General features: G+C 71.1%; 58 protein-coding genes and 1 tRNA gene (1 of these 59 cut by a window edge). 22 read left to right on the forward strand and 37 right to left on the reverse strand.

Translation table 11 applies throughout. The features are described 5' to 3' along the window. The 4 genes in view from tsaD to J3S20_RS21620 are tightly spaced (at most 49 nt apart) and all read left to right on the forward strand, a layout consistent with a single transcriptional unit that may run on beyond the window. A protein-coding gene (tsaD, locus tag J3S20_RS21605; protein WP_216838633.1) for a tRNA (adenosine(37)-N6)-threonylcarbamoyltransferase complex transferase subunit TsaD crosses the window boundary here: on the forward strand, positions 1-237 show its 3' end. Its footprint begins 864 nt before the window's first position; the window shows 237 of its 1101 coding nt (coding positions 865-1101); its start codon lies beyond the left edge, outside the window; its stop codon occupies positions 235-237. 23 nt (positions 238-260) lie between these two features. Further along, complete coding sequence (locus J3S20_RS21610) at positions 261-476, forward strand: YMGG-like glycine zipper-containing protein (RefSeq protein WP_343215274.1); 216 nt, start codon at positions 261-263, stop codon at positions 474-476. 49 nt (positions 477-525) lie between these two features. Continuing rightward, positions 526-1353, forward strand: coding sequence for a 23S rRNA (adenine(2030)-N(6))-methyltransferase RlmJ (locus J3S20_RS21615; protein ID WP_216838847.1), 828 nt, complete (start codon positions 526-528; stop codon positions 1351-1353). A 12-nt stretch (positions 1354-1365) separates the two neighbouring features. Continuing rightward, the gene (locus tag J3S20_RS21620) at positions 1366-2358 is read left to right on the forward strand and encodes an NAD(P)H-dependent glycerol-3-phosphate dehydrogenase (RefSeq protein ID WP_216838634.1); all 993 of its coding nucleotides are present in this window, start codon (positions 1366-1368) and stop codon (positions 2356-2358) included. A gap of 48 nt (positions 2359-2406) precedes the next feature. Here the strand turns inward: J3S20_RS21620 and J3S20_RS21625 are convergent, their stop codons facing one another. Continuing rightward, complete coding sequence (locus tag J3S20_RS21625; RefSeq protein WP_216838635.1) at positions 2407-3726, reverse strand: UDP-glucose dehydrogenase family protein; 1320 nt, start codon at positions 3724-3726, stop codon at positions 2407-2409. A gap of 283 nt (positions 3727-4009) precedes the next feature. On the opposite strand from J3S20_RS21625, the gene metW reads away from it, so the two are divergent. Next, positions 4010-4609, forward strand: a complete 600-nt coding sequence (gene metW / locus J3S20_RS21630; protein WP_216838849.1) for a methionine biosynthesis protein MetW — start codon at positions 4010-4012, stop codon at positions 4607-4609. Between the two features lie 64 nt (positions 4610-4673). Here metW and J3S20_RS21635 read toward each other — a convergent pair whose 3' ends face one another. Then, positions 4674-4859: a hypothetical protein gene (locus J3S20_RS21635; protein ID WP_216838636.1), complete on the reverse strand. Its 186-nt coding sequence runs from the start codon at positions 4857-4859 to the stop codon at positions 4674-4676. A 342-nt stretch (positions 4860-5201) separates the two neighbouring features. Between J3S20_RS21635 and phbB the strand changes: the two genes are divergently transcribed. Genes phbB through yddG form a run of 4 tightly spaced genes read left to right on the forward strand, consistent with a single transcriptional unit; the run spans position 5202 to position 7820 of the window. Beyond that, positions 5202-5924: an acetoacetyl-CoA reductase gene (phbB, locus tag J3S20_RS21640; RefSeq protein WP_216838637.1), complete on the forward strand. Its 723-nt coding sequence runs from the start codon at positions 5202-5204 to the stop codon at positions 5922-5924. Positions 5925-5936: 12 nt separating this feature from the next. Beyond that, positions 5937-6581: a YciI family protein gene (locus J3S20_RS30415; protein WP_246603144.1), complete on the forward strand. Its 645-nt coding sequence runs from the start codon at positions 5937-5939 to the stop codon at positions 6579-6581. Beyond that, positions 6574-6945 carry a carboxymuconolactone decarboxylase family protein gene (locus J3S20_RS21655; RefSeq protein WP_216838638.1) on the forward strand — a complete coding sequence of 124 codons (372 nt, stop codon included), beginning with the start codon at positions 6574-6576 and terminating at the stop codon, positions 6943-6945. Before J3S20_RS30415 ends, J3S20_RS21655 begins: the two co-directional genes overlap by 8 nt. 26 nt (positions 6946-6971) lie before the next feature. Continuing rightward, complete coding sequence (gene yddG / locus J3S20_RS21660; RefSeq protein ID WP_216838639.1) at positions 6972-7820, forward strand: aromatic amino acid exporter YddG; 849 nt, start codon at positions 6972-6974, stop codon at positions 7818-7820. On the opposite strand, the gene J3S20_RS21665 is transcribed toward yddG, so the two are convergent. The 4 genes from J3S20_RS21665 to gloB all read right to left on the reverse strand — a co-directional run bounded on the left by J3S20_RS21665 (position 7817) and on the right by gloB (position 10286). Beyond that, on the reverse strand, positions 7817-8422 hold the full coding sequence (locus tag J3S20_RS21665; RefSeq protein ID WP_216838640.1) for a class I SAM-dependent methyltransferase: 606 nt from the start codon (positions 8420-8422) through the stop codon (positions 7817-7819). The two genes, yddG and J3S20_RS21665, sit on opposite strands and share 4 nt — an antisense overlap. Then, positions 8419-8856 (reverse strand): cupin domain-containing protein, encoded by a 438-nt coding sequence (locus tag J3S20_RS21670; RefSeq protein WP_216838641.1) that lies wholly within the window; start codon positions 8854-8856, stop codon positions 8419-8421. The genes J3S20_RS21665 and J3S20_RS21670 overlap by 4 nt, the downstream gene beginning before the upstream one ends. Beyond that, entirely contained in the window at positions 8856-9455 is a 600-nt protein-coding gene (locus tag J3S20_RS21675) for a glutathione S-transferase N-terminal domain-containing protein (RefSeq protein WP_216838642.1), read from the reverse strand. The genes J3S20_RS21670 and J3S20_RS21675 overlap by 1 nt, the downstream gene beginning before the upstream one ends. Positions 9456-9548: 93 nt before the next feature. Next, the gene (gene gloB, locus J3S20_RS21680) at positions 9549-10286 is read right to left on the reverse strand and encodes a hydroxyacylglutathione hydrolase (RefSeq protein WP_216838643.1); all 738 of its coding nucleotides are present in this window, start codon (positions 10284-10286) and stop codon (positions 9549-9551) included. Between the two features lie 74 nt (positions 10287-10360). Here gloB and J3S20_RS21685 point away from each other — a divergent pair, with 74 nt between their 5' ends. Together J3S20_RS21685 and J3S20_RS21690 are read left to right on the forward strand one after the other, a co-directional pair. Further along, positions 10361-11080 (forward strand): class I SAM-dependent methyltransferase, encoded by a 720-nt coding sequence (locus tag J3S20_RS21685; protein ID WP_216838644.1) that lies wholly within the window; start codon positions 10361-10363, stop codon positions 11078-11080. Positions 11081-11196: 116 nt separating this feature from the next. Beyond that, entirely contained in the window at positions 11197-11811 is a 615-nt protein-coding gene (locus J3S20_RS21690; protein ID WP_246603146.1) for a Rossmann-fold NAD(P)-binding domain-containing protein, read from the forward strand. A gap of 6 nt (positions 11812-11817) precedes the next feature. Here the strand turns inward: J3S20_RS21690 and J3S20_RS21695 are convergent, their stop codons facing one another. The 4 genes from J3S20_RS21695 to J3S20_RS30420 form a co-directional block, all read right to left on the reverse strand. Then, positions 11818-14304, reverse strand: coding sequence for a calcium-binding protein (locus J3S20_RS21695; protein WP_216838646.1), 2487 nt, complete (start codon positions 14302-14304; stop codon positions 11818-11820). A gap of 128 nt (positions 14305-14432) precedes the next feature. After that, positions 14433-15620, reverse strand: coding sequence for an acetyl-CoA C-acetyltransferase (locus J3S20_RS21700; protein WP_216838647.1), 1188 nt, complete (start codon positions 15618-15620; stop codon positions 14433-14435). Positions 15621-15712: 92 nt separating this feature from the next. Then, positions 15713-16783, reverse strand: coding sequence for an alpha/beta fold hydrolase (locus tag J3S20_RS21705; protein ID WP_246603148.1), 1071 nt, complete (start codon positions 16781-16783; stop codon positions 15713-15715). Beyond that, complete coding sequence (locus J3S20_RS30420) at positions 16737-17234, reverse strand: hypothetical protein (RefSeq protein ID WP_246603149.1); 498 nt, start codon at positions 17232-17234, stop codon at positions 16737-16739. Before J3S20_RS30420 ends, J3S20_RS21705 begins: the two co-directional genes overlap by 47 nt. Before the next feature lie 168 nt (positions 17235-17402). On the opposite strand from J3S20_RS30420, the gene phaR reads away from it, so the two are divergent. Both phaR and J3S20_RS21715 read left to right on the forward strand, forming a co-directional pair. Then, complete coding sequence (gene phaR, locus J3S20_RS21710; protein ID WP_216838648.1) at positions 17403-18059, forward strand: polyhydroxyalkanoate synthesis repressor PhaR; 657 nt, start codon at positions 17403-17405, stop codon at positions 18057-18059. Between the two features lie 164 nt (positions 18060-18223). Beyond that, positions 18224-18667 carry a helix-turn-helix domain-containing protein gene (locus J3S20_RS21715; RefSeq protein WP_456305706.1) on the forward strand — a complete coding sequence of 148 codons (444 nt, stop codon included), beginning with the start codon at positions 18224-18226 and terminating at the stop codon, positions 18665-18667. Positions 18668-18688: 21 nt separating this feature from the next. Here the strand turns inward: J3S20_RS21715 and J3S20_RS21720 are convergent, their stop codons facing one another. The 6 genes from J3S20_RS21720 to phnC form a co-directional block, all read right to left on the reverse strand. Next, positions 18689-19627, reverse strand: coding sequence for an alpha/beta hydrolase (locus J3S20_RS21720; protein ID WP_216838649.1), 939 nt, complete (start codon positions 19625-19627; stop codon positions 18689-18691). Beyond that, a complete protein-coding gene (locus J3S20_RS21725) occupies positions 19624-21732 on the reverse strand; it encodes a TonB-dependent siderophore receptor (protein WP_216838650.1) in 2109 nt (702 codons plus the stop codon). Before J3S20_RS21725 ends, J3S20_RS21720 begins: the two co-directional genes overlap by 4 nt. A gap of 163 nt (positions 21733-21895) precedes the next feature. Further along, positions 21896-22753, reverse strand: a complete 858-nt coding sequence (gene phnE / locus J3S20_RS21730; protein WP_216838651.1) for a phosphonate ABC transporter, permease protein PhnE — start codon at positions 22751-22753, stop codon at positions 21896-21898. 11 nt (positions 22754-22764) lie between these two features. Further along, positions 22765-23673: a phosphonate ABC transporter, permease protein PhnE gene (gene phnE / locus J3S20_RS21735; RefSeq protein WP_216838652.1), complete on the reverse strand. Its 909-nt coding sequence runs from the start codon at positions 23671-23673 to the stop codon at positions 22765-22767. Between the two features lie 10 nt (positions 23674-23683). Beyond that, positions 23684-24661, reverse strand: a complete 978-nt coding sequence (gene phnD, locus J3S20_RS21740; RefSeq protein WP_216838653.1) for a phosphate/phosphite/phosphonate ABC transporter substrate-binding protein — start codon at positions 24659-24661, stop codon at positions 23684-23686. Between the two features lie 52 nt (positions 24662-24713). Further along, on the reverse strand, positions 24714-25547 hold the full coding sequence (gene phnC, locus J3S20_RS21745; RefSeq protein WP_216838654.1) for a phosphonate ABC transporter ATP-binding protein: 834 nt from the start codon (positions 25545-25547) through the stop codon (positions 24714-24716). A 152-nt stretch (positions 25548-25699) separates the two neighbouring features. On the opposite strand from phnC, the gene J3S20_RS21750 reads away from it, so the two are divergent. Next, positions 25700-26032 carry an NIPSNAP family protein gene (locus J3S20_RS21750; protein ID WP_216838655.1) on the forward strand — a complete coding sequence of 111 codons (333 nt, stop codon included), beginning with the start codon at positions 25700-25702 and terminating at the stop codon, positions 26030-26032. Between the two features lie 36 nt (positions 26033-26068). Here the strand turns inward: J3S20_RS21750 and J3S20_RS21755 are convergent, their stop codons facing one another. Next, positions 26069-26812, reverse strand: coding sequence for a superoxide dismutase (locus tag J3S20_RS21755; protein WP_216838656.1), 744 nt, complete (start codon positions 26810-26812; stop codon positions 26069-26071). Between the two features lie 279 nt (positions 26813-27091). Between J3S20_RS21755 and J3S20_RS21760 the strand changes: the two genes are divergently transcribed. Further along, the gene (locus J3S20_RS21760; RefSeq protein WP_216838657.1) at positions 27092-28846 is read left to right on the forward strand and encodes a DUF6311 domain-containing protein; all 1755 of its coding nucleotides are present in this window, start codon (positions 27092-27094) and stop codon (positions 28844-28846) included. 43 nt (positions 28847-28889) lie between these two features. On the opposite strand, the gene J3S20_RS21765 is transcribed toward J3S20_RS21760, so the two are convergent. Next, complete coding sequence (locus J3S20_RS21765) at positions 28890-29942, reverse strand: extracellular solute-binding protein (protein ID WP_216838658.1); 1053 nt, start codon at positions 29940-29942, stop codon at positions 28890-28892. Positions 29943-30122: 180 nt separating this feature from the next. On the opposite strand from J3S20_RS21765, the gene J3S20_RS21770 reads away from it, so the two are divergent. After that, positions 30123-30458, forward strand: coding sequence for a hypothetical protein (locus J3S20_RS21770; RefSeq protein WP_216838659.1), 336 nt, complete (start codon positions 30123-30125; stop codon positions 30456-30458). A 15-nt stretch (positions 30459-30473) separates the two neighbouring features. Beyond that, positions 30474-30908: a hypothetical protein gene (locus tag J3S20_RS21775; RefSeq protein WP_216838660.1), complete on the forward strand. Its 435-nt coding sequence runs from the start codon at positions 30474-30476 to the stop codon at positions 30906-30908. Between the two features lie 88 nt (positions 30909-30996). Here J3S20_RS21775 and J3S20_RS21780 read toward each other — a convergent pair whose 3' ends face one another. From J3S20_RS21780 to J3S20_RS21825, 10 genes are all read right to left on the reverse strand, one after another. Then, positions 30997-32961 carry a methyl-accepting chemotaxis protein gene (locus J3S20_RS21780; RefSeq protein ID WP_216838661.1) on the reverse strand — a complete coding sequence of 655 codons (1965 nt, stop codon included), beginning with the start codon at positions 32959-32961 and terminating at the stop codon, positions 30997-30999. A gap of 68 nt (positions 32962-33029) precedes the next feature. Continuing rightward, complete coding sequence (locus J3S20_RS21785) at positions 33030-33560, reverse strand: GNAT family N-acetyltransferase (protein WP_216838662.1); 531 nt, start codon at positions 33558-33560, stop codon at positions 33030-33032. A gap of 4 nt (positions 33561-33564) precedes the next feature. Next, complete coding sequence (ettA, locus tag J3S20_RS21790; RefSeq protein ID WP_216838663.1) at positions 33565-35244, reverse strand: energy-dependent translational throttle protein EttA; 1680 nt, start codon at positions 35242-35244, stop codon at positions 33565-33567. Positions 35245-35705: 461 nt separating this feature from the next. After that, positions 35706-35778: transfer RNA gene (locus J3S20_RS21795), tRNA-Ile, on the reverse strand. Between the two features lie 33 nt (positions 35779-35811). Continuing rightward, complete coding sequence (locus J3S20_RS21800; RefSeq protein ID WP_216838664.1) at positions 35812-36480, reverse strand: RraA family protein; 669 nt, start codon at positions 36478-36480, stop codon at positions 35812-35814. A 3-nt stretch (positions 36481-36483) separates the two neighbouring features. After that, on the reverse strand, positions 36484-37272 hold the full coding sequence (locus J3S20_RS21805; protein ID WP_216838665.1) for an ABC transporter permease: 789 nt from the start codon (positions 37270-37272) through the stop codon (positions 36484-36486). After that, positions 37269-38102: an ABC transporter permease gene (locus J3S20_RS21810; protein ID WP_216838666.1), complete on the reverse strand. Its 834-nt coding sequence runs from the start codon at positions 38100-38102 to the stop codon at positions 37269-37271. The genes J3S20_RS21805 and J3S20_RS21810 overlap by 4 nt, the downstream gene beginning before the upstream one ends. Further along, positions 38099-39151 carry an ABC transporter ATP-binding protein gene (locus tag J3S20_RS21815; protein ID WP_216838667.1) on the reverse strand — a complete coding sequence of 351 codons (1053 nt, stop codon included), beginning with the start codon at positions 39149-39151 and terminating at the stop codon, positions 38099-38101. Before J3S20_RS21815 ends, J3S20_RS21810 begins: the two co-directional genes overlap by 4 nt. Before the next feature lie 10 nt (positions 39152-39161). Next, positions 39162-40205, reverse strand: a complete 1044-nt coding sequence (locus J3S20_RS21820) for an ABC transporter substrate-binding protein (protein WP_216838668.1) — start codon at positions 40203-40205, stop codon at positions 39162-39164. A gap of 99 nt (positions 40206-40304) precedes the next feature. Beyond that, a complete protein-coding gene (locus J3S20_RS21825) occupies positions 40305-41519 on the reverse strand; it encodes an E22 family MetX-like putative esterase (RefSeq protein ID WP_216838669.1) in 1215 nt (404 codons plus the stop codon). Positions 41520-41674: 155 nt separating this feature from the next. Here J3S20_RS21825 and ppa point away from each other — a divergent pair, with 155 nt between their 5' ends. The 3 genes from ppa (at position 41675) to J3S20_RS21840 (ending at position 44963) form a co-directional block, all read left to right on the forward strand. Continuing rightward, the gene (ppa, locus tag J3S20_RS21830) at positions 41675-42220 is read left to right on the forward strand and encodes an inorganic diphosphatase (protein ID WP_216838670.1); all 546 of its coding nucleotides are present in this window, start codon (positions 41675-41677) and stop codon (positions 42218-42220) included. 203 nt (positions 42221-42423) lie between these two features. Beyond that, a complete protein-coding gene (locus tag J3S20_RS21835; RefSeq protein WP_216838671.1) occupies positions 42424-44556 on the forward strand; it encodes a sodium-translocating pyrophosphatase in 2133 nt (710 codons plus the stop codon). 62 nt (positions 44557-44618) lie between these two features. After that, positions 44619-44963 (forward strand): endonuclease domain-containing protein, encoded by a 345-nt coding sequence (locus J3S20_RS21840; protein WP_216838672.1) that lies wholly within the window; start codon positions 44619-44621, stop codon positions 44961-44963. A 122-nt stretch (positions 44964-45085) separates the two neighbouring features. Here the strand turns inward: J3S20_RS21840 and J3S20_RS21845 are convergent, their stop codons facing one another. Further along, positions 45086-45868 (reverse strand): enoyl-CoA hydratase/isomerase family protein, encoded by a 783-nt coding sequence (locus J3S20_RS21845; RefSeq protein WP_216838673.1) that lies wholly within the window; start codon positions 45866-45868, stop codon positions 45086-45088. A gap of 114 nt (positions 45869-45982) precedes the next feature. Here J3S20_RS21845 and J3S20_RS21850 point away from each other — a divergent pair, with 114 nt between their 5' ends. Beyond that, positions 45983-46498 (forward strand): pyridoxamine 5'-phosphate oxidase family protein, encoded by a 516-nt coding sequence (locus J3S20_RS21850; protein ID WP_216838674.1) that lies wholly within the window; start codon positions 45983-45985, stop codon positions 46496-46498. 44 nt (positions 46499-46542) lie between these two features. Here the strand turns inward: J3S20_RS21850 and J3S20_RS21855 are convergent, their stop codons facing one another. Next, positions 46543-47454, reverse strand: a complete 912-nt coding sequence (locus J3S20_RS21855; protein ID WP_216838675.1) for an NAD(P)-dependent oxidoreductase — start codon at positions 47452-47454, stop codon at positions 46543-46545. Between the two features lie 9 nt (positions 47455-47463). Next, positions 47464-48423, reverse strand: coding sequence for a Bug family tripartite tricarboxylate transporter substrate binding protein (locus J3S20_RS21860; RefSeq protein WP_216838676.1), 960 nt, complete (start codon positions 48421-48423; stop codon positions 47464-47466). On the opposite strand from J3S20_RS21860, the gene J3S20_RS21865 reads away from it, so the two are divergent. Continuing rightward, positions 48422-48622, forward strand: a complete 201-nt coding sequence (locus J3S20_RS21865) for a hypothetical protein (RefSeq protein WP_216838677.1) — start codon at positions 48422-48424, stop codon at positions 48620-48622. The two genes, J3S20_RS21860 and J3S20_RS21865, sit on opposite strands and share 2 nt — an antisense overlap. 28 nt (positions 48623-48650) lie before the next feature. Here the strand turns inward: J3S20_RS21865 and J3S20_RS21870 are convergent, their stop codons facing one another. The 6 genes from J3S20_RS21870 to J3S20_RS21895 all read right to left on the reverse strand — a co-directional run bounded on the left by J3S20_RS21870 (position 48651) and on the right by J3S20_RS21895 (position 53668). After that, positions 48651-49409, reverse strand: a complete 759-nt coding sequence (locus tag J3S20_RS21870) for a potassium channel family protein (RefSeq protein ID WP_216838678.1) — start codon at positions 49407-49409, stop codon at positions 48651-48653. 3 nt (positions 49410-49412) lie between these two features. After that, the gene (locus tag J3S20_RS21875; protein ID WP_216838679.1) at positions 49413-50291 is read right to left on the reverse strand and encodes a 3-hydroxybutyryl-CoA dehydrogenase; all 879 of its coding nucleotides are present in this window, start codon (positions 50289-50291) and stop codon (positions 49413-49415) included. Positions 50292-50380: 89 nt separating this feature from the next. After that, a complete protein-coding gene (locus tag J3S20_RS21880; protein ID WP_216838680.1) occupies positions 50381-51307 on the reverse strand; it encodes an electron transfer flavoprotein subunit alpha/FixB family protein in 927 nt (308 codons plus the stop codon). 2 nt (positions 51308-51309) lie between these two features. Continuing rightward, positions 51310-52059, reverse strand: a complete 750-nt coding sequence (locus J3S20_RS21885; RefSeq protein ID WP_216838681.1) for an electron transfer flavoprotein subunit beta/FixA family protein — start codon at positions 52057-52059, stop codon at positions 51310-51312. Positions 52060-52198: 139 nt separating this feature from the next. Next, positions 52199-52393 carry a twin transmembrane helix small protein gene (locus tag J3S20_RS21890; protein WP_216838682.1) on the reverse strand — a complete coding sequence of 65 codons (195 nt, stop codon included), beginning with the start codon at positions 52391-52393 and terminating at the stop codon, positions 52199-52201. 75 nt (positions 52394-52468) lie between these two features. Further along, positions 52469-53668: an MFS transporter gene (locus J3S20_RS21895; protein WP_216838683.1), complete on the reverse strand. Its 1200-nt coding sequence runs from the start codon at positions 53666-53668 to the stop codon at positions 52469-52471. Positions 53669-53695 lie beyond the last annotated feature (27 nt).

The raw sequence follows: 53695 nt of genomic DNA on the forward strand, positions 1-53695 counted from the left end.
GCGAACCAGGGGATCCGCGCCGCCCTGGCCGAGGTCGCCGCGAAGGCCGGGCTTCCGCTGGTGGCGCCGCCGATCCGGCTGTGCACGGACAATGCGGTGATGATCGCCTGGGCCGGGATCGAGCGGCTGCGCGCGGGGCTGACGGAGCCGCTGGACCACGCGCCGCGGCCGCGCTGGCCGCTGGCGGAGTTGGCCGCGCCGGAACCGGGGATATGTCGGCACGTTCATCCGGCCTGATCTGACTCCAGGAGGACGCCACGATGACCATGAGCCCCCGCCTCGCCGCCGCCCTGTTGCTGACCGCCGCCGTCGCCGCCTGCGGCCAGACGCCCGGCCAGCGCGCCGTCTCCGGCGGCCTGCTCGGCGCCGGCACCGGCGCCGCCGTCGGCTCGCTGTCCGGCAATGCCGGCACCGGCGCGTTGATCGGTGGCGGTGTTGGCGCCGTCGGCGGCGCGGTGACCGCGCCCCGCTACTGACACAAGGCGCGGGTTGCGTCGCCCCACGGGCGGCGCTACCCGCTGCGGCGTGAACTACCGCCACGCCTTCCACGCCGGGAATGCCTGCGACGTCGCCAAGCACGCGCTGCTGGTGGACCTGCTGCAGGCGCTCCGCGGCAAGGACAAGCCCTTCCGGGTGCTCGATACCCATGCGGGCCTCGGCAGCTATGTGCTGGCCTCCGCCGAGGCGGAGCGCACCGGCGAATGGCGCCAGGGCATCGGCCGCGTCGCCGATATCACCGAGGGTCCGCTGGCCGACTACGCCGCGATGGTCCGCGCCGCCGGCTTCCCCGACATCTATCCCGGCTCCCCCGACCTGGCCCGCGCGCTGCTGCGGCCGCAGGACCGGCTGGTGCTGTCTGAACTGCACCCCGAGGACCACGCGACGCTGCGCGCCCGCTACAGCCGGGACCGCCAGGTGGCCGTGCATCTGCGCGATGCCTGGGAAGCGGTGGAGGCCCTGACCCCCTTCCCCGAGCGCCGCGGCCTGGTGCTGATCGACCCGCCCTTTGAGAAGCCCGGCGAATTCGAACGCTGCGCCGCCGCCCTGGCCCGGCTGCGCCACCGCTTCCGCGCCGCCATCATCGCCTGCTGGTACCCCATAAAGCACCGCGCGCCGGTGCGCGCCTTCCACACCGCCCTGCAGGACGCCGTCGTGCCGGATTGCGTCACGGCGGAGCTGCTGCTGCGGGAGCCCACCGACCCCACCCGCCTGAATGGCTGCGGCCTGCTGGTGGCCAATGCCCCGCATGGCTTTACCGAGCGTGCCGAGGCCATCCTGGCCGCGCTGCTGCCGCGCCTGGCGGGCGGGGAGGCCGGGGCCGGCGCCGCCATCACCCGCATCACCCCGGAATAGGGCTTGGGAAACATGCCGCAGCCGCGTCGTCGCATTGCCGTGCTGGGCGCCGGCGCCTGGGGCACCGCCCTGGCCTTGCAGGCGGCGCGGGCCGGCAATGCCGTCACGCTCTGGGCGCGGGACCCGGCGCGGGCGGCGGCCATGGCGGAGGCGCGGGAGAATGCGCGCTATCTGCCGGGCCAGCCCCTCTCCGCCGCCATCCAGGTCACCGCCGATGCGGCCGCGGCGATGGAGGGCGCGCTGTTTGCCCTGGTGGTGGTGCCGGTTCAGCATCTGCGCGCGGCGGTGGCCGCCCTGCCGCCGGGCGGCTGCCCGCTGGTGGTCTGCGCCAAGGGGGTGGAGCGCGGCACGCTTTGCCTGCCGCTCGAGATTCTGGAGCAGCTGCGTCCCGAGGCGCCCGCCGCCGTGCTCTCCGGCCCCAATTTCGCGCATGAGGTCGCGCGCGGCCTGCCGGCCGCCGCGGTGGTCGCGAGCGGCGACGCGGCGCTGCGCAGCCTGGCGGGCGAGCTGCTGGGCACCGCCGGCTTCCGCCTCTATGGCGGCGACGACCCGATGGGCGTGCAGGTGGGCGGCGCGGCCAAGAACGTGATCGCCATCGCCGCCGGCGCGGTGATCGGCGCGGGCCTCGGCGAGAATGCGCGGGCCGCGCTCGTCACGCGGGGGCTGGCCGAACTGTCGCGGCTGACGGTGGCGCTGGGCGGGCGGGCGGAGACGGCGGCGGGGCTTTCGGGCCTGGGCGACCTGCTGCTGACCACCACGGGGGCGGGCAGCCGCAATACCTCGCTCGGCATGGAGCTCGCCCGCGGCACGCCGCTGGAGGCCGCGCTGGCCAGCCGCGCCGGGGTGGCGGAGGGGGTGGAGACGGCGCCCGCCCTGGTGGCGCGCGCCGCGGCGGCGGGGGTGGAACTGCCGATCTGCGCCGCGGTGGCGGAGTTGCTGGCGGGCGAGCTCAGCATCGGCCAGGCCATGGGCCGGCTGCTGTCACGGCCGCGGCGGGACGAATAGCGACGCCACCCAACCCTCCCCCCTTCGCAGGGGGAGGGCGATCGGGGCTCAGGGGCGGCCGATGGACCGGTAGGTGAAGCCGGCCTCCCGCATCGTCAGCGGGTCATAGACATTGCGCAGGTCTTCCAGCACCCGGCCGCGCATCGCCTTCTTCAAGGCTTCCGGCGACAGGGCGCGGAACTCGTTCCACTCGGTCAGCACCACCAGCGCGTCGGCCTCCTTCGCCGCGTCCAGCGCGCCGCTGGCGTAGTGCACGCCATCCGGCAGCAGGCCCTTGGCATGGTCCATCGCCACAGGGTCATAGGCCCGCACCGTGGCGCCGGCCTCGACCAGCTTCGGCACCACCACCAGGGACGGCGCATCGCGCATGTCGTCGGTCTCCGGCTTGAAGGCCAGGCCGAGCACGGCGATGGTCTTGCCGGAGACATTGCCGCCCAGCGCCGCGATGATGCGGTCCGCCATCTGGCCCTTGCGGGCGTCGTTGACGGCGATGGTGGTCTCGATCAGCGTCAGCGGGCTTTCGAAATCCCGTGCCGTGCGCGCCACCGCCAGCGTGTCCTTGGGGAAGCAGGACCCGCCATAGCCCGGGCCGGGGTGCAGGAACTTGCGGCCGATGCGGCCATCGAGGCCGACGCCGCGCGCCACGTCATGAACATCCGCGCCCACCTTCTCACAAAGGTCGGCAATCTCGTTGATGAAGGAGATCTTCATCGCCAGGAAGGCGTTCGCCGCATACTTCGTCAGCTCCGCCGTCTCCAGCGAGGTATTGACGATCGGCGTCTCCATCAGGAAGAGCGGCCGGTAGATGCGGCGCAGCAGTTCCCGCGCCCTCTCGCCCACCGGGCCGTCCTCGGTGCCGACCACCACGCGGTCCGGCCGCATGAAGTCGCCGATGGCATTGCCCTCGCGCAGGAATTCCGGGTTGGAGGCGACCGAGATCTCCAGATCCGGACGGATCCGGGTGACGATCTCCTTGATCTTGCGGCCGGTGCCGACCGGGACGGTGGACTTGGTCACCAGCACGATCGGCGTCTTGGCGGCGCGGGCCACCTGTTCGGCGGCGGCGAAGACATAGGACAGGTCGGCATGGCCATCGCCGCGGCGGGAGGGGGTGCCGACGGCCAGGAAGACCGCATCCGCGCCCTCCATCGCCGCTTCCAGGCTGGTGCCGAATTCCAGGCGACCATCGCGGACATTGTCCGCCACCAGCGCATCCAGCCCCGGCTCGTAGATCGGGATCCGCCCTTCGTGCAGCGCCGTGATCTTGGACGGATCGGCGTCGATAACGTGAACCTGCATGCCGAATTCGGCGAAGCAAGCGCCTGACACCAAGCCGACATAACCGGCCCCGATCATCGCAATCCGCACGCGCCACTCCGTTGCGTTGAAGAGCCTGTGACTTACCCTGCTAACAGGTGCGAATCAAACCCTGCTGCAGCGCAGCATGAGAAGGGGCCTCAGGCTTGACGCCACGATTGCGTGCGGTGGTCGCCTGCGCTCGAAAGCGTCCGGCGTCTGACCACGCCTGGCGCCCCCGGGTCGTCCCCACGCTGGACGGGCCCGCGCCCGGAAGCTAGACGAACCGCCGCCAGCCAAGGGATGGGGGGTGCGCGTGCCGGATGCGGTGGAAGTGCGCTTCGTCGCCAAGAACATGCGGCTCGACCTCCGCCTGATCGCGGAAATGGTCGAAGCCGGCGCGCGCGTGCTGGATATCGGCTGCGGTGACGGCGTGCTGATCGAGTATCTGACGCGCGAGAAGCGTGCCGATGCCCGCGGCATCGAGATCGACATGGCCGAGGCGACGGAGGCGGTGGCCGCCGGCCTGCCGGTGATCCACGGCGATGCCGATGCCGACCTCGCCTTCTACCCGGACGGCGCCTTCGACTATGTGGTGCTGTCCCGCACCCTGCAGGCGGTGGAGCGGCCACGGGAAGTGCTGCGCCAGATGCTGCGGATCGGCGGGCGGGCCATCGTCTCCTTCCCGAATTTCGGCCATTGGCAGCTGCGCATGCGGCTGCTGCTGTCCGGCCGCATGCCGGACAATGAGACCTGGGACCGCCCCTGGTACGAGACGCCGAATATCCACCCCTGCACCATCCGCGACTTCTTCGAACTGTGCCGGATGGAGGGCTATGTGGTGGAGCGCTGGCTGGCGGTGGATGAGAAGGGGCTCCGCTCGCCCTGGAAGCGTTCGCCCTGGCTGGCGAATCTCTTCGGCGAACAGGCGCTGTTCCTGCTGCGCCGCCGCTGACCCCCCGCCGGGCATCAGGCGCCTTGGCGAGGTCAGGTCACCGCGAAGTCAGGTCCCCGCGGCTTCAGTTCAACCGGGCGCCAGGGGGGACGCATTGGCCGGGCATCATCGCCGCCGCCAGGGCCGCATGGCGGGCGGCCGCATCAGCGCCAAGCCGGCGGCACTCCGCCTCGACATATTCCAGGATCAGGATCAGGGCCGTGCGATCGGTGGCTTCCGCATCGTTCGGCGCTGGCTTCGCGTTCAACATGGCTGCAGTTCTCCGGCGGGTATTTCATGCGCGCCCGATGGCCAGCTTATGCACCAGCATCACGAGAACGTGAAGTCTGAAAAACTCGCCTGGACTTCAACTTTTCGGTTTCGCCTCGCCTCCGGGTTGCGCGCCGGGTCGTCCCAGCTACCGCGCGCAACCTTGCCTACGGGCCTTCCACCGCGCCACGCATCGGGAATTGCGCGGGCCGCGCGGGCAGGCAAGGATGCTGCTGCGCCGGCTGCGCGGCACCGGCCGGCCTGGGCAGGGCCGGCCTGCACCGCAACCGGCACCACAAGCGCCGGGCGCAGAATCCGGACGCATCGACAGGGGAGAGCCGGCATGGCGCGGGTGGCATTGGTGACGGGCGGGCAGCGGGGCATCGGCGCCGCGATCAGCGAGGCTTTGCAGGCCGCAGGGCGCAAGGTCGTCGCCTCCTATGCCGGCAATGATGCCGCGGCCCAGGCCTTCACCGAGCGCACCGGCATCCCCTGCTACAAGTTCGACGTCGGCGATTTCGACGCCTGCGTGGCGGCCGTGGCGAGGATCGAGGCCGAGGTCGGCCCGGTCGAGATCCTGGTGAACAATGCCGGCATCACCCGTGACGCCATGATGCGCAAGCTGACCCGGCAGATGTGGGACGAGGTGATCGATACGAACCTCGGCAGCTGCTACAACATGTGCAAGGCGGTCTGGGACGGCATGGGCGCGCGCAAGTTCGGCCGCATCGTCAATATCGGCTCGATCAACGGTCAGGCGGGCCAGCTCGGCCAGGTGAACTACGCCGCCGCCAAGTCCGGCATCCACGGCTTCACCAAGGCGCTCGCCCTGGAAGGCGCGCGCAACCAGATCACGGTGAATGCGGTGGCCCCCGGCTATGTGGATACCGAGATGGTGCGCGCCGTGCCGCCGGACGTGCTGGAGAAGATCATCGCCCGCATTCCCCGCGGCCGGTTGGGCACGGCGCATGACATCGCGCGCGGCGTCGCCTTCCTCACCGCCGATGATGCGGACTTCGTCACCGGCTCGACGCTGTCCATCAATGGCGGCCAGCACATGTATTGAGGGTCTGCGACATTGACCTGGGCGATCCTGGCCTACGATGGCGACGATGCGGAGGCGCCCGCCCGGCGCGCCGCGGCGCGGGAGGCACATGTCGCCTTCATCACGGCGGAAGCCGCGGCCGGCCGCCTGCTGCTCGGCCTGCCGCTGCATGACGAGGCCGGGCGCAGCCGCGGCTCGCTGATGCTGGTTGCCGGGGATGAAGCGGCGCGCGACGCCTATCTGGCGGCCGAGCCCTTCGCCACGTCCGGCGTCTGGCGGCAGGTGCAGGCGCATCCCTTCGGCATCGCGCCGCTGCCCTACCAGCCCTGGCCCTCGCCCGATGCGCCGGCGCCGACGGGGCGCACCCATTCCGTGCTGATCGGCTGGGACGGCACGGATGCCGGCGCGCTCGACCGCCGCATGGCCGCACGTCCGGCGCATTTCGCGCGCGTGAAGCCGATGGCCGCGGATGGCACGCTGCTGTTCGGCGGCGCCATCTTCGACGCGCCAGGCGGCCGGATGATCGGCTCCATCGCCGCCACGCGGCACACCAGCCACCAGGCGGCGCGGGATTGGGTCGCCGCGGACCCCTACAGCACCGGCGATGTCTGGCGCGAGGTCACGGTGCATGCCACCGCCTTCCGCCCCCTGCCCTACGCCCCCCTGCCCCATGGCTGAGGAATTCCCGCCCGAGGCGCTGGCCGTCTTCGAGGAGATCAAGGCGGCGCGCGGCATTCCGGATGTGAACAACTTCTGGAAGGCGCTCGCGGTCGATCCCGCGCTGCTGCGGCGGACCTGGGAGAGCCTCTCGGCCGTCATGGCGCCCGGCGCGCTGGACCCGCTCGTGAAGGAGATGCTCTACCTCGTCGCCTCCATGACCAGCGGCTGCGCCTATTGCACCGCCAGCCACACCGCCGCGGCCCGCGCCAAGGGCATGACGCCGGCCCAGTATGGGGAGCTGCTGGCGGTGGTCGGCATGGCCGCCGAGACCAACCGCCTGGCCGAGGCGCTGCGGGTGCCGATCGACCCCCAGTTCCAGTAGCGACCCGGCCGCCGTAGAAGCGGTCCATGTCCTCCGCCACCCTTGCCGGCTGCGGCGCGCTCGCGCTCTGGGCCTTCCTTGCCCTGCTGTCGCGACTTTCCGCCGGGCTGCCGCCGCTGCAGCTCACCGCCATGGGCTTTGCCGTGGGCGGGCTGGTGGGGCTGGCGGTGGTGGCGGCCAAAGGGCGGCTCGGGCTGCTGCGGCAGCCGGGGATTGCCTGGCTTCATGGCGTGGGCGGGCTCTTCGGCTACCACGCGCTGTATTTCCTCGCGCTGGCGCTGGCGCCGGCGGTGGAAGCGAACCTCATCAACTATCTCTGGCCGCTGCTGATCGTGCTGCTCTCCGCGCCGCTGCGCGGGCTGCGGCTGGGGCCGGCGCGGCTGGCGGGGGTCGGCCTTGGCTTCGCCGGCTGCGCCCTGCTGGTCGGCAGCGGCGCGGCCTTCCCGCCGGAGGCCATCCCGGGCTTTCTCGCCGCGCTGGGCTGCGCCGTGTTCTGGGCGGTCTATTCCGTCACCTCCGGCACGCCACGCCTCGCCGCGGTGCCGACCGAGGCGGTAGCCGGCTTCTGCCTGGGCACCGCGGCGCTGGCGGCGGTGGCGCACCTGGCCTTCGAGACGACGGTGGCGCCGGATGCCGGGCAATTTCTGGCGGTGGCGCTGCTCGGCCTGGGCCCGGTGGGGGCCGCCTTCTTCCTGTGGGATATCGGCATGAAGCGCGGCGATCCGCGGCTGCTGGGGACGCTGGCCTATGCGGTGCCGGTGGCCTCCACCCTGCTGCTGATCCTGGCTGGGCAGGGGGAGTTCAGCGCCCGGGTGGTGGTGGCGACGCTGATGGTGGCGGGAGGTGGCTTCGTGGCCGCTCGCGCAAGAGGCTAGGTCTTGCGCATCAGGGCGCGGACGACCTCCGCCTGGCCCTGGTGCCGCGGCCCCTCATCCAGCGCGACGGTGCCTTCCAGCAGTTCCAGCACCTCCAACCCGGCAAAATGCTGCTCGACGAGGGCCCGGGTCCACAGCAGTTCCGGCATTTTCGGCCCACCGCTGCGCCGCCCCTGCTGGGCCGGCGAAAAACATTCGAGGATCAGAAGCCCGCCCGGCGCCAGGCAGCGCAGCACGCCCGCCGTCGCCGCGGCGCGGTCCTCGGGCGGCAGATGCACGAAAATCCAGGCGACGAGGTCGAAGGCGGCCTCGGGATAGTCCCATTCCGCCGCATCCGCCGTCACCGTGCGCAGCGCCACGCCGCGCGCAGCCGCCAGCGCGGCCGCCTTCGCCCCGGCGACCGGCGACCAGTCCAGGGAGACGGACGAAAGCCCCTGCTCGGCGAGCCAGACGCCGTTGCGCCCCTCGCCATCGCCCAGCGCCAGCGCCCGCATACCCGGCCGCAGCCAGGCGCGCTGGCATTGCAGGTAGCGGTTCGGCGCCTCCCCGAACTGGAAGCCGCCGCCCTGGTAGCGTTCGTCCCAGGCGAGGGAGGTGCTCACTTGCCTGGCTCCCAGCCCGGCGGCGCCAGCTCGAAGCCCGCGAAGTCGAAAGCGGGCGAGACGGTGCAGGAGACCAGCGACCAGCGATCCGCCACCGGCCAGGCCGCCTGCCACCAGCCCTTCGGCACCACCCCCATCAGCGCGGCCCGCGGGCCGAGCAGCACCTGCTGGTCCACCCGCGACCCGTCCTGCGACAGCGCCAGCACCAGCGGCCCGCCGCCCTGCCAGAACCAGCATTCGGCGGCGTCCACCCGGTGCCAATGGCTGCGCTGCCCGGCCTCCAGCAGGAAATGGATGGCGGTGCCGGCGCCGCGGCCGCCCTCGGCGGGCTGGTCGCGCCAGACCTCGCGGTAATGGCCGCCCTCCGGATGCGGGGCGAGGCCGAGGCCCGCCACCACATCGGCCGCCGTCAAAGCGGGGTCGGTCAGGTCCATCAGCCGGGCGGCGCCGTGCGCTGCAGGGCCGGCAGGCGGGAGACGCGCTCGAACCAGTCGGCCAGGCGCGGATGGCCCGCACGCCAGGGCTCGTCGGCGAAGCGGAAGTCGAGGTAGCCCAGGGCGCAGGCCACCGCGACCTCCCCGATATCGGTCAGGTCCTCGGGCGGGTCCTGCTCCAGCGCCGCCAGGCCGCGCTGCACCGCCGCCTTCTGCCGCGCGAGATAGGCCAGGCGGGTCTCGTCCATCGGCTTGCCGAAGCGCATGCGCCGCGCCACCGCCGCATCCATGATGCCATCCGCCAGGGCATGCCGCAGCTGGGCCGCCAGGCGCGCCATGCTGCCGGTGGGCGGGAACAGCGGCGGGGCCTCCCCCACCGTATCCAGGTATTCGCAGATCACCCGGCTGTCGAAGACAGCGCGGCCGTCATCGGTGACCAGGGTGGGCACCTTGGAGAGCGGGTTGTCCTGCAGCAGCGCCTGGGGCGAGGCATGCGGATCGGTCACGACGATCTCGATGCGCCCCTCGATGCCGCGCAGGATGGCGCTGGCCATGACCTTGCGGGCGAAGGGGCTGGCATGGGCGTGGTGCAGTTTCATGGGCGTTCCTGTCGCGCTGGCCGGCCCGATCCCGGCGCTGCGGCGCAGCATGCCAAGGATCGGGGGCCAGCGGAATGATGGCTTCGCGAAGGCTCAACCGCGAAAATGGTTCTTCGCCTCCCGCCGCGCGGTGAATTCCGCCAGGTCGCGGGCGCGGAAATAGGGGTTGGCCACCAGTTCCTGCGCCAGGGTGGTGGGCACGGTGGGCCGGCCCGCGGCGCGCAGCGCGCCGGCGGCCTCGGCCTCGGCCCGCAGCGCCTTGTTGCCGGGCTCGATGGTCAGGGCGAAGCGCGCATTCGCCTCGGTGTATTCATGGCCGCAGCAGAAGCGCGTCTCCGGCGGCAGCTTGGCCAGGCGCTGGAAGGAATTGTACAGCGCCGCCATGCCGCCCTCTTCCAGCGGCCTGCCGCAGCCCAGCGCGAAGACCACGTCGCCGCAGAGCAGAAAATGGTCGGCGGCGAAGTGGAAGGCGATATGGCCCGTGGTGTGGCCCGGCAGGTGCATGACCTTGGCCTCGGCCGCGCCGAACTTCACCGTGTCGCCCTCATCCACCGCCTGATCGAGCTGGGGCAGCCGGTGCGCGTCGGGCTTGCCGCCGATGATGCGGGCTTCGGGGAAGCGGGCCTTCAGCTCCGCCACCCCGTTGATGTGGTCGCCATGGTGATGCGTCAGCAGGATGGCATCCAGCCGGCCGCCGGCTTCCTCCACCGCCGCGATGGCGGGGCCGGCCTCGCCCGGGTCGCAGATGCCGACGGCGCCCGTCGGCCCGTCCCGCAGCAGCCACAGGTAGTTGTCCTCGAGGCAGGGGACCGCCTGAACCTTCACCGACATCGCGCGCACCTTCCCGAACTGACTTCCCAGCTGGGCCCGGTCCAAACCGGGGCCTTCTCCCCTATATCCCCGGCATGACGACCGAGGTCCATGGTTTGCTGGGGTTCTACCGATCCCCCGCCGGCGCGGTGGCGGCCCGCCTGGTGCGGGACCGGCTGGCGGCGCTCTGGCCGGCGCTGCCCGACCAGGCGGTGCTCGGCATCGGCCATGCCGCGCCCTATCTCGGCCTGTGGCAGCGGGAGGCCGCGCGCTGCATCGCCCTGACCCCGGCCCAAGGGATCAACCAGGGCACGCCCGAAGCCTGGCCCGAGGGGGCGCGCAGCAGCAGCCTGGTGGCGGAGGAGGAGGCGCTGCCCTTCGCGGATTCCAGCTTCGACCGCGTCCTGCTGGTGCATGGGCTGGAAGCGGCGGAGAATGCACGGCGCATGCTGCGCGAGGTCTGGCGCGTGCTGCGCGACGATGGGCGGCTGATCGTGGTGGTGCCGAACCGGGTGGGACTCTGGGCGCAGCTGGAACGCACGCCCTTCGGCCATGGCCAGCCCTATTCCAGCGGCCAGCTGTCCCGCCTGCTGGCGCGGCACCTGTTCCGCGCATCGCGGCGGGATGCGGCGCTGTTCCTGCCGCCGGTCGGGCTGCGCCTGCTCTCGCCCGTCGCCGGCCCCTGCGAGCGCTTCGGCCGCAGCCTCTGCCCGCGGCTCGCCGGCGTTGCGATCCTGGAGGCGGAGAAGGACCTGCTTTCCGCCGTGCCGGCGGGCGGCGGCCGGCTGCGGCGGCGGGTGGTGCTGCCAGCCTGAACCGCGCCGGCAGGACCTGCCGCCCCGGCTCCAGCAACGGCTTGTTCACCCTGCGCTGTCATCTTCCCCCTCTGCCAAGAGGTCCGCCGCGCGCGGACGCCACCGGGATGATGGACATGTCAGTGACGACGGACCCGATGACCGATTCCCTGCGCGAGGCCGTGCGGGCCGAACTGCACCCGGTGATGGCCGAGCTGCGCGGCTTCGTCGACCGCCGCATCGCCGAGCTCAGCGCGGAACTGCATGCCAGCGTCGAGATCGCCGATATGGGTGAGGAGCATATGAAGGCCGAGCTGGCGCGCATCCACGACCAGATCGGCCAGCTGGTCGCCATGCCGGCGGCCGCCACACGCAACAGCGGGCTGGAGCTGGAGGCGGTGGTGCAGGCGACGGAAGCGGCCGCCAATACCATCATGGAAGCCGCGGAGGCGATCCAGAGCTGGGTCGATGGCGGCGGCAAGGACCAGGACGAGGTGGCGGCCATCGCCGCGAAGGTGAATTCGATCTTCGAGGCCTGCAGCTTCCAGGACGTCACCGGCCAGCGCATCCGCCGCGCCATCCAGCACCTCCAGCAGGTGGAGAACATGCTGGAGACGATGATCCCGGAAGGCGGGCTGCCGGAAGTGCCGCGCAAGCAGGTGGAGGTGAAGACCGCCATCCGCACCGTGGAAACGCCGGCCGGCGGCGATATCGACCAGGCCGCGATCGACGCGCTGCTCGACGATTTCTGAGCCGGGCTACAGCAGGAAGTCGTCCGCGGTCAGCACGGTCGGCGCGTCGAAGCTCAGGCTGAGGCCGCTGCCGCCCGAGGTGGTGACCACGACATAGGGGTATTCATAGCCGGGCGGGCTGCTGCTGATGTCGAGATCCTCGAAACCGGCATGGCCGAAGGCCGTCAGGTCGATCAGGTCCTCGCCCTGCCGGAAGTCCTGGATGCTGTCCTGGCCGTGGCCGGGGGCGAAGACGAAGACATCCGCGCCACCCGCCCCGGCATAGATCTGCTCGCCCGCCCCATCGATGAAGCGGTCGTCCCGGTTGGTGCTGACGAAGCTCTCGAAGCGCAGCAGGCTGGCCCCGGCCTGGCCGTCCAGCGCCAGGGTGCCGGCCTGCAGGTCGATGACGGCGGCGAAATCCTGCACATCGATCAGGTCCAGCGTGTCGCGCCCGCCCTCACCATCGAAGCGGTTGCCGGCGAAATCCAGCGAGATCGCGCCACCCTCCAGGAACAGCGCGATCTGCAGCAGGTCGTCGCCGCCGCCCAGCGCGACCTGATTGTCCTGCAGCACGATGCGGGCACTGCCCTGCCCGCCTTCCTCGCCATTCGCGCCGGCGATGCCGAGCCGATGGGTGACCTGGATGCCGCCCTCCTCGAAGGTGCCGACATCGGCCTCCAACCCGCCGAAGCCGCCGAGGCCGCCGAAGCCGCCCCAGCCGGCATGGGCCAGCGCCTCCAGCCGCACGGTATTCGCGGCCTCGCCGCCGGTGCCGATCCGGTTGCCGACCAGCTCCGCCAGCGCATTGCCGCCCTGCCCGCCGGCGCCACCCGCGCCGCCGATATCGCGGCCTTCGTCGCGCCAGCCGGTGCTTTCCCCGCCCAGGTGCTCCTCGGCGCCGGTGCTGCCGAAGCCGGCATCGCCGGCCCGGCCGCCGTCGCCGCCGCGGCCGCCATAGGCCGCGGCCTCCAGCAGCCAGTCGGTGCCGGTGGCCAGCTGGGCCTCCAGCCCGCTGATCCGGGCCAGGGCATCGCCGCCCCGGCCGCCCGCGCCGCCGACCCCGCCCTCGCTGCCATCCACCCCGTCCGTAAGGTCGGCGTCGAAATCGCCATCGCCGCCATTGCCGCCCCGCCCGCCTTCGCCGCCGAGCCCCGCCCGGGCCGTGGCAGACAGGACATGATTGGCACCCGGTCCGTCATTGCCGAGGAAGCCCAGGATTTCGGCCAGCGCATCGCCGCCGGCACCGCCATCCCCCCCGGCGCCGCCGCTGCCGCCCTGGTTGGCGGTATCATAGAGGCCGCTGACGACAAGCCCGTCCTCGTCCAGCGCCGTGACGTTGCGTTCCGCGGCGGAGGCACCGCCGAAGCCGCCATCGCCGCCATCGCCGCCGGTGCCGCCCGTGGCCAGCATGCGCAGCGCGGACTCGTCGCGCCCGGCCAGCGCGCCCTTCAGCCGCGTGCCCGCCCCGTCGGCGATCGCCGCGGCCGCGCCGCCGTCGCCGCCCGCCTGGCCATCCGCGCCATTCTCGCCGCGCGGGGTGATCCGCGTATGCAGGGGGGAGGTGAAGAGGTAGAGCTCGGCGCCCGCCTCGCCATCCGCCCCGGCCGCGCCGGCACCGCCATCGCCGCCCTGGGCCAGTCCCTGGCGCTGCACGTCATCCGCCTGCAGGCTGCCGGTCAGCACATCGGCGCTGCCGTAGAGCGTGGCCTCCGCCGCCCCGCCATCCTGGCCGGCCGCGCCATTCAGGCCGAACTCCTCCCGCGTCTGATCGACCACCAAGGGTTCCGAGCGGCCGAAGAGCAGGTTGCCGGCATTCAGGTCGCTGAGCACGGTATTGCGCAGCGTCAGCCGCACCCCGCCCTCGAGGTCGATCCGCACCACGCTGCCGATCTGCGTCGCGGCATCCAACACCGCGTCCAGTGTCAGGCCGTCGATGGCGGAGAAGTCGATCAGGTCCTCCACGGCGGTGAAATCGACCAGCACCACCTGACCGGCCTCCGGCCCGATACGGAACAGGTCGTTGCCGGCGCCGCCGGTCAGCCGGTCATTGCCGCCGCCGCCCTGCAGCGTGTCCGCACCCGCGCCGCCGACGAGGGTGTCCTGACCGAGCCCGCCCTGCAGCAGGTCGTCGCCGCCGCGCCCGACCAAGCGCAGGTTGGTGGCGATGCCGGCGGCATCGACCGAGAGGTTGGCGCTGGCGATCCTGGCCAGGGTGATGGTGGCGCTGGGGCCAAGCGCGGCCTCGGCGGCGTCGCCGAGGGTGAGGCTGGCGCTGCCGCTGGTGCGCAGCACCACCTGTTCGAAACCGCGCAGGCCGGCGAAGGCCTCATCCGCCACGGCGAGCGGGCCGGCGGCGAGGATGCGGAGCATGTCCACCCCGCCCGCCGCATCCTGCAGCAGGCCCGGGGCCAGCAGGTTGCCGGTGCCGAGGGTGAGGAAGATGTCGGCGCCGGCGGTGCCATCCTGCAGCAGCGGCCCGCCTGTCAGCGGGTTGATCCGGAACAGCGCCATGATGTTGTCCCCCGCCGCGGCCGTTTCGGTTCCGCAGCCAGGGGAAGCTTAGGTCCGCCCGTTAAGCCCCCGCAACGGGGCGCCGGGCCGCGCGAAACACTGTGTCACGCGCGGCATCGGCGGTTGGCTCAGTCGCGTTCGACACACATGGCGACGCCCATGCCGCCGCCGATGCACAGCGTCACCAGGCCGCGCTTGGCGTCCCGCCGCGCCATCTCGAACAGCAGCGTGTTCAGCACCCGCGCGCCCGAGGCGCCGATCGGATGGCCCAGCGCGATGGCGCCGCCATTCACGTTCACCTTGGCCGGATCCCAGCCGAGGCCCTTGTTCACCGCGCAGGCCTGCGCCGCAAAAGCCTCGTTCGCCTCGATCAGGTCGAGCGAGCCGACATCCCAGCCCGCCTTGGCCAGCGCCTTCTGGCTGGCCGGGATCGGGCCGGTGCCCATGATGGCGGGATCGACGCCCGCCGTGGCCCAGGAGACGATGCGCGCCATGGGCGTGATGCCGCGCTTCGCGGCCTCGGCGGCGGACATAACCACCACCGCGGCGGCGCCGTCATTGATGCCGGAGGCATTGCCGGCGGTGACCGTGCCGTCCTTGCTGAAGGCCGGGCGCAGTTTTGCCAATGTCTCCACCGTCGTGTCTGGGCGGGGATACTCGTCCTCCGTCACCACCACGTCGCCCTTGCGGCCCTTCACGGTGACTGGGGTGATTTCGTCCTTGAACCGGCCGGCCTTCATCGCCTCGCCGGCCTTGCGCTGGCTGGATGCTGCGAATTCGTCCTGCTCCTGGCGGGTCAGCTGGAACTTCTGGGCGACGTTCTCGGCGGTATTGCCCATGTGGTAGCCGTTGAAGGCGTCCCACAGCCCGTCCTTGATCATGGTGTCGACCATGGCGAGGTCGCCCATTTTCTGGCCGGCGCGCAAATTCGCGCAATGCGGCGCCTGGGTCATGCTCTCCTGCCCGCCGGCCACGATGATGTTCGCATCGCCACAGGCCACCTGCTGCGCGGCGAGCGCCACGGCGCGCAGGCCGGAGCCGCAGAGCTGGTTGATGCCGAAGGCGGTGCGCTCCACCGGGATGCCGGCGGCGATGGCGGCCTGGCGCGCGGGGTTCTGGCCGGCGCCCGCCGTCAGGATCTGGCCGAGGATGACCTCATCCACCTCCTCCGGCGCCACGCCGGCGCGTTCCAGCGCGGCGCGGATGGCGACGGTGCCCAGCACATGGGCCGGCAGGCTGGCGAAGGCGCCGTTGAAGGCGCCGACCGGGGTGCGGGCGGCCGAGGCGATGACGATGTCGGTTGCGCTTGCTGACATGGGCCCTGGGGCTCCTTGGCTCGGGATGACTGGTTACCGCGGAGTGTGGTGCGGCGCGGCATGCGGGACAAGCGGCGCCCGCCCGGCCGGCGTCACAGGCCGCGCAGCCAGTCCAGCAGCGGCCGCCACAGCGCCGCCTCCGCCCCGCTGCCTGCGGCCATGCCGATATGGCCGGCGGTCGCCCGGTGCAGCAGGGGCGCGCGCAGCCGCGTCGCCAGCGCCTCGGCCGAGGCCGGCGGCACGATGCGGTCGCGCGCCGGCACCGCGACGAAGCTGGGCATGGCGAGTGCCGCCGGGTCCACCACCGCGCCGGCCACCCGCCAGGCCAGGCGATGGGTGGTATTGGCGCCGTACCAGCCGCCCAGCGCCTCTCGCGCCACGGGGGCGGCCAGCGGCACGCCGTCATTCAGCCAGTCCTCCAGCGCCACGAACTGCGCGGCGCGGTCGGAGGCCGGGTCCAGCCGGGCGAAGGCGCGGAATTTCTGCGGGATGCCGAAGGGGTCGAGGCCGGCGAACAGAGTCTGGATGGCATCGACCGGCAGGGTGCCGGTGGCCGCCATCACCGGCTCCAGCCCCGGCAGCAGGGCGGCGGCGGCGCGGGCGCGGGCGGTCTCCGCCGGATCCGCGTGGAAGTCCCAGGGCGTCGCCAGCAGGCCCAGCGCCGAAACGCGGTCCGGCCGGCGCAGCGCCGCGGCGAGCGTCAGCAGGCCGCCCATGCAATAGCCCACCAGCACGGCGGGGCCGGGCAGCGCCATCAGCGCGCGTTCCAGCCGGCCGGCGATATAGTCCGTCAGGCTGAAGTGGCGCTCGGCCTCCCCGGGCCAGCCCCAATCCAGCAGCAGCGGCCGCAGCCCCTGCCCGGCCAGGAAGCGCAAAAGGGACCGGCCGGGCATCAGGTCCAGCACCTCCGCCCGGTTGATCAGGGAGGGCACCAGCAGCACCGGCGGGCCGACCCCGCCGGGAGCATAATCCAGCAGCCGCGTGCCGCCCTCCGCCCAGAGCACGGGCGGGTCGGGCAGGGTTCGGTGATAGGGATGCCGCCGATAGGCCGCGATGCCGGCCAGCAGGGCGCGGTCCGCGCGCAGCAGCCGGCGGATCACCGCGGCCTGGAAAGCCTCAACCGGCTGGTTTGCGGCGGCCAGAGCGGCGCCGATCCTTCGCATTTCCACCTGGCCTTGGGGCGACAGGCGCATCGCCGGGTTCCAGGGCAGCGAGGCGCCGTTCCAGCTCGGCGAGCCGGGCGACGAGGGCGGCATCCCCGCCCCCACCCCCAGGCTGCTCACGATCGCCGCCATCCCGCGGCTCGCCCCCAGGATCAGGTGCAGCGGCAGCGGGCGCGGGCCGCGGCGGCGCAGCGGTGCTGTCATGCGGCGGGGTGTAGCCGGGCCAGGCACCCGGTGGCGCGCTGCGGCCGAAGGGGGGTGCGGCGGCGGCGCGCAGCCAGGCGGCGCCCAGCGCGGCCCATGCGGCGGTCATCGCCGCCCAGCCTTCCGCTGCCTCCCGGTCCGCGGCGAGGCCGGCGATCTCGCTCTGCCACAGCGCGATCCAGTCCTCCGCCAGGCTTTCCAGCTCGGCCGCGGGATCCGGGCCCTTGGGGCCATCCCCCTGCATCATGCATCCCCAAGCCCCCGCCCGGGACCGGCCGCGCCGGCCGCGGCGGGCCAAGGCAGGGCCCGCTGGCGCGGCGCGGTGGAACGATTCTCAAAAACAGATGTTTCGCACTGCAGCGCAGCGCATGATAAGATTGTGGCAGCGGCAGGGCCGCCAGGGGAAGCAATACGCATGGCGCAGGATACGACCCAGGCAGGTGTGGGCCAAGCAGGTGCCGCATCGGGCACCCAGGCGGAGGCCCCGGAAGCACCGGCGCTGCCGCCGGTGGTGGTGAAGAAATACGCCAACCGGCGCCTCTACAACACCGAATCCTCGTCCTACGTCACCCTGGAAGATCTGGCGGTGATGGTGCGCCACGGTCGCCACTTCGTGGTCTATGACGCGAAGTCGGGGGAAGACATCACCCGCGGCGTGCTGACCCAGATCATCGTCGAGGAGGAGGCCAAGGGGCGCAACCTGCTGCCCACCAGCTTCCTGCGGCAGATCATCGGCTTCTACGGCGACAGCATGCAGTCGCTGGTGCCGCGCTACCTCGAGTCCATGATGAGCGCGTTCTCCCGCCAGCACGACCAGATGCGCAAGACGGTCGAGCAGACCATCGGGATGGGCGGCTTCATGCCGTTCACCAACCTGGAGGAGATGGGCAAGCAGAACATGGCGATGATGGAACGGGCGATGAGCCTGTTCTCGCCCTTCCGCCCCACCTCCGAACAGGCCGAGGCTTCTCCGGATGCCGCCCGGCTGGCGGCGCTGCAGGCCGAGATTGAAGCATTGCATCAACAGATCGAACACTACAAGGCCATCGCCGCACGCCCCGAAAAACGGTAGGATAAAGCAACAGAAGCGATTCTGCCGCGGCCTGAGTGACAGTCTGGAAGGGTCTGTTACAGCTTCCAGGTGATACTCACGCCTTTGTCATGCGCGCCACAGGCGAACGCGTGGGCATTGTCCTCGCGATGTTGCGCCGCAGGACGGCGCGGAGAATTGGGACCATGACGACGATCGAGATGACCGAGGACGAGGACGTCGCCGCATTGCCGCCCGGCGACCGGCCAGGACAGCGCGCGAGCGCGGCGGACCGCCATGTCGGCGCCCGGATCCGTGAACGCCGGGTGATGATGGGGCTGTCGCAGCAGCAGCTGGCCAAGCTGATCGGCGTGACCTACCAGCAGGCCCATAAGTACGAGCGCGGCCTGAACCGCATCTCGGCCGGGCGGCTGTTCGAGATCGGCCAGGTGCTCGGCGTGCCGGTCTCCTGGTTCTTCGAGGGGCTGACCAGTGATGCCGCCGGGCCCGAAGCCTCTCCGCGGCAGCGCATGTGCCTGGAACTGGCCCGCAACTTCGCGCTGATCGACAACGAGAAGCATCAGGAAGCGCTCAGCCAGATGGCGCGCGCACTTGCGGCGCAATCGCAGGCGGAACGCGCCGAGGATTGAAGCCTGCGCCCCGCGGGCCGCTCAGCGCGGCCCCAGCGCGAAGCGCAGCGCCAGGTTGATGGCGACGGGCAGCACGGACATGTGCGTCTCGCCGGGCAGTTCGGTGACCTCCACCGCCAGGCCCAGCGGCCGCAGGCGCGCTGCCATCTCCTGCGCATGGGCCAGGTGGCGGCCGGTCTCCAGCGCCGCCTGGCGCCTTGCGGCGTCGGGCCGGCCGATCTGGAAGGGCGCCAGGCGCGTCTCGTATTCGCCCACCGCCATGGCCAGCCGCGGCGTGCCGCGGGCGGCGGCTGGCAGGGCGGCGAAGCGGCGCTCGGTGGCCAGCAGCGCCGCATCCTCCCAGTAGATGCTGGGGCTGATCGCGATCCAGTCGGCGAAGGCCTGCGGCCGGGTGAACAGGGCATGCAGCACGCAGAGCCCGCCGAAGGAATGGCCGAAGAAGGCCTGCCGCGCCGGGTCGATCGGGGCCAGGCTGGCGATGCGCGGCTTCAGCTCCGTCTCGATGAATTCGAGGAAAGGCTCCGCCCCGCCGGTGCGCACCTCCGGCCCGCCGGGACGATGGGGCGGGAAGCTGCGGCCGGGCGGCGGGGAATAGTCCCAGGACCGTCGGACGCTGTCATAGGGCGCCTCCGTCGGATAGCCGATGCCGACCAGCACGGCCTGGGCGATGCCGGTGCCGGTGGGATAGGCCGCCTGCACCCGCAGCGCATCCACCGCGATGCCCATCACCGCATTGGCGTCGAGCAGAACCATCACCGGCCAGCCGGCCTCCGGCGCCGGGCCCTCGGGGCGGTACAGGAAGATCCGCCAGGGCGGGCCGCCGGCGTCCGGCGCCATGTCGAACTGCACGGTGCCGGCCAGGCGCGCCGGCTGCAGCCCCGCTTCCTGTGCCCGCGCGCCGCCGGCGGCCAGTCCCGCGCCCAGCGCGCCCAGCGCGACGCGCCGCCCGAGCCCGCTCAAAACCGATAGCCCAGCCGCGCCAGCACGGTGCGGCCGGCGACGTGGTAGCAATAGCCGGACTGACAGTTATAGGCCTGCCGGTCGGTCAGGTTCGTGCCGTTCAGCGACAGGCGCCATCGGCCCACATCGTAGCGCACCGCGCCGTCCAGCATGACGTAGTCGCTGTTCTCCGAGGTATTGGCGGCGTTCTGGTAGCTCGGCCCGTTGTAGCGCAGGCCGGCGCCGAGGCTGAGGCCGGAGAGCGGGCCTTCCGGCATGCGGTAGTCCGCCCAGATCGTGCCCAGCACCTCCGGCACGCCGATCGGCCGCTTGCCGAGGTCGGCGCCATTGCTCTTGGTGATCTCGACATCCTGCCAGGTGGCGGAGGCCAGGATGCGGAGCTGGCTGTTCACCGCGAACTGCGCCTCCAGCTCCAGCCCGCGGGAGCGCTGCTCGCCGGTCTGGACGGAGAAGTTGCGATCGACCGGATCGGTGGTCGTGCCGTTCTGCACCGTGATCTCGAAGGCCGAGGCGGTGAACAGATGCTCCGTGCCCGGCGGCTGGTAGCGCAGCCCGGCCTCGATCTGCGCCGCCTCCACCGGCACGAAGGCCTGGCCCAGCCGGTCCGTGCCCAGCGTCGGCTGGAAGCTCTCGGCATAGTTCACGTAAGGGGCGATACCGTTCGGGAAGAGATGCACCAGCCCCATGCGACCGGTGAAGGCATTCGGCGTCTGCGTCGTGGTCACCCCGGTCACGCGGTTTTCCGAATCCGTCTCCGTCCAGTCCTGCCGCGCGCCCATGGTCAGCACCCAGCGATCGCCGAGGCGGATCTGGTCCTGCGCATAGACGCCGATCTGGTGCTGCGTCTGGCTGCTGCGCGTGGTGAAGGCCGGGCGCGCGACATTGATGTCATAGACCGGGTTCACCAGGCTCAGCGCCGGCGCCGGGCCGAAGCCGTAGTTGAAGTCCGAGGTCGTGTACTGGTAGTCGACGCCGGCCAGCAGCGTGTGCTGCAGCGGCCCGGTGGCGAAGCGCCACTCCGCCTGGTTGTCGATCCCGACATTCTCCAGGCTTTCCTCGAGGAAATTGGCGGAGCGGGAGACGCTGGTGCCATCCGCGCTGGTGACCCCTCCGCCGAGATAGGCCGAAGTCAGCGTCGCCTGGCTGTAGCGCATGTTCTGCCGCAGCGAGAACGTGTCGTTCACCCGATGCTCCAGCCGATAGCCGATCTGGTACTGGCGCTGGTCGAAGCGGGCGAAGTTCGGGTCGTCGGTGCGGATATTGGTCGGCGTGCCGTCCGGCCGCGTGTAGTAGCCCGCGCTCGCCACGCCGCGGTCATCCAGGATCGAGGTCAGCAGCGTCACGCTGGTATTCTCGGTCGGGCGGAAGGTCAGCGACGGCGCCAGGTAGAAGCGGTCGTCGCGGGCGCGGGGAATTTCGGAGTCGCTGTCCCGCACCACGCCGGTGATGCGGTACTGGAAACGCGGATCGCCGGCGATGGGGCCGGTGCTGTCGAATTCCGTCTGGTAGCGGGAATGACTGCCGACCGAGACCGCCACCTCGCTGGATGGGGTGGCGGAGGGCATGCGGCTGATGCGGTCGATCAGCCCACCCGCCGGCGCCTGGCCATAGAGCACGGAAGACGGGCCGCGCAGGATGACGATGCGGTCGAGGCCGTAGGGTTCCGTGCGGAAGCCAATCAGCCCGGGGCTGAAGGACTGGCGGAGCCCGTCGCGGTAGTCGCCCAGCAGGTTCACCGGGAAGCCGCGGATGAAGATCTGATCGAAGCGCGGATCGAAGCCATAGACGCCGGTGGTGACGCCGGCATTGTAGCGCACCGCCTCCGGCAGGGTCTGCGCGCCCAGCGCCTCGATCAGCGCGCGACTGACCACGGAGACGGATTGCGGGCTTTCGAGGATCGGCGTGTCGGTCTTGGTGGCGGAGGCGGAAGCGGTTGCGCCGAGCGGCGCGGTGGCGGGGGCGGAGACGCCGATGCGCGGCAGGGTGGCGATGGGCGCGGCGGTCCCGGCAGCGGCCGCCTCGGGCTCCGGCGCCTGGGCCATGGCCGGCGTGGCGGCGATCAGCAGGGCCAGGGCCAGCGCGGGATGGAGATGGCGGTCGGGCATGCGGGTCCTCGGCTTGGATTCGCCGGGACCATATTGAGAATGACTCTCATTATCAATTTAGCGCGGAAGCTCTTCCCCTGGCGCAACGACCGGCTCAGCGCCTCACCCGGAAGGTCGGCGGTTGACGCACCGGACCGACCCGCCGATCTCTTGGGTCCGGCTCTCAGCGCAGCGCCTGCGCCTCCCTCCCCCCGATCAGCCTGCGGCGGATGCGGGCCGAGATCTGGTCGATGAGGGCGACGGTGATCAGCATCAGGATGATGATGAAGGCCACCTCGTCCCAGGCGCGGATCCTGATGCGCTCCGCGATCGCCAAGCCGATGCCGCCGGCGCCGACGATGCCGAGCACGCTGGCGGAACGCGTGTTGCTTTCCAGGAAGTACAGCGCCTGGGCGATCATGATCGGCAGCACCTGCGGCAGCAGGCCGAAGCGCGTGCGCAGCAGCTTGCTGCCGCCGACGGCATCGATGCCTTCCGCCTGCCGGCGCTCCGCATTCTCGATCGCCTCGGCATAGAGCTTTGCCAGCACGGCGATATCGGCGGTGGCGATCGCCAGCACACCGGCCAGCGGCCCGAGGCCCACCGCGCGCACATAGGCCAGCGCCCAGATCAGCTGGTCCACGCCCCGGAACCCGTCGAAGACCCGGCGGATGGAGAAATGCGCCAGCGTATTCACCACGACATTGCCGGCGCCCAGGAACCCCAGCGGCACGGCGATCAGGGCGGCGATGAAGGTGCCGAGGAAGGCCATGGCCACGCTCTCGGCGATGCCCTTCAGGATATCGAGCCACAGCGCGCCGGGCGAAGGCGGGATCATCAGCACGATGATGGTGCCGAGGCCTGAAAGCCCGTTCCACAGCCGCTGCGGGGTGAACTGGAACCACCAGAGCAGGAAGACGAACCAGCCGAGCGCCGCCGCGCCGATTCCCCAGCGCAGCGCCCGCGTCGCCGGGCTGACGCCGAATGCGGCCGGCATGCGCGCCTGCCACTGCTTGATCTGCCCCGGGGTGGGTTGCGCCATCGCCATGCCCGTCAGCCCCTGACCGCGCCGGCCGACAACTGCCGGCGCAGCCGCTCGGACACCATGTCGATCGCCGCCACGCTGAGGATGATCAGCACGATGATGGCGCTGATCTCCTCGTAATAGTTGAAGGAGATCACGTGATAGAGCTCCTCGCCGATGCCGCCGGCGCCGACGAAGCCGAGCACGCTGGCGCCGCGCACATTGATCTCGAAGCGCAGCAGCGCATAGCTCAGGAAATTGGGCGCCACCTGCGGCAGCACGCCGAAGCGCACGCGGTGGAACCAGTTGCCGCCGGCGGCACGCACGCCCTCCATGGCGGAGGTCTCGGCATTCTCCACCACCTCGGCGAAGAGTTTCCCGTTGGCGCCGGCGGTGTGCAGGATGATGGCCAGGATGCCGGCCAGCGGCCCGATGCCGAAGGCCCAGACGAAGATCAGCGCGAAGACGATCTCCGGCACGGTGCGCAGGAACTCCAGCAGCCGCCGCGTCAGATGGAAGGACCAGCTTGTGGGCGCCAGGTTGCGCGCGGCGGCGAAGCTCAGCGCGAAGGCGATCAGCGTGCCGAGGAAGGTGCCGAGCAGCGCCATCTGGCTGGTCTCGAAGATCAGCCAGGCCCATTTGTCGAGGCGGTAGAACCAGCCGGCGAGGCTGCCCTCCGTCTCCCAATCGGCGAACAGCACCTCCCACCGCAGGGTCGGCAGAATGCGCCAGAAATACTCGCCGATGCGCGGCAGGCCGGCGGCCAGCGCCTGCGGCGTCATCTCCGACATCCAGGCCGCCACCAGCAGGCAGGCCAGCAGCAGCGCGCCATAGACCAGCGTCGCCTGCCGACGCTGCCGCCGCGCTGCCTGGAAGGCGGCCTCCCCCCGCGAAATGGCGGCCTGGGCGGAGGCGGTCAGCGGCAGCGCGGCATCCATGGGCTAGGGCTTAGGAGCGGCGGCGGCGTTCGGCCGCTTCCTCGCGGCGCAGGCGCACGATCGGCTCGAACATCTCATGCGTCACCGGCGCATAGCCCTGCCCACCGCCACGCTCGACCTGCGCGTAGATCTGCGGATGGGCGGTGGCGAGCGCCAGGTGAAAATCGGTGAGATCCTTCTTGAAGGCGGCCGGCAGATCGGAGCGCACCGTCATCGGCCCGTTCAGGATCGGCGCCGAGGTCCAGATGATGCGCAGATCGGCCATGTTCAGCATGCCCTTCTCCACCATGGCACGCAGATTGCCGCGGGTGAAACCCTGGGAGACTTCGCCCTGGCCCGAGGCCCAGGTGACGGCGGCATCATACTGGCGCTGCAGCACCGCCACCACCGCCTGTTCATGCCCGCCGCCGAAGCCGGTGCGGGAGAAGTACTGGCCGCTTTCCGTGCCGATGCCGGCGGCGCGCAGCTCGGAGCGCGGCACCAGGTAGCCGGAGGTGGAATTGGCATCGGCCCAGGCGAGCGACTTGCCGCGCAGCTGCTCCAGGCTGGTGATGCCGCTATCGGCGCGCACCACCATGACAGAGACGTAGGAGATGCCGCCATCGGCCTCCCGCGCCACGAAGAGCGGCTCGACGCCGCCATTGGTGTCGAGCCAGGCGCCGGCATAGGCGGAGGCGCCCATGGCCGCGCCCTCGATCTGCCTGGCGCTGAAGGCCTGCATGACGCCGGCATAGTCGGCGGCCGGGAACAGCCGCACGGGGATGCCGAAGGTGGTTTCCATCAAGGCGCGATAGGCCTCGTAGCGGCCGAGCCGGTCCTGCTCGTTCTCGCCACCCAGCAGGCCGAGGCGAAGCTGCGGCACCTGCTGCGCCCAGGCGCGGCGGCCGGGGGCGGGCATGGCCGGGGCGGCGGCGGGGGCGGCGGTCTGGGCAGTGGCGGCGAAGGGCGCCAGCGCGGCGCCGGCCACCAGAAGACGACGGGTGATCATGCGGGTTCTCTCCAGGGGGAGTTTTGCGATTCCGCCGACCACGCCGCCGCGTTCAGGCGAGGGCGAGGCCGGGCGTGGTGGTCGGGGCCGGGCGTGCGGCGGAGTTCACCGCCTCCTGCGCCTGGACCTCGAATTCGTCCTCGGTGACGCCGTAGATCTCCTGCACCCGGGCGGAGGTCAGCTCGGCGGGCGTGCCGTCGAACATCACCCGGCCGGCCTGCATGGCGACGATGCGGTCGCAATACTGCCGGGCGGTGTTCAGGTGATGCAGGTTGGTCAGCACCGTGATGCCGTCCTCCCGGTTCACCTGGCGCAGCGCGTCCATCACGGTCTTGGCGTTGCGGGGATCCAGGCTGGCGATCGGCTCATCCGCCAGCATCAGGCGGGGTTCCTGCAGCAGGGCGCGGCAGATGGCGACGCGCTGCTGCTGGCCGCCGGAGAGGGTATCCGCGCGCTGCAGCGCGACCTCCGCCAGGTCGAAGCGATCCAGCGCCGCCAGCGCCATGGCGCGTTCGCGGGCGGTGAACATCTTCAGCAGGCTGGTGACGGTGCCCATCACGCCGGGGCGGTGGTTCAGCCTTCCGACCAGGACATTGGTCAGCACGTCCAGCCGCTGCACCAGGTTGAACTGCTGGAAGATCATGGCGCAGTCGGTGCGCCAGCGGCGCAGTTCCGCCCCGCGCAGCGCGGTGATCTCCCGCCCGCCATAAATCACCTGCCCGGCCGAGGGTTCGGTCAGGCGGTTGATCATGCGCAGCAGGGTGGACTTGCCGGCGCCGGAGCGGCCGATCACGCCGACCATCTGGCCGTCCGGGATCGCCAGCGTCACCTCGTTCACGGCCGTTACGGCGCCGAAGCGCCGCGTCAGGCCCCGCAATTCCAGCATGGGGTGCCCCTTCTCAAAGCGGGCTATACAAGCACCCCATGACGTCCCCATGACAGCGGCATGATGAAGCGGTTGCAGGGAATTGCAGCCGCGCCGGGCTGGGCGGCGCCACGGCCGCGCGCCATGCTGGCGCCGGAACGGGAGGGACCGGGATGATCGTCGACCTGCGCATCTACACCACGCTGCCGAACAAGCTTCCGGAATTCGTCGCGCTCTATGAGGCCAAGGCCTGGCCGCTGCAGCTGAAATACCTGGAGAATTGCCTGGGCTGGTACACCACGGTGGAAGGCGCGCTGAACACCGTGGTGCATATGTGGGGCTATGCCGACCAGGGCGACCGGGAGCGTCGCCGCACCGCCATGGCGGCCGACCCGGCCTGGGGCGAATACCTGGCCGAGGCCGGCGCGCGCGGCCTGCTGGTGAAGATGGAAAACCGCATCATCAAGCCGACCGGCTTCTTCAGCGCTTTCCAGACGAAAAAGTAGCAGGCTGGGCGGGGCACGCGGCCCCGCCCCTTCGCATCACACCGTCAGCGTGCCCGCCTTGGCCGCCGCATACCGTGCCGCAATCTTCTGCCAGTCGAGCACGTTCCACCAGTTGCCGGTGTATTCGGCGCGGCGGTTCTGGTAGCGCAGGTAATAGGCGTGCTCCCAGACGTCATTGCCCATCAGCACGCGCTGGCCGTCCATCAGCGGCGTGTCCTGGCCGCCCTTGGTGACCAGGGCCAGCCGCCCCTCGCGGTTCACCGTGACAAAAGCCCAGCCGCTGCCGAAGACGCCGTTCGCCGCGGCATTGAAGCGGCTGCGGAAGGTGGCGAAGTCGGTGAAGTCGCGGGTGATGGCCTCGGCCAGCTCGCCCTGCGGCTCCCCGCCCGCCCCGCCCATGATCTCCCAGAACATGGTGTGGTTGGCATGGCCACCGCCATTGTTGCGCACGGCGGTTCGCACCGCCTCCGGCACCTCGTTCAGCTTCATCAGCAGCTCGTCCAGCGGCCGGGTCGCCAGCTGGCCATGCTCGCGCAGCGCATTGTTCAGCCCGGCCACCTGGCCACCATGGTGGAAGCGGTAGTGCAGCTCCATGGTCCGCGCATCGATCGCCGCCTCATTGGCGCCGAAAGCATAGGGCAGGGCCGCCTGGGTGAAGGGGCCCGTCGGCGCCGGCGCCTGGGCCAGGGCGGCCCGCGGCAGCGCCCAGGCAGGCAGGACCAGGGCGGCGGAAAGCGGGGCGAGGCCCTGGAGCAGGCTCCGGCGACGCAGATGGGTCATGGCTGGCTTCCTTGGATGCGGGATGGGGGTTCGGGATGGCGGTCGGGCCGCCGCGCAGTCCCGGCCCTTCCGCCAGCTGGGTTGCTGTCCGCCGCCCGCCAAGGGGCCGGCGGCCGCCAAGGCCCGGCCGGCTTGCCGGGGGCGCCGCGCAACCCTAGGCTTCACGTGAAGGTGAGCCGGACGGCTAGGTGCAGCCCGGGCGCGCCCAAGCAGAGCGGGTCGTCTCGCCGCCATCGCGGGGGGCTCGCGAGGACAGGGAAACGCCATGGCCCGCAGCCGATGCACGGCATAGCGCCGGGCGACCTCGCACCCCCCGCCGCCCAGCCAGTGGGGGCCCGCGCCGAGACCGCGGGCCCGCCCGCCGTGGCGGCACGGCCGGGCAGCGCCGCGCTGGGCCGCGCCATGGCGCTGGCGGCGATCTTCGGCGGCGCGCTGGCCGCCATCGCCACGCTGGGCCCGCGCATCCTGGACATCCACGACCTGGGCTGGCTGCTGCATGGCACGCTGGGGCCGGATCCGGTCGCCTATCTCTCCGCCTGGATGTACTTCGCCCCCTCGCCCTGGTCCTGGCCGCCCGGCCTGAACCCGGACTACGGCTTGGAACTGTCCAGCGCGATCTTCTACGTCGATGCGGTGCCGCTGATGGCCTTCCTGGCCAAGGCGCTGCGGCCGCTGCTGGAGATCCCGCAATACTGGGGCCCCTGGATGGTGCTCTCGGCCGGGCTGCAGGCCTTCTTCGCCTGGCGGCTGCTGGGGTTGGCAGTGCCGGACCCGGTGGCGCGGGCGCTCGGCGCGCTGATCTTCGCCTGGCAGCCGCTGCTGCTGAACCGGATGGGCGGGCATTTCGCGCTCTGCTCGCAATGGGCGCTGCTCTGGGCGCTGTGGCTCTGCCTGCGGCCGGATCCGGGGCTCCATTTGGGGCGCCAGGCGCGGCACTGGGCCGGCTGCCTTGGCCTGGTCGCCATGCTCAACCCCTATGTCATGGCGATGTGCGGCGGGCTCTGGGTGGCGGATCTGCTGGGCCGCGCGCTGCGCGGTGCCGCGCCCCGGCCGCGGCTTTCCCCGCTGGTCCTCCAGCCGGCGCTGGTGCTGCCGGCGATGGCGGGCGCGCTCTGGCTTGCCGGCTATTTCACCCTGGCGGGGGATGTGCTGCCGATGGGGGTGCATTACGGCGCCTCCCAATTCGACCTGACCGCACCCTTCGATGCGGTGGAATGGGGCCGGCTGCTGCCCGCCTTGCCTGGGCTCCGGCACTGGGAGGCCGGGGGCTCCTATCTTGGCGCCGGTGCCATCCTGCTGCTGGCCCTGGCCCTGGCGCTGGCGCCGCGCGGCACGCTGCGCCCGGCGCTGCGGCGGCATGCGGTGCTGGTGCTGGCGCTGGCCGGAATGCTGGCCTTCGCCATGTCCAACCACGTGGCGATCGGCGGGCATATCGTGCTGGTCTACGACCTGCCGGCGCCGCTGCTGCGGCTGGCGGATATGCTGCGGGCCTCGGAACGCTTCTTCTGGCCGCTGGCCTATGCGTCCCTGTTTGCTGCCATCGCCGGCCTGGCGCTGCGCCTGGCGGTGGTGCCGCTGCGCTGGGTGCTGGCCGGGCTGCTGCTGATCCAGGTGGTGGATATCCAGGCCGGCATGGGCCGCTTCCGCGCCCTGGTCGCCGCCGCGCCGCCGGTGGCGGCGGAGCGCCTGGCCGATCCCTTCTGGGCCGAGGCCGGCCGCCGCTACCACCGCATCCGCGCCGTGCCGGCCGAGAATTTCGGTGCGCATTGGGAGCCGGTCGCCCGCTTCGCCGCGCCCCGCGGCCTGCCCACCGATGCCGCCTACCATTCCCGCGTGGATCCCGAGGCGGTGGCCGCGCTGCGCGCCCGCACGCGGCGCGACCTGGCACGCGGCTGGTGGGAGGGGGGCACGCTGTATGTGCTGCGCGATGCGCCGACCCAGGCGCTGGTGGCCGCCCGCATCGATCCGACGCGCGACCTGCTGGAGCAGCATGACGGGCTCTGGGTCTTCGCGCCGAACTGGTATGCGCGCTGACCTGGCTGGCCTTCCGCTTCAGTCGCGCAGCCAGGTCGCGGCTTCAGCCGCGCAACCAGTCCTCGAAGCGGCGGTTCAGCGGGTCCAGGTGGCGTAGCCAGAAGGCCTCGTCCAGGCGCAGCGCCTTCTCGGCATGGGCGGGGGCGGTGGGCAGCTGGGCCAGCAGCGGGACCGGCAGTTCCGCCATCGCGCCCTTCGCGGTGACGCCATAGGGGATGCGCCGCGGCAGCGCGGCCTGGACCGAGGGCTGGCCGGCGAAGCGCAGGAAATCCAGCGCGCGCTGGCGGTTCGGGCTGCCGCGCAGGATCACCCAGCTATCCATCGCCGCCAGGTTCTGCGCCCAGGCGATGCCGAAATCCCGCCCATCCGTGGCATTGGCCGCGGCAATGCGGCCGTTATGGGCGCAGGTCAGCACCACCTCCCCGCTCGCCAGCCACTGCACCGGCTGGGAGCCACGGTCCCACCAGGCGAGCTGGGCGCGAATGCTGTCCAGCTTCCGGAAGGCGCGATCCTGCCCCGCCCGGGTGGCGAGCAGCGCATAGATCTCGGCCGGCGCCACGCCATCGCCCAGCAGCGCGATCTCGAGCGTTGTCCGGGGCCGGCGGCGCAGCGCCCGGCGGCCCGGGAAGCGTTCCGTGTCGAAGAAATCCGCCCAGCCTGCCGGCGTGCCGCGCAGCGTCGCGCGGTCCCAGGCCAGCACCACGGAATAGATGATGGCGCCGACGCCGCAATCCTGCACCGCCGCCGGCTGATAGGCGTCGCGTCCGCCAATGGCGTCCCAGTCCATCGGCTCGAACAGCTCCTCCCGGCAGCCGATCAGCAGCTGGTGGCCTTCCACCTGCACCAGGTCCCAGTTGTTGGTGCCGGCGCGGATGCGCTCCCGCAGCACGTCCATGCCGCCGTACCAGGTCTCCTCCAGCAGCCGCGCCTCGCGCGCCGTCATCCAGGGGCGGAAGAAGATGTCCCGCTGCGCATCCTGGTAGGCGCCGCCCCAGGACACCACCGTCAGGTCGCGCGGACCCTGTGCCCGAGCCGGAAGCGCGGCCGAGAGCGGCAGCGCGGCCAATCCTCGCAGCCAATGCCTGCGCCCGCGCATCGCTTGCTCCTCCGCCCGCTTCGCGGCAGGTTAGACCTTGGGCTGGTCGCTCGGAAGGCGCCATGTGGCCCGGTCGAGATACCTCTGCCACATGGCCGCAAAGTCACGCCGCGGTGGTTGGAACTGGACCGGGTTGCGAAGCGTTTCCCCGGGCACCACGATCCCGAAAGGAATGCGATCATGTCTCAGCTGGGCAATGACATCCGAAACGTCCGCGACGAGGCCTCCGCCGCCGGCGGCCGCCTGGCCGACGATGCGCGCGCGGAGCTCGCGCGCCTGCGCAGCCAGGTCGAGCGGCTGATGGAGGAGCGCGTGACCCCGGCCCTCGGCCAGGCCGCCGAGACGGTGGAGGATTATTCCCGCCGCGCCCGCCACAGCATCGAGGACAATGCCAATGCGGTGGCCGAGACGGTGCGCCAGCAGCCGCTGCTCTATGTCGCGGCCGCGGCTTTCGGCGGCTATATCGTCGGCCGCCTGATGGGCACCCGCACCTACGTCTATCCGGACCGCAAGTAAGCGGCGGCCGGCAGCATGCGCCTGCTGAGCCTGGCTCGCGCCGCCTGGCAGGCGGAAGGGCTCTATCTGCGCCGCAGCGGCCGGGGCTACGCCATCCAGGCGGGCTTTGGCGCGGCGGCGGCGATCTTCGGGATCCTCATGCTGGTGATGCTGCACATCGCCGGCTTCGCCGCCCTGCTGCCGGGCATGGGTCCGGTCTGGGCGGCGCTGGTCGTGGCCTTCGCCGACCTGGTGCTGCTGGCCATCTTCGGCATGCTGGCCCGCAAGCCGCCGCGTGACCCGGTGGCGGAGGAAGCCCTGGCGCTGCGCCAGGCGGCGCTGCGGCAGATGGGCGACACGGCGACGCAGGCGCTGATCCTGGCCCCGCTGCTGCGGAGCCAGACGCTGAAGAAGGGCGCCATCGGCGCGGCGATCACCGCGGCGTTGGTGGGCTTTTTCAACCGGCGCTGACGCAGGAAGCGGGCGAGCGAAAGCCCGCCCGCAACCGCGCCTTTAGGCCGCGCGCAGCTGCGCGATCAGGCCGCGCGCAGCTGCGCGATCAGGCCGCGCGCAGCTGCGCGACGAACTTCTCCATCTCCCGCCGCAGCCCGGCCGATTGCGCGGCGACATGATCCGAGGCCTCGCGCACCTCCTCGGCGGCAGCCCCCGCCCCCTCCGCGCGCTGCTCCACCGCGCTGATGGCGCCGGAGACCGCTTCCGTGCTCTCCGCCGCCTGCGCCACATTGCGGGCGATCTCGGCGGTGGCCGAGCCCTGCTGCTCCACCGCCGCGGCGATGGAGGCCGCGATCTCGTCGAGCTGCGCGATGGTCTGGCCAATGCGCGCCACGGCTTCCGCATTGCCCGCCGCCGCCTGGCGCATTTCCTCGATCTTCTGGCTGATCTCCTGGGTCGCCGTCGCGGTCTGCGCGGCCAGCTGCTTCACCTCGCTCGCCACCACGGCGAAGCCCTTGCCGGCCTCCCCGGCGCGCGCCGCCTCGATGGTGGCATTCAGCGCAAGCAGGTTGGTCTGGCCGGCGATATCAGTGATCAGCCGCACCACGTCGCCGATGCGCGACGCCGCCTCGTTCAGCGCCTCCACCTGGCGGGCCGTGCCCGTCGCCTCCTCCCGCGCCCGGCGCGTCACCATCGTGGTCTGGCCCATCTGCCGGGCGATCTCGGCGATCGAGCTGCTGAGCTGTTCGGTTGCGGCCGCGGCCGAGGCGGCGTTGCGGCTGGCGCTGCCGCCCGCGTTCTGCGCCACGCCGCTTTCGCGCCGGGTCTCCGTCACCGCCTCCGCCATGCTGTCGGCCGCGCCGGTCAGGCCGCCGGCCGTCATGGCGAGCGCGCCGGCGATGCCGCCGAGGCTGGCCTCGAAGCCCTGCACCAGCTTGTCGCGCATCTGCTGGCGCTCGGCCCGCGCCGCCTCCCGCGCCTCCGCCTGCTCGGCCTCCAGCTGGCGCTGGCGCCGGCTGTTGCTGCGCAGCACTTCCAGCGCCCGGGCCATGACGCCGATCTCGTCGCCGCGCGCGGTGCCCGGCACCGGCTGCTCCGCCTCGCCGCCGGCCAGCGCCTCGGTGCGCGCGATCAGGTCGCGGATCGGCCGGGCGATGCCGCGGGCCAGCAGCAGGCTGGCGACCGCGGAGGCCAGCAGCGCCAGGCCGATGGCGCCCAGCAGCATCCACTGGTCCGCCTGGGCACGGGCCACCTGCGCCGTCTGGTCCAGCAGCAGCTCCGCCGTCGCCACCGGCTGGCCGGCGAAATCGACCAGCGGCACGGCCATCACCATCGTGCTGCGCGGGCCGTCGCGCAGCATCTCGGGCGGCGTCGCGCGCGTCAGCCCGGCCCGCAGCATCGCCATCGAGCCCAGCCCTTCCGGCCGGGTGCCGGAAATGCGCACCAGGCGGTCGCCCTGCATGGCGTGGATCACGATCTGTGCGTTCACCGTCTCCGCGATCCGGGCCAGCAGGTCCGGGCCGATATTGGCCTGCACGGACACGGCGCCCAGAGTCTGCCCATCCCGCAGCACCGGCACGATGGCGGCGGCCGTCAGGCCCGTGGCCCCGGTGGCAAGGCCCGCCGCCGCGCGGCCTTCCTGCGTCACCTTCACGATATCCGGGCGCCGCGCCGCAATATTCTCAGGCTGCGGCGTATGGGACAGAGACCGGTAGTGCAGCAGGGCCGGCGGGGTCATGACGGCGATATTGGTCAGCAGCCGTTCCGCAGTCAGCGCCGCATGGATCGGGGCGAGGACCGTGGCCATGCCGGCCTGGTCGGACCGCGCCACCGCCTCCACCAGCCGCGGATCGGCCGTGATGCTGCGGCCCAGCGTCTCCAGCCGCGTCAGCTCCATCTCGAAGATTTCCTGCGTGGTGCGGCCGATGCGCTGGGCGGACAGCTCCGTCACCCCCGCCTGGGTCGTGCGCTGCTGAATCAGGCTGATGGTCAGGACCAGTGCGGCCACGGCGCCGGCGACGGCCATGAAGGCAAGGACAAGGCGGGCCTGGATGGAGCGCAACCGATGCATGGGGCGGGATCTTCTCGCGGTTTGCCGGAGTATCCCCCGGCCGAGGTTCCCAGCCCCTTAACCGCGCCTCACCCCGCCGTCGGCGGCAGCGCCTCATAGACCAGCATCCGCCGGCCGCGATGCTGGAAGGCGTCGCATTCCACCATGCCGAGGTCGGTCGCCACGTCGCGGGACGCCTGGTTGCCCTCCCAGGCCACCGCGATGATGCGCGCCAGCCCGCGCCGGAAGCCGAAGGCCAGGGCCGCCCGCGCCGCTTCCCGCGCAAAACCCTTGCCGCGGCAGGCGGGCCAGAGCGCGTAGCGCAGCGCCACGCCCCGGCCATCCGGCCGCTCCATCAGCCCCGTGATGCCCAAAAACTCCCCGGTCTCGCGCAGGAACACCGCCCAGGTGCCGTAGCCACGGACCAACCAGAATTCCATGTCGTCCTCCAGCTCCTCCCGCGCCCTTTCGGGCGTGCGGGTGCCGTGGAGCATGAGGCCGAAGGCGGCCTCGTCGCCCTTGAGCGCGATGAGGTCCGGCAGGTTTTCCGGCACGACGGGGCGCAGCGAAAGGCGTGGCGTGGTGATGCCATTGCCTTCCGCCAGGCGGGGTTGAACCAACCCCCTACCTTGCCAGCGGCTTGTATTTGAGGCGGTGCGGCTGATCCGCGGCGGCGCCGAGTCGACGTCGCTTATCCACTTCGTAGGCCTCGAAATTCCCCTCGAACCACTCGACGTGGCTGTCGCCCTCGAAGGCGAGGATGTGCGTGGCCAGGCGGTCGAGGAACCAGCGGTCGTGGCTGATCACCACCGCGCAGCCGGCGAATTCCTCCAACGCATCTTCCAGCGCGCGCAGCGTGTCGATGTCGAGGTCGTTGGTCGGCTCGTCCAGCAGCAGCACATTGTGCTCCCGCTTCAGCATTTTTGCGAGATGCACCCGGTTGCGCTCACCACCGGAGAGCACCCCCACCCGCTTCTGTTGGTCCGCCCCTTTGAAGTTGAAGGCGGCGACATAGGCGCGGGAGGGAATGGTCCGCTTGCCGATGGTGATCTGGTCCATCCCGTCCGAGATCTCCTGCCAGACGGTGCGGTTGTCATCCAGGCTGTCGCGGGACTGGTCGACATAGCCCAGCTTCACCGTGTCGCCGACCACCAGGCTGCCGCCATCGGGCTGCTCCACGCCGGTGATCATCTTGAACAGCGTGGACTTGCCAGCGCCGTTCGGGCCGATGATGCCCACGATGCCGCCGGGCGGCAGCTTGAAGTTCAGATCCTCGATCAGCAGCCGGTTGCCATAGCCCTTGCGAAGCTGGTCGGCGACGATGACGGTATTGCCCAGCCGCGGGGCGGGCGGGATGACGATCTCGGCCTCGCCGCCGGCACGGTCGTTCTGCTTGGCCAGCATCTCCTCATAGGCCGCGATACGGGCCTTGGACTTGGCCTGCCGCGCCGCCGGGCTGCGGCCCATCCATTCCTGCTCCTTGGCCAGCTGGCGCTGCCGCGCGCTTTCCTCCCGCTCCTCCTGCTGCAGGCGCTTGCGCTTCTGGTCGAGATAGGCCGAGTAGTTGCCCTGGTAGGGGAAGCCCCGGCCGCGATCGACCTCCAGGATCCAGTTGGTGACATTGTCCAGGAAGTAGCGGTCGTGCGTCACGATCAGCACGGCGCCGCGATAATCCTTCAGCGTCTGCTCCAGCCAGGCCACCGATTCCGCATCCAGGTGGTTGGTCGGCTCGTCCAGCAGCAGCAGGTCGGGCTTTTCCAGCAGCAGCTTGCACAGCGCGACGCGCCGCTTCTCGCCGCCCGACAGATGCGCCACCTTGCTGTCGAAGGGCGGGCAGCGCAGGGCATCGAGGGCGATCTCGATGCGCCGGTCCAGCTCCCAGCCCTCCGCCGCCTCGATCTTCTCCTGCAACTCGGCCTGCTCGGCGAGCAGATCGTTCATCTGCTCCTCCGTCATCTCCTCGGCGAACTTGTCCGAGATCTCGTTGAAGCGCTTCAGCTGGGCGGTCAGCTCGCCGAAGGCCTCCATGACGTTCTCGCCGACCGTCTTGCTCTCATCGAGATGCGGCTCCTGCGGCAGGTAGCCGACGCGCGCCCCCTCGGCCGCCCAGGCCTCGCCACCGAATTCCTTGTCCTGGCCGGCCATGATCTTCATCAGCGTGGACTTGCCGGCACCGTTCGGGCCGAGCACGCCGATCTTCACATCGGGCAGGAAGGACAGGGTGATGCCCTTGAAGACCTCTCGCCCGCCCGGATAGGACTTGGTGAGGTCTTTCATGACGTAGACGTACTGCCAGGCGGGCATGAGCAGAGGATCCCAGCGCAGAGGATGAAGCGGCGGGTTCTACCGCGCCGGGGGGGCGGATGCCAACCGGCGGTGCGGTTTGCGCGGGGGACAGGGCAAGGCCGGGGAGAAGGTATTCTCCCCGGACCCCTCATCTATTTTTGGGGATTGGGGGCTGCGCCTGCGATGCGCGCGGGAAAGGGAACAGGGATCCGCGCTGCGCGCGGTGCCTCGTGCCTCCGGCGGATTTCGCCCTCGCGCGGCAGTGCCGCGCGCCGCTCCGCGGGCGGAAAAGCAATATGGATCCGCGCTGTGCGCGGTGCCTCATGCCTCCGGCGGATTTCGCCCTCGCGCGGCAGTGCCGCGCGCCGCTCCGCGGGCGGAAAAGCAATATGGATCCGCGCTACGCGCGGTGCCTCATGCCTCCGGCGGATTTCGCCCTCGCGCGGCAGTGCCGCGCGCCGCTCCGCGGGCGGGCGAAATGGGCCCGGAGGGACTCGAACCCCCAACCAAGCCGTTATGAGCGGCCCGCTCTAACCATTGAGCTACAGGCCCAGAGCCCCCGCCTGCATGGCAAGCGCCGCGGCTTCATGCAAGGCCCGCGAGCACCTTGGCCGTCGCGCCGCTGACATCGCCGAGCTTCACGCCCCCGGCTACCCGCGCCTGGGTCGCCAGGCCCCGATCCTGCCGGGCGATGGCGGCGCGGGCTTCTTCCTCCGCCTCGCCCGGCGGCAGCACCAGCACGCCGGACTCGTCAGCCAACACGGCATCGCCCGGCATCACCACCACGCCGCCGATCGAGACCGGCACGTTCATCCGCCCGCCGAGGTCGTAGATGCGGGTGGTGATGGGCGCGAGGCCGCGGCACCACAGCGGAAAAGCGGACGCCTCGACCTCCTCCACGTCGGTGCAGGCACCGTCCACGATACCCGCCTTGGCCCCGGCCGCCTTGGCGGCCACGGTCACGCCGCCGCCCCAGCAGGCATGGCGGTCATCGCCCAGGCGATCCACCACCAGGATATCGCCCGGCCGCAGCAGGCCCAGCGCATGGTGCAGGATGGTGGAATCCGGCCCCGGGCATTGCACCGTCACCGCCGTGCCGGCGACGCGCCGGCGCAGCAGCCCCTGGATCTTGCGATCGACGAAACCCCAGTGGCGCCAATGGCCGACCGTCGCGGTCTCGGTCTGCTCCAGCAGCGCCACCACCTCGGCGCTGATCTGGCCGGGCATGGCTTCGACGACGTAGCGAGCGGGCATTCCTCAATTCCTTCCAACGGCACGGCGGAAGCCCACCAGGCGTTCCACCAGCAGGACAACGGCAAGGGCGACGCCGATCAGCGTCATGGCAAGGGCGGCCACCAGCGGGTCGGTGCGGTTCTCGGCATAGCGGAACATCTCGACCGGCAGGGTGGACAGGCGGGGGCCGACGAGGAACAGGCTGATCACCGTCTCGTCGAAGGATACCAGGAAGCACAGCGCGCCGGCCGCGATGGCGCCGGGGGCGGCCAGCGGCAGGGTCACCCGCAGCGCGGCCCGGAAACGGGTGGCGCCGAGGGTCCAGGCGGCTTCCTCCAGATCCTTCGGCACGCCACCGAAGGCGGTGGTCATGATGCGCACGGCGAAGGGTACGGCGACCATGGCATGGGCCAGCATCAGCCCCGGCCAGGTCGCCGCCAGCCGCATCGGCTGCAGCGCCAGCAGCAAAGCCAGGCCCAGCACCAGCGTCGGCAGCAGCAGCGGCGCCGCCAGGAACCCGGCCAGCGCGCCCCGGCCCGGGAAGTCCAGCCGCGCGATGGCATAGGCCGCCGGCAGCCCCGCGGCCAAGGCAATGGCCGCAACGCCCAGCGCCAGCAGCGCCGAATTGCGCAGCGCCGCCATCAACTGCCCGTTGTCGATCAGCGCCGCATACCAGCGCAGCGAAAATCCCGGCGGCGGGAAGTTGAGGAAATCCCCCGCCGAGAAGGAGATCACCAGCACCAGCAGCGCCGGTGCCAGCAGCAGCGAATAGCCGCAGAAGGCCGCCAGGCGGAGGAACCAGCCCGGCTTCATCGCGGCGCCTCCCGCCCCGCCGTCACGCCGCGCAGCACCATGGCCAGCACCAGCGCGCCCAGCAGCAGCATCGCCAGCGCCGCCGCGGCGGGCCAATCGACCGTCTCCAGCGCCATATCAAAAATCTCGGTCGCCACCACGAAGACGCGGCCGCCGCCCATCAGCCGCGGCGTGACGAAGGCGGAGACACCCAGCACGAAGGCCAGCAGGAAGGCCGCCAGCAGGGCCGGCGCGGCGAGTGGCAGCGTGACGCGCAGGAAGGTGCGGCTGCGCGTCGCGCCTAGCGTCGCCGCCGCTTCCTCCAGCCGCGAATCCAGCCGCGAAAGCCCGGCGATCAGTACCAGGCAGCAATAGGGCATCAGGCTCTCGGTCAGGCCGATGCGCACGCCGGTCAGGTTGTTGATCAGCCGCACGGGGTCGCTGGCGATGCCGAGGCCCGTCAGCAGCGCATTGATCATCCCCTGATCGCCCAGGATCGCCATCCAGCCCACCACCCGCGCGGTGCCGGAGACCAGCAGCGGCGCCACCGCCAGCAGCGCCAGCAGCCCGCGCCAGCGCGGATCGGCGCTGCGGATCAGCAGCGTCACCGGCAAGGCGAGCGCCACCGCCGCCGCGGCGCAGCCGGCGGACAAGGTCACGGTGTTCCAGGCCAGGTCCCAGGTGAAGTCGTCGGTGACGATCTTCGCATAGGTATCGAGCGTCCAGGCCTGCTCCATCGCGCCCATGTCGGTGGTGCGGTTGAAGCTGATGCGGGCCAGCAGCAGCACCGGCCAGACGAAGCCGAGGCCGAGGATCAGCGCCGCCGGCAGGCAGAGAAGCAGGCCGATCACGCCGGGAACACCCGAAGGTCCGCCGGATCGACGCCCAACCGCAGCGCATCGCCCGGCCGTGCCGCGGCGCCCGGCGTGCCGCCCGGCATCTCGGCCAGCAGCCGGCCCGCGGCGCTCTCGCATTCCAGGGTGATGATGTCGCCGGTGTAGATGCGGCGCAGCACCCGCGCCTCCAGCACGTTCTCGGCCGGCGCATCCGGGGTCAGGTGGCGCAGGTGATGCGGGCGGATGAAGACATCGACGCGCCCGGCCGCCGGCGTCTCCGCCGCCTGCAGGGTGACGCCGCCGGCACGCAGCAGCCCCTCGCCGATCACCTCCGCGGCCAGGATGGTGGCGCGGCCGACGAAGGTGGCGACGAAGCGGGTGGCGGGGCGTTCGAAAACCTCCTCCGGCGAGGCCAGCTGTTCGATGCGGCCGCGGTTCATCACGGCCACCAGGTCGGCCATGGCCAGGGCCTCGGTCTGGTCATGGGTGACGAAGACGGTGGTGGTGCCGAGGCGCTGCTGCACGGCGCGGATCTCGTCCCGCACCTCCTCCCGCAGCTTGGCGTCGAGCGCGGAAAGCGGCTCATCCAGCAGCAGCAGGTCCGGCTGTGGCGCCAGGGCGCGGGCGAGGGCCACGCGCTGCTGCTGGCCGCCGGAGAGCTGCCGCGGCTTGCGGGCGGACAGATCCGCAAGCCCCACCAACGCCAGCGCATCCGCCACCCGCTTCGCACGCTCGGCCCGCGCCACGCCGCGCATCTCCAGCCCGAAGGAGACATTGGCGGCCGCCGAGAGATGCGGGAACAGCGCGTAGGACTGGAAGACCACGCCCATGTTGCGCCGGTGCGGCGGCAGCGGCGTCACGTCCCGGCCGGCGACCAGGATGCGCCCGCCATCCGGCGCCTCCAGCCCCGCGATCATGCGCAGCGTCGTGGTCTTGCCGCAGCCGGAGGGGCCGAGAAGCGCCAGCAGCGCCCCCTGCGGCAGGTCAAGGGAGATTCCGTCCACCGCAGGCGTCGCGGTGCCGGGGAAGCGCCGTTCCAGGCGCTCCAGCCGAAGATGGCTCACAGGCGCGGGCTTACCGGCTGGCGGCGGCGATCACCTCTCGGCGCCAGCGCTGGTTCCAGCTGTCGCGCAGGCGCACCATCTCCGACCAGTCGAGCGGGATCACGCGGCTGCGGAATTCCGGCGCCAAAGCGGTGCGGCTGAGCGCGGCGGCGGAGACCTGGGCACGGGAATTGGTCGGGCCGTAGAACATGCGCTCGGTGAAGGCGGCCTGCGCCTCGGGCGAGAGGGCATGCGCCATGAAGGCCAGGCCCTGGGCGCGGTTCTTGGCATTGGCCACCAGGTTGATGGTGTTGATCTGGAAGACGGTGCCTTCCTGCGGCAGCGTCACGCCGATGCGGCCCTGGGACTGGTCGCTGTAGAGCTGCGCGCGGGCGTTCCAGCCGGTGGCGAAGCGCACCTGGTCGTTCAGGATCAGCGTATAGCCATCCGGATTGGGGTCGAAGGTCTGCACACTTGGTGCCAGCTCCCGCAATCTCGGCATGGCCGCATTCAGGTTGCGCCAATTGCCGCCATTGGCATGGGCCAGGATGGCGGTCAGCGCCAGGCCCTGGATATTGGGCGGCGCGGAAAGGGCGACGCGGCCGCGATGCTCGGGCGCCCACATGGCGGCCAGGCTGGTCGGCGCCGGCGTCACCGCGCGGCTGTCATAGACCATCACCAGGTGGTCATAGGTCACCGCCGGGCCGCATTCGCCGCCGGCCTGGCGGCCCTGCTCGTCCACATCGGCGATCACCGGCAGGGTGGAGGCGTCGATCTTCTCCACCAGCCCCTCGGCGCAGGCGATGGCGGCGGTGGTGACATCCATGATCACCACGTCGATCTGCGGATCGGCCCGCTGGGCGCGCAGCGCGCCGAGCATCTGGGCCGAGGTGCCGCCATCGAAATACTGCACGGCCGTGCCGCGCGCGGCGGTGAAGGGGGCGACCACCGTCTGGGTGTAGTTGTCCCGGAAGATGCCGGCATAGGCCTGGAGCGTCATCCGCCCCCCATCCTGGGCCGAGGCGGGCAGGGCCAAAGCCAGGCTGGCAACGGCGGCGAGCAGGGTGCGGCGCATGAGGGGGCTCCCGTTCTTGACCTCCCAGCTTGGCAAGCCGTGCCCCGGCTTGCCAAGCTGGCTTTTACCTGAAATCGCCTATCCGGAGCATGGACTTGCCTAATTCGCCGCCAGGAAGGCGCGAATCCGCTCCGCCAGCGGCGCCATGCCGACCACGCCATTGAGATGACCGAGCGGCCCGGTCACCTCCGCCAGCTCCGCAGGGCGGCCGACGCGCTGCAGGGTGGCCAGCAGGTCCCGGTTCGCCTCCATCAGGAAGACCCGGTCGGTGGGGGAGGCCACGACCAGCCAGCGCGCCCGGCTGCGCGCCAGCGCCGCCTCCGTGCTCGGGTATTCGTTCAGGAAAAGCTGGTTGGCGCGGGTCAGGTAGAGGAAGTGGTTGGCATCCGACATGCGCGCGCGGGCCATTGCCGCCTCGTCGATCGCGCGCTCCGCCTCGAAGCGATCAGCCAGGCGCCGGGCGGGGTCCTGGCCGTCCGGGATGGCGCGGCCGAAGCGGGCGAGCGCCGGGCGGTCCTGCGCATGCACGGTGACGATCTTCAGCGCGGCGGCGAGGCCGGCCACCGGCGGCTCCCGCCCCTGCGCGTAATAGTCGCCGCCGCGCCAGTTCGGGTCGAGGCGGATCGGCGCCTCCCAGATGTCGAGCCAGTTCAGCATCCAGGGGTCGATCTCGCCCCCGCCGATCACAGGCATGACGCGGTCGATCATCTCCGGATAGGCGGCGGCCCATTCGATGGCCTGCAGCGCGCCCATGGAGGGGCCGGTGACGAGGGCCAGGCGCCGCACCCCCAGGCTGTCCAGCAGCTTCTTCTGCACTTCGATGAAGTCGCGCATCGAGACCACGGGGAAATCCGTGCCCCAGTGGCGGCCGGTGGCGGGGTTCATGGAGACCGGGCCGGTGGTGACGGTGCGGCCGTCCCGCACGTTCAGGTTCACCAGCGTGTCGGAGGAGACGACGAAGTAGCGGTTGGTGTCGATGGCGCGGCCGGGGCCCACGATGGCGTCCCAGTAGCCGGGCGGCTGGTCCGCGGCGTAGCGGCCGAAGGCGTGGCTGTTGCCGGAGAAGAAATGCGCCACCAGCACGGCATTGTCGCCCGCCGCATTCAGCGTGCCGGCGGTCTGGTAGCCGATGCGGAGCGTGGGCAAAGTGGTGCCGTTGCGCAGCGTATGGCCGGCCAGCTCGAAGCTGCGCTTTTCCACGATCTCCGTGGCGGCCGGGGTGGCGGCGGAAGGGGGGGTCTGGGCCCGGACCGCCGGCGGCGCGGTCCAGAGCGCGGCGGACATCAGCCCGGCCAGCAGCCAATGCAGGCGCATCCTTTTCGAATCCTTCCCCTGGGGTTTGGCCAAGGGTGGGCCCGCCGCCGGGCGGCACGCAAGCGGGTTTCGCCGGCCGCGCGCCCCCCGGTCGCCTCCCGCCGCGGGGCGCGCTAGGATGGGGCGGAAAACCGCAAGCCAAGGTCCTCCCCGACATGAACCTCGCCAAGATTCCCACCGGCAAGGCCCCGCCGCACGACGTCAATGTGGTGGTCGAAATCCCCCAGGGCAGCCAGGTGAAGTACGAGCTGGACAAGGACAGCGGCGCGGTGGTGGTGGACCGCTTCCTGTTCACGCCGATGGCCTATCCGGCCGCCTATGGCTTCATCCCCGGCACGCTGGCCGATGACGGGGACCCGGCCGATGTGCTGGTGCTGACCCCCGCCCCCGTGGTGCCTGGCTGCGTCATCCGCGCCCGGCCCATCGGCGTGCTGCACATGGAGGACGAGGCCGGATCGGATGAGAAGCTGATCTGCGTGCCGCACGACAAGGTGCACCCGATGTATTCCGGCATCACCAGCGCCGAGGAACTGCCGGAGATCACCCGCCGGTCCATCGAGCACTTCTTCGCTACCTACAAGGACCTCGAATCCGACAAGTGGGTGAAGGTGCGCGGCTGGGGCTCAGCCAGCGAGGCGGCGGATATCATCATGGCCTCCAAGGCGGCCTACGACGCCGAGGCGAAGAAGCCGGCCGAGTAACGACCGGCCGGCCGCAACGGCGCCGGCTCCCGTTATTTTTCTCCCCTGCGCTTGACGGGCGGCGTGGACAGCGCATCCGCCGCCCGGCAAGCTTCCACCGGCCCGCGGCGCGGGCCGGCGACCCGGCGCGGCTCCCCCCGCACCAGGCCCCGGCCCACCGATCGGACCGGGGGGACCAAGAAAAGGGGGAGTTCGTCGCTTTGATGACGCTCGCATTATTGCTGATCATCGTCCTTGGCATGCTGTCCATCGCCTATGGCGTGATCACCGCGAAGGAGGTGCTGGCCCGCGATGCCGGCACCGACCGGATGCAGGAAATCGCCAAGGCCATTCAGGAAGGCGCCAATGCCTATCTGAAGCGCCAGTACATCACCATCTCCGTCGTCGGCGTGGTGCTGTTCTTCGTCATCCTGGCCGCCTTCGGCTTCGGCGGACATGCCTTCGCGGTGGCCATCGGCTTCCTGATCGGCGCGGTCCTGTCGGGGGCCGCGGGCTTCATCGGCATGAACGTCTCCGTCCGCGCCAATGTCCGCACCGCCCAGGCGGCGACGCAGTCCCTCGCCTCCGGCCTGGACGTCGCCTTCAAGTCGGGCGCCATCACCGGCATGCTGGTCGCCGGCCTCGCGCTGCTCGGCGTCGCCACCTATTTCCTGATCCTGGTGCCGATTGGCGGGCTGGCGCCGAACAGCCGGCTGGTGATCGATGCGCTGGTGGCGCTCGGCTTCGGCGCCTCCCTCATCTCCATCTTCGCGCGACTTGGCGGCGGCATCTTCACCAAGGGCGCGGATGTCGGCGGCGACATGGTGGGGAAGGTGGAAGCGGGCATCCCGGAGGATGACCCCCGCAACCCCGCCACCATCGCGGACAATGTGGGCGACAATGTCGGCGACTGCGCCGGCATGGCGGCGGACCTGTTCGAAACCTATGCCGTGACCATGGTGGCGACGATGGTGCTGGCCGCCATCTCGTTCACCGAGGAAGCGCGCATCGCCGGCATGCTGTTCCCGCTGGCCATCGGCGCCGTCTGCGTCGTGACCTCCATCGCCGGCACCTACTTCGTGAAGCTGCCGGCCAACAATTCCATCATGGGCGCGATGTATCGCGGCTTCATCGTCACCGGCGTGCTGTCGCTCGCGGTGCTGCTGCCGCTCTGCTACCTGACCTTCGGCACCGGCACGGTGACGGCGGGCGGGCACAGCTTCGGGGCCTTTGCGCTGTTCCTCTGCGGCGCGGTGGGCCTGGCGGTGACGGCGGCGATCGTGGTGGTGACGGAATACTACACCGGCACGCAGTTCCGGCCGGTGCGGTCCATTGCCGAGGCGTCCCAGACCGGGCACGGCACCAATGTGATCCGCGGCCTGGCAGTCTCGATGGAAAGCACGGCGCTGCCGGCGCTGATCATCATCGCCGGCGTTCTGTCCTCCTATGGCCTGGCGGGCCTCTACGGCATCGCCATCGCCACCACGACGATGCTGGCGCTGGCCGGCATGGTGGTGGCGCTGGATGCCTTCGGGCCGGTGACGGACAATGCGGGCGGCATCGCGGAAATGGCGGGCCTGCCGAGCGAGGTGCGCGTCTCCACCGACGCGCTGGACGCGGTCGGCAATACCACCAAGGCGGTGACCAAGGGCTATGCGATCGGCTCGGCGGGCCTCGGCGCGCTGGTGCTGTTCGCGGCCTATACCCAGGACCTGAACCACTTCATCGCCAATCCGCAGATCTACCCGTATTTCGCGGGCATCGGCGTGATGACCTTCAGCCTGTCCGACCCCTATGTCGTGGTCGGGCTGCTGTTCGGCGGCCTGCTGCCCTACCTGTTCGGCGGCATGTCGATGACCGCGGTGGGGCGTGCCGCCACCGCAGTGGTGGAGGAAGTGCGCCGCCAGTTCCGCGAGCACCCGGGCATCATGACCGGCGCCGAAAAACCGGATTACGGGCGCGCGGTGGACATGCTGACGAAGGCTGCGATCAAGGAGATGATCATCCCCTCGCTGCTGCCGGTGCTGTCGCCGATCGTGGTCTTCTTCGTGATCCTGATGATCGGCGGCAAGGCGGCGGCCTTCTCCGCGCTCGGCGCCATGCTGCTCGGCGTCATCGTCACGGGCTTCTTCGTCGCGGTCAGCATGACCACCGGCGGCGGCGCCTGGGACAATGCGAAGAAATACATCGAGGAAGGCCATTTTGGCGGCAAGGGGTCCGAGGCGCACAAGGCCGCGGTGACCGGCGACACGGTGGGCGATCCCTACAAGGACACCTCCGGCCCGGCGGTGAACCCGATGATCAAGATCACCAACATCGTGGCGCTGCTGCTGCTGGCGATCCTGGCGCATAGCTGAGGGCGCCCGCCTGTCCCTCCCCTGCATTTGCGGGGGAGGGTCGGGGTGGGGGTTCTCCCATCATGCGTGACCCAAGACTCCGCGACATCGCCCGCCGCCTGCGCCGCGATGCGACGGTGGAGGAACGCCGCCTGTGGCGCGCCCTGCGTCAGAACGCCCTGGGCGCCGCCTTCCGCCGCCAGCATCCGATCCCGCCGCATGTCGCAGACTTCGCGTGTCTGGAGGCGAAGCTGGTCGTCGAGGTGGATGGCGGCCAGCACGGGGATGCGCGCGACGCGGCGCGGGATGCGGCGATGACTGCCGCGGGGTGGCGGGTGCTGCGCTACTGGAACAACGAGGTGCGCGCGAACCTGGCGGGGGTGGTGGAGGATATTGCGCGGGTGTTGGGGGAGAGGTTGGGAAGGTAGTTGCGCCAAGCCCCCACCCCGACCCTCCCCCGCTTCGCAGGGGAGGGAGCAGCCTTCTCCCTCCCCCGTGCTTACGGGGGAGGGTCGGGGTGGGGGCTTGCGACCTGCCCTGGTAGGGCGCCTCAGCGCCCCCTGAACACCGGCTTCCGCTTCTCAACAAAGGCCCGCGTCGCCTCCCGGAAATCCTCGGTATAGGGAAAACTCCGGCTCGCCTCGTACTGGACCTCGGTGATCGGCAGCGCCCCGCGCAGTTCCTGCAGCGCCCGCTTATGAAAACGGTTGGCGAGCGGTGCGCCCTGGCTGATGCGATGCGCCATGGCCAGCGCCTCATCCTGCACCGCCTCATCGGCCACGAGGCGGGACAGCAGGCCCTTCTCATAGGCCTCCTGGCCGGTGAAGACGCGGCCTTCCACCAGCATCTCCATGGCGACCGCATAGCCCACCGACTGCAGGATCGGGTCCAGCTCGTCATAGGCATAGAAGATGTTCAGGTTGCGGGCGGGAATGCCCATCCGTGTCGAGGGGCCGCCCACCCGGAAATCGGCCAGCGTCGCCAGCCCCGCCCCGCCGCCCATGGTCCAGCCGCGGCAGGCGGCGACCACCGGGTGCCGGCACTTGCGCAGCGACTGGAAGCTGCGGCCGATCTCCGCGGCATAGACCGCCTCGCGCTCCGGCGTGCCGCGCTCCGTCTGGAAGGCGGCGATATCGGCGCCGGCGCAGAAGGCTTCCTCGCCGGCGCCACGCAGCACGACGCAGCGCAGTTCGTCATCGGCGGAGCAACCCTCCACCGCCTCCGCCAGGGCGATCCACATGGGCAGGTCCATGGCATTGCGCTTGGCCGGCCGGTCGATGGTGAGGATGGCGATGGGGCCATCCCGCTCAAGCTTGATGAGGGGGTGCGACATGGCGCCGACCGTAACGCCAGGCCGCGCCGCTTGCCAGATGGCCCCGGGCAACCTCGGCAGGCAACCGCGGCGCGGTCCATCCGTTCTGCACGCGACCGAAGACAGGAGCGCAGCATGACCGAGACACGCACCGACCAGGAAGCCCGCGACAAGGTGTGGGAGCTGATCCGGGATATCGAGGTGGCGACCATGGTCACCCTCGACAGCCAGGGCCATATGCGCGGCCGCCCGATGCGCGCGGTGGAGCTGAAGGAATTCGAAGGCACGCTGTGGTTCTTCACCAGCGTCGGCTCGCCGAAGGTCGAGGAGATCCGGGAGGATGAGCGCGTGCTGCTCGCCTATGCCGAACCCTCCGACCAGAACTATGTCTCCGTCTCCGGCACCGCGCGGGTGATCCGCGACGTGGCGAAGCAGAAGGAGATGTGGTCGGAGCCGCTGCGCACCTGGTTCCCGAACGGGCCCGAGGATGCCAATGCCGCGCTGCTGAAGGTGGTGGTGGAAGGCGCCGAATACTGGGACGCCCCCTCCTCCACGCTGCTGCACGCCTTCGGCTATGTGAAGGCGCGCATCACCGGGGAACCGCCGAAGGCTGGCGAGAACGACAAGGTGTCCTTCAAGCGCCCGGCATAGGCCTTTTCAGGGCCGCGTGATTCCCGCTTCCGGCCATGCGGCCTTCAGCGATCACGCGGCACACCCGACAAGTCAGCGACCAGCGCGCCCACGGAGGCGCTGTCCAGCCCGCCACGGCCGGAGGTACAGAGCGCCTCCAGCATCTGTGCCGTCAGCGCCGTGGCGGGGGCGAAGACCGCATGGTCCCGCATGGCGGTGGCGGACAGGCGCAGGTCCTTGCGCATGAGCTCCGCCCGGAAGCCCGGCGCGAAATTGCCGGCCAGCATGCGCGCGGCGTGGTTCTCCATGACGAAGCTGGCCGCGCTGCCGCCGCGCAGCGCCTGGCGCATCTTCTCGCCGTCCAGCCCGGCCTTGGCGCCGAGTGCCAGGGCTTCGGCCACCGCCAGCATGGTCGTCGCCACGATCAGCTGGTTGGCCGACTTGCACACCTGGCCGGCGCCGGCCGGGCCGAGATGGGTCAGGGTCTTGCCCATGGCCCGGAAGCAGGGCTCGGCGCGGGCGAAGGCGGCTTCGTCACCGCCCACCATGCAGGTCAGCGTGCCGTCCAGCGCCCCCTTCGGCCCGCCGGAAACTGGGCTGTCCAGCAGGATGGCGCCGGTTTCCGCCGCCAGGCGCGCGGCGAAGCCGGCCGCCGCGGTGGCGGAGATGGTCGAAAAATCGACCACCACCGTGCCCGGCGCCACGCCCTGTGCCACGCCATCCGGGCCGAACAGCACCGCCTCGACATCCGGCGTATCGGGCAGGCAGAGCGCCACGAAGGCGGCGCCGCGCGCGGCTTCCGCCGGCGTCGCGGCCCAGCGCGCGCCGCCGGTCTCCAGCGCCGCCGCCTTGCCGCGGCTGCGATTGGTCACCGTCAGGGCGAAGCCGGCCTTGGCCAGGTTGGCCGCCATGGCGCCGCCCATGACGCCGAGGCCCACGAAGGCAACGGGGGCAGGCGGCTGGATGGTTCCGGTCATGCGCGCTCCTCAGCTCCGCCGCATGGCGGCGCGGATATTGTCCAGCAGCGTGTCCATGTCGCGCTGGAAATCGGCGCCATTGGCATAGCCATCGGCCTCCCCGGTGCTTTCCATGAAGCGCTGCCAGCCGGGCGTGGCCATGCCCCGGCGGAAGCGGTCGTGCAGATAGGTCACCATCTCCGGCGTCATGCCCGCCGGGCCCACCCAGCCCTTCATATTGTCCGCCACGAGATCGATCCCGAGCTCCCGCAGCGTCGGCACCTGCGGATAGGCCGGCATGCGCTGGGCGGAGGCGCAGGCCAGTGGCAGGATGTCGCCCGAGGCCGCAAGCCCGCGCAGCTCGTCCGAGGCCTGCACCACCAAATCCACCTGCCCCGCCAGCAGCGCCTGCTGCTGCGGCCCGCCGCCGGTATAGGGGACGTGCAGCAGCTCCGTCCCCGTGGCGCGGCCCAGCATGATGAAGATGGAATGCGACAGCGTGCCGACGCCGGAGGAGCCATGCGTCAGCGCCTCCGGCCGCGCCTTCGCCGCCTCGATCGCCTGCTGCATGGTGGCGAAGCGGCCGCCCTTGCCGCGGGCGCAGATGAAATGCGCGTTGCGCGTCAGCCGGATGACGGAGGTGAAGGACCGCTTCGGGTCATAGGGCAGGTCCCGATGCGCGGGCAGGGAGGTGCTCTCGGACCCGCCGGCGATCAGCAGCGTATGGCCATCCGGCGCCGCGCGGCTGACGAATTCGGCGGCGATGGCCCCGCCGGCGCCGGGCCGGTTCACCACCACCAGCGGCTGCGGGAACAGCGGCGCCGCGGCCTCCGCGATGGTGCGGGCGATGATGTCGGACCCGCCGCCGGGGGCGAAGCCGACGATCAGCTGGATCGGCCGCGTCGGCTCCCAGCCCGGCTGGGCCTGGGCGGGGCGGATGAAGGGCAGGATGAAGGGGGCGGCCAGAAGGCCGCGTCGGCGCATCTTCATGAAGCTTCTCCCGGTTCCGGCCGTCTGCGCGGCCCAGGCGGGAAACATGGCGGGACTGCCGACAGTCGGCAACCTCGCGGGCCGCGCGCGGGGTCGTCCCTACGCCATTGATGGCGACCTGCGCCCGCCGCAGGCGGGCGAGCGGCCGGATGGCCGCCGCGCCCAGTGGCGCGTGGCCGAGCGCAGCGCCGGCGATTGAGGGCGGATTGGTCACAATCCGCGGGACATCAGTCGCCGTCGTCAGGGATGTTCAGCTGGATGCCGCAGGCCTTGCAATGCACCGCATCCGTATCGTGCCGACCCAGGCCGCAGCTCGGGCACCGAAAGTTCACCTTCAGCGGACGGAACAGGGCCTGGGCCAGCCGCAGAAACAGCGTGACGCCGGCCAGCATGATCAGCACGGTCAGCAGCCGGCCCCAGGTGCCATCCAGCGTGATGTCGCCGAAGCCGGTGGTGGTCAGGGCCGCCACCGTGAAATACAGCGCATCCGCCCAGTTCGCGATGTCCGGGTTGCGCGCATATTGCGTGGCATGGACGATGCCGGTCATCACGGCGATGAAAACCAGCAGGTCCGCCGCCGCGATCGGCGCATCCGGGTTGCGGCGGAACACCGGCAGGTCGCGCCGCAGCTTGGCCACCAGCCGGGCGGAGCGCAGCAGCCGCAGCGTCCGCAGGCTGCGCAGGAAGCCCCAGCCGGGCGCGAAGGGCGCCAGCAGGAAGGCGATGACGGCCAGCAGGTCGGCGATGCCGGCCGGATGCGCCAATTCGCGCCAGGGCTGAGGGCTGGCGCGCAGGCGCAGCAACAGTTCGGTGCCCAGCACCAGGCCGAAGGCGAAATCCACCAGCCGCAGCGCCGGGCCCTGCGGCAGGAAGGATTCGATGATCACCCAGGCCAGCGCCGCCAGGTCCAGCGCCAGCAGCCCATAGCCGGCACGGATGCCGACCCGGCCGGCGATCCTGTCGAAGGCGCCGACCTCGCCGGGCATCGGCTAGCGCGTCGGCTTCGGCGGCGTGGTGCCGTAGTCGTAGAAGCCGCGGCCGGATTTGCGGCCGAGCCAGCCCGCCTCGACGTATTTCTGCAGCAGGGGGCTCGGGCGGTACTTCGGGTCGCCCATGCCTTCCTGCAGCACGCGCAGCACGGCGAGGCAGGTGTCCAGGCCGATATAATCCGCCAGTTCCAGCGGCCCCATCGGGTGGTTGCAGCCCAGCTTCATGCCGGCGTCGATGGAAGCGACATCGCCCACGCCCTCATGCAGGGCGAAGCAGGCCTCGTTGATCATCGGCAGCAGGATGCGGTTGACGATGAAGGCCGGGTAGTCGGCGGCATAGGCCACCGTCTTGCCCATCCGTTCGGCCAGCGCGGCCACGGCCTCGACCGTCGCGTCATCGGTCGCCAGGCCGCGGATCACCTCGACCAGCTTCATCAGCGGCACGGGGTTGAAGAAGTGCATGCCAACGAAGCGGCCGGGCCGGTCGGTGGCCGCCGCCAGCCGCGTGATGGGGATGGAGGAGGTGTTGGAGGCCACCAGCGCATCCGGCTTCAGATGCGGGGTCAGCGTCGCAAAAATCTTGTTCTTGATGTCCTCGCGCTCGGTCGCGGCCTCGATCACCAGGTCGCAATCGCCGAAGGCGGCGTAGTCCGTGCTGGTGGCGATGCGGCCCAGCGCCGCGTCGCGGTCGGCCTGCGTCAGCGTGCCCTTGGAAACCTGGCGGTCCATGTTCTTCGCCAGCGTGGCCATGCCCTTGTCGAGCGCGGCCTGCGCCACGTCGAGCAGCACCACATCGAGGCCGGACTGGGCGGCGACATGGGCGATGCCATTGCCCATCTGGCCGGCGCCGATGACGCCGATCTTTTGCAACTTGGTCATCGTGGTCTCCGCCGGGTGGAGGTGGCGCGGGACGGCAGGCCCCCCACCCAACCCTCCCCCCCCAGGTGGGGAAGAGGGCTTTGAAAAGACTACTTCTTGTCGAGGGCGACTTCGAGCTCGGGGATCACCTTGAAGACGTCGCCGACCAGGCCGTAATCGGCCACCGAGAAGATCGGCGCCTCCTCGTCCTTGTTGATGGCGACGATCACCTTGCTGTCCTTCATGCCGGCCAGGTGCTGGATGGCGCCCGAGATGCCGAAGGCCATGTAGAGCTCCGGCGCCACGATCTTGCCGGTCTGGCCGACCTGCATGTCGTTATGCGCATAGCCCGCATCGACCGCGGCGCGGGAGGCGCCGATGGCCGCCCCCAGCCGGTCCGCGATCCCGTCCAGGATCTTGAAGTTCTCCAGCGAGCCGAGCGCACGGCCGCCGGAGACGACGACGCGCGCCGCGGTCAGCTCCGGCCGCTCCAGCTTCACCAGCTCCGATCCCAGGAAGCTGGAAATGCCGGGGTCATGGGCGGCGGGCGCGTCCTCGATCGGGGCATTGCCGCCTTCGGCCGGGGCCGGGTCGAAGCTGGCCGCGCGAACCGTCAGCACCTTGGTCGCATCCGCGCTTTTGACCGTCGCCAGCGCATTTCCGGCATAGATGAAGCGCTGGAAGGTGTCGGGGGATTCGACGCCGGCGATGTCGGAGATGATCTGCACGTCGAGGAGGGCGGCGACGCGCGGCATCACGTTCTTCCCCGCGGTGCTGCCGGGGGCGACCAGGTGCGAATAGCCGGGGGCGAGGGAGACCAGCAGGGCCGCCAGAGGCTCCGCCAGCCCATGCTCGGCGACCACGCCGCCGGCGACCAGCACCTTGGACACGCCGGGCAGGGCTGCGGCCGCGGCCGCGTCGTCGCGATGCATCACCAGCACATGCACATCGCCGCCGATCTGCGTGGCAGCGGTCAGCGCGCTGCGCGTCGGCTGGGTCAGCGGGTTGCCGCGATCGGCCAGAAGCAGGATGGACATGGTCAGATCACCTTCGCTTCGTTGCGCAGCTTGTCCACCAGCTCGGCGACGCTGGCCACCTTCACGCCGGCGCTGCGCTTCGGCGGCTCCACCACCTTCAGCACGGTCAGGCGCGGCGCGGTATCGACGCCGAGGTCGCCCGGCTTCACCGTCTCGATCGGCTTTTTCCGGGCTTTCATGATGTTGGGCAGGGAGGCGTAGCGCGGCTCGTTCAGGCGCAGGTCGGCCGTCACGATGGCGGGCAGCGTCAGCGCCAGCGTCTCGAGGCCGCCGTCGATCTCGCGCGTCACCTTGGCCGTGCCGCCGTCCAGCTCCACCTTGCTGGCATAGGTGCCCTGGGCCCAGCCCAGCAGCGCGGCCAGCATCTGGCCGGTGGCGTTCATGTCGTCGTCGATGGCCTGCTTGCCCATCAGGATCAGCTGCGGGCCTTCCTTCTCGACCAGCGCCTTGAGGATCTTGGCGACCGCCAGCGGCTCCACCGTGCCCTCGGCCTCCACCAGGATGCCGCGATCGGCGCCCATGGCGAGTGCGGTGCGGATCTGTTCCTGCGCCGCGGCGGGGCCGACGGAGACGGCGACGATCTCGGTCGCCGCGCCCTTTTCCTTCAGGCGCACCGCTTCCTCGACCGCGATTTCATCGAAGGGGTTCATGGACATCTTGACGTTCGCCGTCTCGACGCCCGTGCCGTCCGCCTTCACGCGGACCTTGACGTTGTAGTCGACCACCCGCTTGACGGGGACAAGGATTTTCATGGAGTGCCGGGTCCCTGGTCCGGCGCTGGAAGGCGGCGCCGGGCGCATCGCGCAATTGCGAAAAATGGGGCGAAAACGGCGCCGACCATAGGGCGGGCGCTTCGCGCGGGCAAGGCGGGGCCGCCGCGGCGGCCGGGCGCTACCCGCGCGCCATCAGCAGCAGCAGGAACAGCACCAGGGTCAGCCCCTGCAGCGAGACGCGCCAGCGCATCAGCTTGTTGGAGCGGGCGCCGCCGGCCGTCTCGTTGCGCGCCAGGCCCACCATGCCGGCGAGCATCACGCCGAGGGTGGCGAACATGGAAAGGCCCACCAGGACCGTCAGGAAGGTCGTCATGGGGGCAAGATGGCACGTCCCGCCGTGGGGGCAAGCCAGTCCGCGAAGATCCCGGCGCCGGGCGCCGGCAACTTCCTAACGCCGTGCCCCGGCGATCGCGATGGCCCCCACCGTCACCGCCACCACGCACATGCCGAAGCCCGCGGCATAGCTGCCTGTCAGGCCGATCAGGCCGGAAAAGGCGGGGGGTGCGACCAGCATGGTCATGCCGAAGGCGAAGGACAGCGCCGCGGTGGCGCCGCCGACCTGGCCGGGCGGGGCCAGGCGCGCGGCCTCGGCCAGCATCACCCCGTTCCAGCCCACCGCCGTGGCGCCCATCACCATCCCGGCACCGGCCACCAGGACGGTGGGCCAGCCGGGACCCGCCAGGGCCAGCGCCAGCCCCGCCAGCCCCGCCCCCACCCCGCAGGCCACCAGCACGTGGGTGGCGCCCAGCCGGTCCGCCAGCAGCGCCCAGAAGACGCGCCCGATGACGCCGGAGGCCTGGGCCAGGGCCAGGTAGAGCCCGGCCTCGGCCAGGCTGGTGCCGAGGCTGGCCACCTGGAAGCCGACGAAGAAGGTGGAGAAGCAGAACTGCGCGATGCCGTAGCCGCAGGCCATCACGGTCAGACGCGCCAAATCCTTGTCCGTCCGCAGCAGGCCGAGATTGGCCGCCGATTCGCGCAGCACCGCCAGCAGCCCGGCGCTGGCGCCCGGCCGGTCCCGCTCCACATCCAGGCCCGCGCGCAGCGGCTGGATGGCCAGCGCCACGGCGAAGGCGATGCAGGCGATGCAGAGGATGCTGGCGCGCCAGCCGAACCATAGCGCCAGCGCCGGGGCCAGCGCCGCCACCACCATGGCGCCCAGCGGCACCCCGGCCTGCTTCAGGCTGAAGACCAGCGCCCGCCGCCGCGCCGGCGTATGGGCCGCGATCAAATGGCTGCCACCCGGCGTCACCGGCCCATGCCCCATGCCGGCCAGCAGGGCGGAGGCGGCGAGCGCCACCGGATGGCCCAAGGCCGCCAGGGCGATGCCGCAGCCCAGCACCCCCATCGCCACCTGCAGCATCCGCACGCCCCCCCAGCGGCGGATCAGCGGCCCGGTCAGCGGGCCCGTCACCAGCGCCCCGGCATAGACCAGCGCGGTATGCAGCCCGGCCAGGCTGGCCGGCACGCCGGTCTCGGCGGCCATGGCGGGGGCCAGGACGGGCACGGTCAGGAAGGCCCCCATCCCGGCCAGGTGCACGGCCATCAGGGCCAGCATGATGAGGGGCAAAGCGGGGGTGGGGGCTGTCACGCGCGCATCCTCGGCCGGGATGCGCTG

This window comes from Falsiroseomonas tokyonensis (assembly GCF_019024325.1).
Taxonomy (GTDB): Bacteria; Pseudomonadota; Alphaproteobacteria; order Acetobacterales; family Acetobacteraceae; genus Falsiroseomonas; species Falsiroseomonas tokyonensis.

Excerpts from the sequence above, each read along its gene's own strand:
- gloB (WP_216838643.1), bottom strand. The coding sequence starts at position 10,286 with ATGTCGGTGAAGGTTCAGGCGGTCCCCTGCCTCGAGGACAACTACCTG.
- J3S20_RS21705 (WP_246603148.1), bottom strand. The coding sequence starts at position 16,783 with ATGCGAAGGATCGGCGCCGCTCTGGCCGCCGCAAACCAGCCGGTTGAG.
- J3S20_RS21835 (WP_216838671.1), top strand. The coding sequence starts at position 42,424 with ATGACGCTCGCATTATTGCTGATCATCGTCCTTGGCATGCTGTCCATC.
- J3S20_RS21765 (WP_216838658.1), bottom strand. The coding sequence starts at position 29,942 with ATGCGCGGGCGCAGGCATTGGCTGCGAGGATTGGCCGCGCTGCCGCTC.
- J3S20_RS21825 (WP_216838669.1), bottom strand. The coding sequence starts at position 41,519 with ATGCGCCTGCATTGGCTGCTGGCCGGGCTGATGTCCGCCGCGCTCTGG.
- J3S20_RS21685 (WP_216838644.1), top strand. The coding sequence starts at position 10,361 with ATGACGACCGAGGTCCATGGTTTGCTGGGGTTCTACCGATCCCCCGCC.
- J3S20_RS21755 (WP_216838656.1), bottom strand. The coding sequence starts at position 26,812 with ATGACCCATCTGCGTCGCCGGAGCCTGCTCCAGGGCCTCGCCCCGCTT.
- yddG (WP_216838639.1), top strand. The coding sequence starts at position 6,972 with ATGTCCTCCGCCACCCTTGCCGGCTGCGGCGCGCTCGCGCTCTGGGCC.
- J3S20_RS21840 (WP_216838672.1), top strand. The coding sequence starts at position 44,619 with ATGCGTGACCCAAGACTCCGCGACATCGCCCGCCGCCTGCGCCGCGAT.
- phbB (WP_216838637.1), top strand. The coding sequence starts at position 5,202 with ATGGCGCGGGTGGCATTGGTGACGGGCGGGCAGCGGGGCATCGGCGCC.
- J3S20_RS21620 (WP_216838634.1), top strand. The coding sequence starts at position 1,366 with ATGCCGCAGCCGCGTCGTCGCATTGCCGTGCTGGGCGCCGGCGCCTGG.
- J3S20_RS21750 (WP_216838655.1), top strand. The coding sequence starts at position 25,700 with ATGATCGTCGACCTGCGCATCTACACCACGCTGCCGAACAAGCTTCCG.
- J3S20_RS21695 (WP_216838646.1), bottom strand. The coding sequence starts at position 14,304 with ATGGCGCTGTTCCGGATCAACCCGCTGACAGGCGGGCCGCTGCTGCAG.
- J3S20_RS21870 (WP_216838678.1), bottom strand. The coding sequence starts at position 49,409 with ATGCCCGGCGAGGTCGGCGCCTTCGACAGGATCGCCGGCCGGGTCGGC.
- J3S20_RS21770 (WP_216838659.1), top strand. The coding sequence starts at position 30,123 with ATGTCTCAGCTGGGCAATGACATCCGAAACGTCCGCGACGAGGCCTCC.
- J3S20_RS21760 (WP_216838657.1), top strand. The coding sequence starts at position 27,092 with ATGCACGGCATAGCGCCGGGCGACCTCGCACCCCCCGCCGCCCAGCCA.
- J3S20_RS21670 (WP_216838641.1), bottom strand. The coding sequence starts at position 8,856 with ATGGACCTGACCGACCCCGCTTTGACGGCGGCCGATGTGGTGGCGGGC.
- phnE (WP_216838651.1), bottom strand. The coding sequence starts at position 22,753 with ATGGCGCAACCCACCCCGGGGCAGATCAAGCAGTGGCAGGCGCGCATG.
- J3S20_RS21775 (WP_216838660.1), top strand. The coding sequence starts at position 30,474 with ATGCGCCTGCTGAGCCTGGCTCGCGCCGCCTGGCAGGCGGAAGGGCTC.
- J3S20_RS21850 (WP_216838674.1), top strand. The coding sequence starts at position 45,983 with ATGACCGAGACACGCACCGACCAGGAAGCCCGCGACAAGGTGTGGGAG.
- J3S20_RS30420 (WP_246603149.1), bottom strand. The coding sequence starts at position 17,234 with ATGATGCAGGGGGATGGCCCCAAGGGCCCGGATCCCGCGGCCGAGCTG.
- J3S20_RS21780 (WP_216838661.1), bottom strand. The coding sequence starts at position 32,961 with ATGCATCGGTTGCGCTCCATCCAGGCCCGCCTTGTCCTTGCCTTCATG.
- J3S20_RS21855 (WP_216838675.1), bottom strand. The coding sequence starts at position 47,454 with ATGACCGGAACCATCCAGCCGCCTGCCCCCGTTGCCTTCGTGGGCCTC.
- J3S20_RS21800 (WP_216838664.1), bottom strand. The coding sequence starts at position 36,480 with ATGCCCGCTCGCTACGTCGTCGAAGCCATGCCCGGCCAGATCAGCGCC.
- metW (WP_216838849.1), top strand. The coding sequence starts at position 4,010 with ATGCGGCTCGACCTCCGCCTGATCGCGGAAATGGTCGAAGCCGGCGCG.
- phnC (WP_216838654.1), bottom strand. The coding sequence starts at position 25,547 with ATGCTGGAATTGCGGGGCCTGACGCGGCGCTTCGGCGCCGTAACGGCC.
- J3S20_RS21655 (WP_216838638.1), top strand. The coding sequence starts at position 6,574 with ATGGCTGAGGAATTCCCGCCCGAGGCGCTGGCCGTCTTCGAGGAGATC.
- phnE (WP_216838652.1), bottom strand. The coding sequence starts at position 23,673 with ATGGATGCCGCGCTGCCGCTGACCGCCTCCGCCCAGGCCGCCATTTCG.
- J3S20_RS21610 (WP_343215274.1), top strand. The coding sequence starts at position 261 with ATGACCATGAGCCCCCGCCTCGCCGCCGCCCTGTTGCTGACCGCCGCC.
- J3S20_RS21675 (WP_216838642.1), bottom strand. The coding sequence starts at position 9,455 with ATGAAACTGCACCACGCCCATGCCAGCCCCTTCGCCCGCAAGGTCATG.
- phaR (WP_216838648.1), top strand. The coding sequence starts at position 17,403 with ATGGCGCAGGATACGACCCAGGCAGGTGTGGGCCAAGCAGGTGCCGCA.
- J3S20_RS21890 (WP_216838682.1), bottom strand. The coding sequence starts at position 52,393 with ATGACGACCTTCCTGACGGTCCTGGTGGGCCTTTCCATGTTCGCCACC.
- J3S20_RS21715 (WP_456305706.1), top strand. The coding sequence starts at position 18,224 with ATGACGACGATCGAGATGACCGAGGACGAGGACGTCGCCGCATTGCCG.
- J3S20_RS21805 (WP_216838665.1), bottom strand. The coding sequence starts at position 37,272 with ATGAAGCCGGGCTGGTTCCTCCGCCTGGCGGCCTTCTGCGGCTATTCG.
- J3S20_RS21820 (WP_216838668.1), bottom strand. The coding sequence starts at position 40,205 with ATGCGCCGCACCCTGCTCGCCGCCGTTGCCAGCCTGGCTTTGGCCCTG.
- ppa (WP_216838670.1), top strand. The coding sequence starts at position 41,675 with ATGAACCTCGCCAAGATTCCCACCGGCAAGGCCCCGCCGCACGACGTC.
- J3S20_RS21635 (WP_216838636.1), bottom strand. The coding sequence starts at position 4,859 with ATGTTGAACGCGAAGCCAGCGCCGAACGATGCGGAAGCCACCGATCGC.
- J3S20_RS21700 (WP_216838647.1), bottom strand. The coding sequence starts at position 15,620 with ATGTCAGCAAGCGCAACCGACATCGTCATCGCCTCGGCCGCCCGCACC.
- J3S20_RS21725 (WP_216838650.1), bottom strand. The coding sequence starts at position 21,732 with ATGCCCGACCGCCATCTCCATCCCGCGCTGGCCCTGGCCCTGCTGATC.
- J3S20_RS21880 (WP_216838680.1), bottom strand. The coding sequence starts at position 51,307 with ATGTCCATCCTGCTTCTGGCCGATCGCGGCAACCCGCTGACCCAGCCG.
- J3S20_RS21885 (WP_216838681.1), bottom strand. The coding sequence starts at position 52,059 with ATGAAAATCCTTGTCCCCGTCAAGCGGGTGGTCGACTACAACGTCAAG.
- J3S20_RS21845 (WP_216838673.1), bottom strand. The coding sequence starts at position 45,868 with ATGTCGCACCCCCTCATCAAGCTTGAGCGGGATGGCCCCATCGCCATC.
- J3S20_RS21865 (WP_216838677.1), top strand. The coding sequence starts at position 48,422 with ATGAAGCTTCTCCCGGTTCCGGCCGTCTGCGCGGCCCAGGCGGGAAAC.
- J3S20_RS21860 (WP_216838676.1), bottom strand. The coding sequence starts at position 48,423 with ATGAAGATGCGCCGACGCGGCCTTCTGGCCGCCCCCTTCATCCTGCCC.
- phnD (WP_216838653.1), bottom strand. The coding sequence starts at position 24,661 with ATGATCACCCGTCGTCTTCTGGTGGCCGGCGCCGCGCTGGCGCCCTTC.
- J3S20_RS21875 (WP_216838679.1), bottom strand. The coding sequence starts at position 50,291 with ATGACCAAGTTGCAAAAGATCGGCGTCATCGGCGCCGGCCAGATGGGC.
- J3S20_RS21690 (WP_246603146.1), top strand. The coding sequence starts at position 11,197 with ATGTCAGTGACGACGGACCCGATGACCGATTCCCTGCGCGAGGCCGTG.
- ettA (WP_216838663.1), bottom strand. The coding sequence starts at position 35,244 with ATGCCCGCCTGGCAGTACGTCTACGTCATGAAAGACCTCACCAAGTCC.